The following is a 57,671-nucleotide window of genomic DNA, read 5'->3' on the forward strand; positions in this document are numbered from 1 at the left end:
CATCCTCGGCCGGCAGCGTGCGCGAGCGCAGCCTATCCCGCAGCTCCCTGCGCTCACTCGGCGTCAAGCAAAACTCTCCTGCAAGCATGCCTCATGATACAAGAATCCGATACCAATGTCACCGTTACAGGCCACTAGTCGCTCTATTCTTTTGCCACTTTCTCCCCTATGCGACCGCAATTCTCGTGACTCTGGCGCTTATCCTAACCGAGTCGCGAACCGAGCTTCTGGGCCCTGTTTGTATTTGCTTCGCGCCATCGATGGTATTGACAGTCTGGTATGCGGTCGAGCGCGTGTCTCTTAATCTTGCCGGTCCTACGTGGACGTTTTGGACGCCGCATCAAATGGCGGGTCGCTGGATCGCCGCCTTTTCTCCCTATCCGGAGTTTCTTCCATGGCTAGCAATTAGCTCTCCAGGGATGAAGGTGTTTGCACTACTCAATCTGTTCGTGGCGATCACTTTGACATCAATAGTACCGCTTGCCGTAGTATTGTGGGTCAGGGGCTGCACCAGGAATCGCGGAGTGCTCGCTTGCGCGGTCTTCTGCGCGTTGGCTGTTATTGCTTCCGGGTACGAGTTTGAGGGAATGATTAGTCCAGGCGAGAGGTTTCTCTACCCCGCCGTGTGGCTCGGACTTAGTTGGCTTATCGGCGTTGGGGTACCCAGCGAGAGATCTATGCTCGGTCGGGGTCTGGCAGTTGTCGCGACGAGCCTATTGGCTTGCCAAATCCTGTACCTGCAGATCAATGTCGGAGCAGTGTCGAATGAACTAGCGGCGCTCTACACCAGGCTGCGATCGGCAAGGACCCAAACAGAATTTTGCGCGACCTATGACACCTATGTCCGACAGAGTTGGGATCAGCCGCATCGAAGGTGCCTGGATGTCCTTCTCACAAATCATGCCAGCGCTCTGCGTCTGCCATACTACCTCTACTTGGAGCGGAACGTAGAAGCGCCAATTTTTCAGACTGGAATTCTTAACTACACCGGTTCGGGCGACAATGAGGATCTTTGCAGTCCCCGGTGACCGGCGACGAGATGCCAGCTATGACGGATTGCTTTCGAGCGTCGGATCGCGAACCAGAATCCCCTCCGTATAGAGCTTGCGAATCTGCTCCGCCGGCATCTTAAGTAGTTCGCGCAGCACTCGCTCGTTGTCCTCGCCCAGTCTCGCGGAACGCACGTCTGTCTTGTCCGGCCACGCTGAGAACTTCACTGGAACTGCGGGTATCGCTACCGTGCCCAGCAGCGGATCCTTGACCCAGCGAACCGTCTTGCGCTCATTGAGATGCGGATGCTTTACGGCTTCGTTGACCGTTAGCACGGGAGCACACGGCACGCGTTCAGCATCCAGCGCGGCTATCGCTGCGTCGCGGCTCGGAAGTTTCGAGAGCCACTCCTCGATCACATCTCTAAGCTGTTCTTTGTTGTCGCGCCGCGCCCGCGCGTCTTTGAACCGTGGGTCGGTCGCCAACTCAGGCATCCCAAGCGCGCGCACGAACTGCGGCCACTGATGCGGCGTCGAAGTAATCTGAATGTATTGGTCACCACGGAAATGAAAAATGCCGGTGGTGCCGCCGTCGGGATGCAACGAACCGCTTCGCGTCGGATGGAACTTGTCGCCGCGGAGCGACACTATGGGCACGGTCTTCTCGTGCATATGGAAGTAGGTGTCCAGCAGCGACGCGTCGAGATACTGGCCTTCTCCCGTTCGCTCGCGATGCAACAGCGCGAAGCCGACAGCCATAGCGGCGGCGACGCCGGTCGAGACGTCACCGATTGCCATAGTAGTCAACGCCGGCGGACCGTCGACCTGCCCGATGCCGTCTGTAATGCCAGCATAGGCCTGTCCGATGAAATCATATCCGGCCTTGACCGAGAGCGGTCCGGTCTGCCCGGCCATCGAAATCGAACACATAATGATTTTCGGATTGACTGCCTTGACGTCCTTGTAAGCAAATCCCTGCCGGTCGATCACGCGCGGCGCGAAGTTCTCGACCACGACGTCGACCTGCGGAAGCATCGCCATCACGATCTTCCGCGCGCCGGGTTTTTTGAGATCGATCGCAAAGCTCAGTTTTGAGTGGTTATGCTGCATGTAGTAGGTGCTGTGACTCGACCCCTGGAATTCGGGCTTGAGCGACTTGAGACCGTCGGCGCGGACTCGATCGCCGAAGGGCGCGAGTTCGAGCTTGATAACTTCGGCGCCCATCTCGGCGAGTAGTCGAGTGCAGGTAGGTCCGGCGACGAACTGCGTGAAATCAAGGACCCGGTAGCCTTCCAGCATTTGCGGCTTGTTTGCCATTAGTCAGTCACCTCCGAGTCTCAATGCTACCGAGTCCTTTCACCGTCAATCGTCAAAGTCTTAGCAGTTGGCGCGCGTTGGTTCCAAATATTTTTTGTTCATCACCGGTCGCCAGGCCGAGCGCTTTGACTTCTTCCACCGGATGCGCAAGGCCAGCGGGCAAGGGGTAGTCAGTTCCAACCACGAATCTGTCCGCTCCGTAGGTCTTCACGAGATGGCCCAGCATTCCGCGACTGTGCGCGATTATATCGAAGTAGAATTGATTTGCGTAGCTTGACGGCGGCCGCGGAATTGCGCTGCGGCATTCCGGCACGAGCCTGTATCCCATGTCGAGTCGTCCCACCAGCGCCGGCAACGCGCCGCCAGCGTGATAGAGAACGACTCGCAGGTTCGGATGGTGCTCGAGCACCCCGCCGTAGATCAGCAGCGCCGCAGCCAGCCCGGTGTCGTAAAGATTGCCGACCAGGTTGCCGAGAAAATAGCGGGACAGCGCTCCAGCCGGCGCGGCTTCAAACGGATGAACGCAAACGACCATCCGCAGCGCCTCGGCTGCCTCCCAGAAGATCTCGAAATCGGGCTCGTCGAGCTGGCGTTCAACGACCTTCGGCGGAATCTCGACTCCACGAAGTCCCAGTTTCGCAGCGCGTTCAAGTTCCCTTGCCGCCGCGGCGGGATCCTGCATTGGGACGCTCGCCAACGGCACGAAGTGAGCGGGATCGCTCGCTCCCAGAGCCACCATCGCGTCATTATTGACTTGCGCTATCGCCAGTCCGGGCGCGGCATCCAAGTCCGGATACATCAGGAATGGTACGCACGATACCGCCTGTGCCGTGATGCTCTCGCGATCCATGTCCGCGATGCGCGCCTGAGCATCCGAGATCGGACCGTCGATCGGCCGCATCGCCTTTTCCTGGATCAGGAAAAACCGGCGGCCGTCACGCTCGACGATCTTAGTCGCGAAATGCTCTCCTTCGCGCGCCAGAAAATCGATTATCTCGGGCGCGATGAAGTGGTTGTGCATGTCGATGACGTCCATCGCGTTCTCCGACGTATTCGCGATCCGGGGTCGTTACAGGATGAAGCTGATCTTCCCGTGGGGGCGCAGTGCCTCGTTATCGAGGATAGCTCTTCTTTCCCGGATTCTGAGATCGTTGCCCACTCGCACCAGCTTGTAATCGTAGTGTCCTATATAGGTGTCCACGGACTCGTAGCGCATCCTATGCACGGCAAAGTTGGCGGTCGCGAGAATGTTATCGCCATCGGTTCCGATAACCCTCACATTGGCGATTATTCTCCGCGTGCGTGACCTGGGATTTTCCGACCACGCAGCCTTGCCGAGCAACTGCTTGACGCGTGATCGGATTCGCACCGCATCGTCGGCGATGATGAACAGCGTATTTCGCGAGTCACCTTCGGGAACGTCAGTTGGCGGGACTTCGTAGACCGCGTCTTCGGTGAGCAGCTCCATCCACTCGTCCAGCCGCCATTCGTCGAGCAGCGCCGCCTCCTTGTATAAGAGGTCCTCCACGTCCTGACGGCTAGGCAGTTCTATGCTACTCATGCCGCTTTCCTTGCGCGCTTTAGCTGGGGCTCCGTCATGAGTTGATTCCAGCGCCGCCAAAACGCGCGCATCTGCAGTTCGTCGGTGATCGAAGGATGCTCACGTTTCATCCCGCGCGATATGTCCGACCAGCCGACTTCACGATTGGCAAATCCGCGCTGACACGCCTCGAGCATCTCCACGTCGTCCGGCGTGGCGAATCCTCCCGGGCCGAGGAACGTCAGAAAGTTGTCGAGGCGCAGTGCGGAGTCCTCCGCGCTCTCGTCCGCCGGCGCCAGCGCCCACGCGTTTACCTCCATGTAGTCGGGCGAAACCGGATAGAAGGTGCGAACTGTGATCGCCATGATATCGTTGATCACAAGGTTCGGAAAAATGCCGAGGTTGCGGCTGGTCTCGCAAATGCGCCGCGACCGCTCCGGACCGAAGCGCTCGTCGAAGCGGCGCCGCACTTCCTCGAAGTGCGCCTTGCGATGCTCGCCGAACGGAGCGACCCAGTGCGCAATCGGCCTTCCCCACGCGCTCTGATATTCCACCACCGCGTGACCATTACCGAGATCGACCGCTTTCTGATACGACGGCGCCGCTACGTCGCGGCCTTTCATATCGACACCTATATCACTTAGAAAGCTGAAGTAGCGCTGATGCGTCGGCAGGCCGTGATAGCCGTCATAACTGTTCTCGACCAGCAGCTTCCAGTTAGCCCGCGCGCTATAGGATTGCTGCCCCGCGACAATCTTCATCCCTAGTTCGGACTGATCGGCGACTAGGTCTAAATATTCGCGCGCGCCTGCCAGGTAGTCATACAGGCTATCAGCGGCGGGATCGAAGCACGCGAAGACAAATCCGCGATAGTTATCCACCTGAGGCGGAGTAGCCAGGGCCATGTCGTCGCGCTTGAACGCGTCGCTATAGGAGTCCTCGCCCGGCACTCCCACCAGTTGACCGCGCGAGCTAAAGGTCCACGCGTGGTACGGACACTGGAAAGTCTTGGCATTTCCGGACTTCTGGCGGCATACCAGCGAGCCGCGATGAGTACACGTGTTGAGCAGCACGCGCACGACGCTGTCATCGCCGCGCACCAGGATCATCGGCCGGCCCGCGACATTTCGCGAACGATAATCGCCGGCGTGAGGAACTTCGGACTCGTGACCGATGTAGATCCAGCACTTGTCGAAGACCCGGCGCCGCTCCTCCGCCAGACATTCCGGATCGGTGAACGCCCGCCGATTCACGCGAAACAGTCCTTTGTCCTGATCATCTACGACGTAGCTCTCGGCTGACTTATCCATAGTGCTTCTCCTAAGTTCGATGGTCTCGCTCAGCGCTACTTGTCCGACGGATTCCACGCCCAGTAACGCGCGATCGCGCCCGCATCGACGCGAAGATCCGTCCCTGTGATCATCTCCGCGTCGTCCGACGCTAGAAATACCGCGGCCCTCCCGTAGTCGCTCGGACTCGGCAACTTGAGCATCGGCACGCCTTTTCGAAACGGCTCGAAGGCCTGCTTGAGTTGCTCGACGCTGCGTGCCGGACGACCCCACCGCGCGGCGCGTTCGATCGACTCCGACGGATCTGTCGCCGTCGGCGTCAGGCTGTTGACGCGGATGCTGTGCGCCACCAGTTCCATCGCCGCCGAGCGCGTGAAGTTCAGCAGACCGCTCTTGCCAGTGCAGTACGCAATGTTGTTCGGCTCGCCCTGATGACCCGCGGTCGAGATGATATTGATGATGCTGCCTTTGCGACGCTGTTCGATCATCGATTTGGCGACATGCTTGGTGAACAGGAACGCGCCGCCAAGAATTATCTCGAGCTGCCGCCGCCACTCCTCGAGCGGCATGTCGATCACGCCCTTCTTGTTGAAGATGGCGGCGTTGTTCACGAGTATGTCGATTCCGCCGAGGTGTTCGCGCGCCGCGACGACCGCCGCAATCACCTGTGACTCGTCGGTAACGTCGCAAGTTATGCCGACAGCACGGCCACCCGTGCTCTTGATGTAACGCGCGCAGTCCGCCGCGTTTTCCGCGCGCGCGTCGACGCACACCAGAGCGGTGCCCTCGGCCGCCAGACTTTCCGCGATTCCGCCGCCGATATTCGTGCTGGTCCCCGTAACCAGCGCCACTTTTCCACTTAGCTTCATCTAATCAGCGGGGCGGCGGCGCCATCAGGAAACACTTCGAGGAATTAAAAATCCACGTGTCGATGAATTCAGTCTCCGCCGGTTTGCGTTTCAATTCGGCGAGCACGCCTGCGATGCACATCCAGTTGAGGATTTCCTGCTGACCGCTCGCTTCGACTGACGACGCGGGATAGTTCCGCCACGCGTCGTAGTTGCCTGCGCGCAGCGCCTCGAACAGAGCGCGATCCGCGGGCGTGTCCGGATACAGAAAATTATTTTTCGCCGTGAGGAACGCGTGCGACCAGCCTGACGACGCCATCAGCGCCACCCGCCATGGACTGTCCGCAAAGATGCGCGCGGTCGCGGCGCCGAGATCGAACAGTCGTCGCGGCGTCGGCGCGGGCGGATCGAGCTGTGCTTCCGACGGCGGATTCTCGAACGCGGGTAGACCGCCGCGTTGCGCGATCACTCTGCGGCCGTAGCAATTTATCGCGAACGGAATGATCGGATACGGAAACCCTTTGCGATCGTAGTCGAGGTACAGCACTGCGTTGGCGAACGCGTGCCCCAGCGGATGATGCAGCGGCTTGTACGAGTACGCGGTGTCGAAACCAGCCTCGATCAAGCCACCCGCAAGATACTTCGCGGCCGCCACGTTGCCGAGCGAACGGAACTTCTTGTCGGGCGCATCATTCCACACGTTGTGCGCGGGCGGCGCGAACTCGAATGATTCGTGCGCGTAGATGCAATATGGCGGGATCACATCCTCGCGGAAATTTTCGTACTGGTCGTCGCCCCACACTACTATGAAATCTGGGCGAAACGCGTCGATTTGCGCGCGCGCCTTGCGCAGCGATTGCAGCAGCCGCTCGCGATGTACGTGCGCGGCGCTCGTGCCCTCGTCGTTGCCCCATTCCGCGCGCATCGCTTCCGGCCAGCCGTGGGTGCTTCTAAATTTTTCCGGCAGATGCGGGTTCTGGAGCATCCGCTTCAGAATCCACGACATCGTTTCGTCGCTGCCGGCAAGAGGCGGGTAGTGAGTTATTCCAACCGCAAGGATCTCACCCATTTTGCATGTTCTCCCGCCGGCTTGTCAGGCGCGGCTGCTATCGCCGTGAAGGATCCGTTTCTCGTATAGCGCGGCGATGCGATCCTCGGAATACCCCAGCACGCTCGAAAGTACCACCGCGTTGTCCGCGCCGAGCGCCGGCACATAGTTGCGAGCCTGCGCGTTGGCATTGCCAAACTTGAAGGCGGGATTCGGCACCTTGAGCGGCCCCGCGCCGTCGTTGATCACTTCGAAGCTGCCGCGCTGCGCGAGATGCGGATGCTCAAGGGCCTCGCGCACCGTGTAATACCGCGAGCATGGAACGCTGCCTTCGGTCAGTATCGCTTCACACTCTTCCATCGTTCGCGTCGACGCCCACTCATCGAGCATCGACATGAACCACGCCCAATTCGCAGCGCGGCCTTTTGCGGTCGCAAAACGAGGATCGTCCATCCATTCGGGATGCCCGACCGCGCGAGCCAGAGCCTCGTAGTTATTGGGCTTCACCGCCGCGATCATTATGAATCCGTCCTTCGCGCGAGTCGGCTGAAACGTATTCGTCCGCTTCATCGGCGGAAGCTGCGCTTCCTGGAACTCGTAGATAAGCATCCCGAGCAGACCGTCCATCATCGCCAGATCGATGCAATCGCCGCGTCCGCTGCGCTCACGCGCGAGCAGCGCGGACTGAATCGCGCCGAATGCGTACGTCCCGCCCAGCACATCGCCCACGTAGATGCCGGTGTTGAGTGGTCGCTCGAGGCCGTTCTGGTACGAGAGATTGACGAGGTCGAAGCCGCTTGCCGCGTGAAGCATTGGCGCGTAAGCGCTGCGCGTCGCCCACGGACCGCTTTGGCCAAAGCCCGAGATCGAGCAGTACACGATTCGTGGATTCATCGGCGCGAGCGGCGCGTAGTCGAGCCCCAGCCGCTGCATCACGCCCGGCCGCGAATTTTCGACGACCACGTCCGACTTCGCCGCGAGCTGCTGCACCAACTCGATGGCCCCGCGTTGGCGCAGATCGATCGCGAGGCTTTTCTTGCCGCAATTCAGATGAGCGAAGTACGCGCTCTTGCCGGCGCGAATCGGCGGCTGCGTCCGGATGAAGTCGCCCTCGGGCGGTTCGATCTTGATCACTTCGGCGCCGAGATCCGCGAGCAGCCGCGTGCAATACGGCCCCGATACGATCGTCGTGAAGTCGAGCACGCGCACGCCGCTCAGGATGTCGTCATTCACCGGCGGCCTCGGCGCGGTCCTTCTCTTTCATCAGCGACAGATAGTGCCTATTCAGGCGCTCGAGATGCTGCTCCATCTCATTTACGGCGCTGTCGGCATCACCTGCTTCAAAGTGCTTCATGAATCGCCGGCGCGACGGAATCACCCACGGATTTCGCTTTTGCCCGATCGCCCGGATGAAGTGCTGCATCACGTCGATCAACGCGTCCATCACGATCACCATCACCGGATTCTTGGTCGCGCGCGCAAGGATGCGGTGGAACTCGAGATGAATCGCAGCCTGATCGTAAAAGTAGATCTTGTCGCGAACTGCCCGCTCCGCCAAGGCGATGTTCGCGTTGAGCGCCTCAATGTCCTCGGGCGTCGCGCGCTGGCACGCGGTGCGCACCGCGCTAGATTCGATCATCACCCGCGCCTCGGTCAGATGCTCGGGCTGAATCGCGCCGAGGTGGAACATGTCGCGCAGCCCGGTGATTATCGCGTCGCCCGTGCTCTCCCGCACGAACGCGCCGCCGGTCGCGCCCTTCTGCAGCCGCAGCAGCCCCGCATTTTCGAGCGAGCGCAGCGCCTCGCGCAGCGTATTGCGCGACACCCCGAACTGCTCCGCCAGGGCGCGTTCCGGCGGCAGCCGATCGCCCACTCGCAGCCGGCGATCGGAAAGTTCTCTGCGGATTTGATCGGCGATCTCGTCGAACGCGCGCAGGTTGCGGATGCGGCTGAATTCCACGCGGCGCGGCGTCGCCACGCGCACCGGCTTTTTCCGCTTGACATTCGTATCGCCCATATGTTCCATTGGTTCAACCATTGGTATCCTGAACGCAAGACATCGAAATGTCAAGCACGGAATTGGAGGAAAAGCGCAGTGATCTCTTTTCAACTGACCGAGGAGCAAAAACTCGCACAGTCGATGGTGCAGGAGCTGGCAATCTCGCAGCTACGGCCGGCGGCGCGCGGCGCCGACGATCGCGAGGCGATCCCCTCATCGATTCTCGACGAGATCTGGGCAACCGGAATCATCCAGTCGCAAGGTGAGTCTGGCAGTTATTCACCCACCCTGAACGCGTTGCTGCTCGAGGAACTTGCCGTGGCGGACGCCGCATTCGCGATCGCCGCCGCGGCGCCGATCGGATTTCTCGGCGCAGTCGCAACGCAAGGTTCGCCCGCGCAAAAGAAAAATCTGCTGCCGCTGTTCGCGGGCGACAAGTATCGATGCGCGGGCGTCGCGATCATGGAGCCTGACTTCGCCTTTGATGTTTCGTCGATTCGCACCAGCGCAATCAAGACGCGCGACGGCTATCGCCTCTCAGGCCTGAAGGGACTGGTTCCGCTCGCGGGTAGTTGCAGTCACTTCATTGTCGTCGCGCAATGTGACGGCGCCGCGGACGCGTTCATCGTTGACAGGAACACGCGGGGCGTGACGGTTGGCGAGAAGAAACCGAATATTGGTCTGCGCGCGCTCGAGATGGCCACCGTCAGTTTCAAGGATGTTGAATTGAGCTCCAGCGCTCGCCTCGGCGAGAACGCGGGATGCGACGCTCAGCGCATCGTCGACTCGGCGCGTACCGCGCTGTCCGCGATCATGACCGGCACAAGCCGGGCCGTGATGGAATTCGTGATGCCCTACACGAAGGAGCGCGTGGTTCATGGCGATGCACTCGCGAAGAAGCAGACGATCGCATTCCGTCTCGCCGACATGCGGATCGAAACTGACGCGATGCGCTGGATGACGTGGAAGGCCGCGTCGATTATCGAGCAGGGCGGCAACGCTACCAGGCAGGCGCACCTCGCGTACACCTACTGCGGCGAGAATGCGATGTGGATTGCCGATGAAGGCGTCCAGATGCTCGGCGGCCACGGCTACCTGCGCGATAACCCGGTCGAGATGTGGTATCGCGACACGCGCACGGTGTCGGTGCTGGAAGGCGCGGTCGGCGTTTAGGGTTCGACCATCACAACGAGGAAAACGCAATGATAGATTTTCAACTCACTGCGGCGGACGAGAAAGTTCTTAGCAGCGCGCACGAGCAGGCGATCATTGGCCGGCGTTATGCGCGCTACTACGACAAGCACGAAGACGAACTCGAGCCGGCGGAATTTCCCGAAGCGAAAGATCTGCCCAACCCGATCACGCTGGCCGAGGAAGGCCTTAGCGGCAGCAGCGGAACGCGGATTCTGCATTCGCTGGTCATGCTGGAAATTTATTGGGGCGGGATCGCGCTGCATCGCAGCAAGTGGGGACTCGGCAACACCGTCCTCAAGACAGTCGCGACTCCCGAGCAATTCGAAAAGTGGAAGAATCACACCATAGCGATCGCGATTACCGAGCCGGGCGCCGGCTCGGACCCGGCGAACATTCGCACGACCGCGACTTTCGATCGCGAGACCGGCGAATGGATTCTCAACGGCGAGAAAATTTTCATCTCGCAGGCCCAATCGGGTGACGCGGCGATGGTGCTGTCGCGATTCATCGCGCCGGACGGGAGCCGCGGCATGACGACGTTCATCGTCGAGAAGGGCACGCCGGGATTCACCGTCGGTCCGCAGCTCAGGAAGCTCGGCATCCGCTCGCACGACACCTGCAACCTGCTGTTCGAGAATTGCCGGATCCCGGAATTCAACCACATCAAGGGCGATTTCAAGTCCACGATGTCGGTGTTTAACGACTCGCGGCCGATGGTTGGCGCGATGGCGTTGGGTGTGGCGCGCGCGGCGCTGGATTTCACGCGCGAAAAGCTGGCAGAGCGCGGAATCAAAGTCAGCTACCGCGGCGGGATGCGAAGCCGCTCGGCCGTCGTCGATCGTTTCATCAGGCTGGAAGCCATTTACGAAGCCGCGTTGTTGACGGTGCTGCGCTCCAAATGGCTCGAGCAGCAAGCGGTCCCGCCAAAAGTGGAAGCCTCGATCGCGAAAGCGGCGGGCGGTAAGGCGGCACGAAAGATCACCCAAGGATGCATCGACTTGCTCGGCCCGGAAGCGCTTTCGGAAGACCATCCGCTGGATCGATGCTTCAGAGACGGCCGCATCTTCGACATCTACGAAGGCGCCGGCGAAATCCAGCGCCTGATAATCGCGCGCTCGATCCTCGGCTACACCGGCCGCGATCTGAGGTAGCCGCGCCTAAATCAAAATCCGGGACGCGTAGTCGGCGTCCAGAACGGTCGAGGCGGTTCTTTGTGGACCAAAATCGGGGCGTTAGGTTTGCAGGTAGAGTTGAAATCGGAGAGGTAAAGCGAAAAAATCCTTGGTTGTTGTTCTTCGCAAACGGCGATTGTTGATCTTTTGCTACCTAGCCTTCAGGAGAGAAGAAATGAAACCAGGACTTCGTATCGCGCTTGTTGCTACCAGTATTCTCCTTTTGAGTTGTTGGTCATTACCGGCACGCGCCGCTGGTTACACTGTCAAGACGGGATATCTCACTTGCCACGAGGCTTCGGGATGGGGGTTCGTATTCGGATCTTCGCGCGAACTCAAATGCTCATACTCGAACAACGGCGGAAGAGTCGAATACTACAGTGGAAGCATCTCGAAGTTCGGCGCTGATATCGGCTACCTCCAGTCATCGGTGATCTTGTGGGCGGTCGCCGCGACGACCAAGGATCTCAAGCCCGGGGCGTTAGCCGGCCACTACGGGGGCGCGAGCGCGAGCCTCACGCTTGGTGTCGGTGCGGGCGCGAACGTGCTGGTCGGGGGCTTTGATCAGTCGATCGCGCTTCAGCCGGTATCCGTCGAGGGGCAGAACGGACTGAATGTCGCGGCCGGAGTCGGGGAGATCACTCTCAAGTACCGCGGCGAGAAACCGCCGAGAGAATAGTCCCGTCGACGCGCGACCTGCGGGTAGCCGCGGTCGCGCGTCACCATCCGGAGGCGTTGAGCCATGCGACGGTGCTGGCGAGATCGAATGAATTTGCCAGGTCCATCAGGTCCACGATCTTGCTGACATCGTCCATCGCGAATGACTTTCCGGCTGGAAAAATGGGTTCGACGCGGCAATAGCGATTGCCGAGTAGTTGCCGGCATTCGAAATCGGCCACCCCTACGCTGCCGTCCATCATCACGTTGAGTATGGGCTTGATCCATTGCGCGTCGCCCCAATCGTGGTCCAGTCCGTCGATGTATTGCAGCGACGCGCCCGTACCAACGGACAGCAGCTTGATTTCGTTCGGAGTCGCGCGTTCGCTCGCTTGATTGCGGCCGTCCATCGCCTGCGCAATCGCGGCCATGCTCGGGTTGTTGGCGATCACGCCGCCATCGATGAATACGCCGTACGAGGGGAAGTAGGTCGGCGCGGCGCTGGTGGACATCGCGACGTCGACTACCATGGACTCGCCGTCGCTGTCGGCACCGGTGAAGTTGTGGAAGAACTTTGGATTCCAGGTGCGGAGAGCCGCGGGCGTGTTGTCCAACTGGAACGATGGAATCAGAACGCGTGGCTTTAAGTCTTTGAGTTTCTGAGCGCCGAAAGTATCCAGCAGAATCTGCTTGAGCTTCTCGTTGTCGTACTTCGAACCGCTGATGCCACCGATCTCGACCACGTTGTGCAACCACGACGAATCAAAGATCAACTTGCCGTCCGTCACATAGAGGTCGCGAATCTGCGCGGGGGTCATACCGGCGGCGAGACCGAGAGCGAGGATTCCGCCCGTCGAGGTACCGGCAAACATCGTGACTGTGCCGGGGCGATCCTGCAGCAGGGCCGGATACGCGCCTGAAAGCCGATTCAGCAGAACCGCCGACAGCACTCCGCGGATTCCACCGCCATCGCAGGACAGGATTCGAAAGTTGGCCATGCGACGTCACCTCCCAAAGGGTCCCGCATCGCGTTCACGTGACTGGAAGTTTAACCGCAATTCATCACACCGGGTCAACCAGAATGTAACTTTACAATACCGTTCGTTAAGTGACGGCCGCGGATTCCAGTCCCCGTTGGCGGTTCCAGAAGGCGCCAGCAACAGTTTCATCGTTTTTGTGCCTGGCGGCACTGGTGCTGGCGCGAATCCTGGCGCGGCTGGTTTTCTCAGCGACGGGGATATTGTTACTAATGATGCCGGAACGGCTTGATATGGTGGCGAGAGAACGATGAAGAGCCTCGATGAGGCGGTGGTCGAGGCGGGGGACGCTGCGGGCGGCGCGGGTGGGCGCGCATCTGACGAAGTCCTTGCTGTTTTGCGGCGGTTCTGGGGCTTTGAGGGTTTGCGGCCGCTGCAGTTGGAGGCGATCCAGGCGGAACTCGAGCGGCGCGACTCTTTAGTCGTGATGCCGACCGGGGGCGGAAAGTCGCTGTGCTACCAGGTGCCGCCCGCAGTCGCTGGACGCACTGACGTCGTGGTGTCGCCGCTTATCGCGCTGATGAAGGACCAGGTCGATGCGCTGCGCGAATCGGGCTATCCCGCGGCGGCGATTCATAGCGGGATTGATCTGGCAGAAATTCGCCAAGTCGAGCGCGAGATCGCGAACGGTCGCCATCATCTTATATTCGTCGCGCCGGAGCGCTTGCTGACGCCGCGATTTCTCGAGCTTGCGGCGCGCCTGAACGTTTCCAGCTTCGCCATCGATGAGGCGCACTGCATCAGCCAATGGGGGCACGATTTCCGGCCCGAGTATCGCAAGCTCGCGGAGCTGAAGACTCGCTTTCCGAGCGCGAGCATCCACGCCTACACGGCGACCGCGACCGAGCGCGTGCGCGGCGACATCATCGAGCAGCTCGGGCTGCGAGACCCGGCGGTGCTCGTCGGATCGTTCGATCGCGCGAATCTTCTCTACCGCGTGCGGCCGAAGCTGGATGTGAACGCGCAAATCGGGGAGACGATCCGGCTGCACAAAGGTGAGGCGTCGATCGTGTACAGCATCAGCCGCAATGACACCGAGCGGATCGCCGCGTACCTGGCGTCCGAGGGCGTCCGCGCGGCTGCCTATCATGCAGGGATGGAAGCGGATGAGCGCCGCTCCACGCAAGATCGCTTCGCCGCCGAGGAAATCGACGTGGTGGTGGCGACGGTTGCGTTCGGCATGGGAATCGACCGCAGCGACGTTCGTTGTGTGATCCACGCGGCGATTCCGAAATCGATCGAGGCCTACCAGCAAGAGACGGGCCGCGCCGGTCGCGACGGCTTGCCTGCGGAATGCGTGCTCTTCTACTCGGCGGCCGACGTGATTCGCTGGCAGAATCTGATGGAACGGAGCGCGGAGGAAAAGGCGGCTCCGCCTGAAGTTGTGGAGAGCGGCAACCATCTGCTCGAGGAGATGCGCCGCTTCGCGACGGTCGTTCGATGCCGTCATGCGGCGCTGTCGGCCTACTTCGGCGAAATTTACCAGGGAGCGAACTGCGGCGCGTGCGACTTTTGCCTGGGCGAGGTCGAGGGCGTGGCCGATTCGACAGTGCTCGCGCAGAAGGTGCTGTCGTGCGTCGCGCGCGTCGAGCAGCGCTTCGGCGTGGAGCACGTCGTGGACGTGCTGAGCGGCGCGAGCAGCGAACGCGTGCGTCGATTGGGCCATGAAAAACTTTCCACCTATGGCATCCTGAAAGATGTGCCGCGCAAGACCTTGACCAACCTGGTCTATCAGTTGGTCGATGCCGGCCTGCTGGAGCGCACACCCGGCGATCGCCCAACCCTGAAGCTGAACACGATGTCGTGGGAAGTGATGCGCGGGGGACGCGCGGTCACCCTGCTGCAGGCCAAGGAGTCCAAGTCGAAAAGGACGCGGATGGAAGAAGCCTCGTGGCGCGATGTGGACGAGGCGCTGTTCGAGAGTCTGCGCAAATTGCGCCGCGAAATAGCTGCCGAGCGCGGGATGCCCGCCTATGTGATCCTCCACGACGCCACGCTGCGCGAACTTGCCAGCGTCCGGCCCACGACATTGGAGGCGCTGCGTTACATACGCGGTATCGGCGAAAAGAAGCGAATCGACTTTGGCGAGCGCGTAATCGAGTGCATTAGGTCTCACTAGTGAGGCACGCTTCTACTCTTGGCTCGAAGTCCTCACGGGACCATACTAAAAGTCAGATTCGGCTACAGTCCGCAGAGTGGGGGAAGGCAACGAATACTGTTCGGACAGCCTCGGGGGACCATACTCATGAGACACCGCATTGCCGCAGTTGCGCTCGTCGTCTCGCTAATTTCATGGAACGCTCCAGCGCTGGCCCAAAGCGGCACATGCAGCGGGATGGCCGCGGGACAACTCACGAGTCTGAACGGGTTTGTGCCCTTCGAGGCGAGCAGCCTTTGGAACACGGATATATCCAGCGCGCCATTGGACTCGAATTCCGCCAACATCATCGACTACATCGGGTCAGCGGTGAGCCTGCATCCCGATTTCGGCTCCGGCACCTACGCAGGCCAATCGATCGGCATACCGTACCAGATCGTAGCCGGCACGCAGGCCAAGGTGACCATCAACCTGGGCGCATACGCGGATGAGAGCGATCCCGGCCCTATGCCGATTCCGTCGAACGCGTTGATCGAGGGCTACCCGAGCCCCGGCAGCGGCGATCGCCATGTGTTGGTGCTCGATAAGGACGGCTGCTGGCTGTATGAGTTCTATCACGCGTACCACCAGAAGAACGGGAGCTGGAACGCCGACTCGACCGCCATCTGGGACATGACGATCGAACCGCAGCGTCCTTATACCTGGACCTCGGCCGATGCGGCGGGACTGCCGATCTTCACGGGACTGGTGCGGTACGATGAGGTCGCGGCGGGCGCTATCAACCACGCGATTCGCTTCACGGTGCCGGTGACACAGCAGGCTTTCACGCCGCCCGCGTCGCATTGGGCCTCGTCAGTTACGGATCCTGACGCCCCGCCGATGGGAGCGCGGCTCCGGCTGAAGGCCAGTTTGGACATCTCGGGGTTTTCGCCGCAGAACCAGGTGATCCTGACGGCGCTTCAGAAGTACGGGATGATACTCGCGGACAATGGGAGTGCTATCTATCTCAGCGGTGCGCCGGATAGCCGCTGGAACAACTCCGATCTGCATCTGCTCGGAGCTGTCGCTGCTGCGGACTTCGACGTTGTGTCGACGGGACCAGTCTATACGAACTCCGATGTGCCAACTGGCGCGAGTCCTATGGTCAGTGCCTTCACGGCGAATCCCACCCATGTCGCAAAGGGGAAGGCTGTCACGCTCAATTGGACAACCAGCGAGGCGATCTACAACGTAATCTCACCAGTGGTTGGACCGGTGCGCGGGAACTCAATAACAGTTCATCCCAAAGTGACCACAACCTACACGTTGTACTCGACAAACCAGTACGGACGAACGACGGCTTGCGTAAAAGTCTCGGTTCCTTGACCCAAGCCAGCTCAGGCGCTGAGGCGGTTGATACCGTCGAGCGCCGCGTTCTTGTAGCACTCTGCGAGGGTAGGATAGTTGAAAACCGTATTCACGAAGTAGTCGATAGTGCCCTTGAGCGATATCACGGCCTGGCCTATGTGAACCAGCTCGACCGCGCCGTCGCCGATGATGTGGACGCCGAGCAATTCGCGCGTCTCCCGATGAAACAGCAGTTTCAGGACTCCGGTGTTGTCGCCTAGGATGTGGCCGCGCGCGACTTCGCGGTAGGAAGCCTTGCCGATTTCGTATGGCACGCCTTTGTTGGTTAGGCTTTCTTCGGTGGCGCCGACGAACGAGATTTCGGGAATCGTGTAGATCCCATAGGGGAACAATTCCGGCGCGTGGTGCGCGGGAACCTTGAACGCGCGGCACACGGCGATTCTGCCCTGTTCTTTCGAAGTGGACGCGAGGCTCGGAAATCCGACGACGTCGCCGACTGCGTAGATGCGCTCGACCGCGGTCTGGTAGTCGGTGTTGGTTTTCAGACGGCCGCGCGCGTCGGTTGCGAGGCCCACGGCGCCCAGGTTCAGCTCGCCGGTCGCGCCGTTGCGGCCCGTGCTCGACAAAGCTTTGTCGGTGACGATCTGTTTTCCGCTTGCCAGGCAGGTACGCACATGGTTTTGGCCGCCTTCGCGGAAGACCTCGATGGACGAAACTTCTTCGCCGAGCCGCAACGTCACGCGCCGTTCGCGCAAGTGGTAAACCAGGCTTTCGACTATTTCCGCGTCGACGAAGTCCAGCAGCCGCGGGCGCATGTCGATAAGCGTCACGCGCACGCCCAACGCCGCAAACATGCTGGCGTACTCGCAGCCGATCACGCCCGCGCCGATCACCGCGAGCGTGCGCGGGAGCTCGTCGAGCTGCATGATATCGTCGCTGGAGAATATGCAAGTGCCATCGAGCGGAGTGCGCGCGTCGCGGGCAGCCTGAGTCCCAACAGCAAGCACGATTTTGGCGGCGAAAATCCGCCTTTGCAGGCCACTCAGTTTGTCTTCGAGATGGAGCACGTGCGGCTCGACAAAGCTCGCGCGCGCGGTGGTCAGCTCGACGCCGTTGCGCAGGAGCTGATGGCGCAATACGTCGATCTCGTGACGCACGACCGGATCTACGCGGGCCAGCAGATCCGGCGGGACCGGAGCCGACGACAGCGAGATCGAAATCAAACTCAGGCATCGCGATAATTTTTGCTCTTTGTACGACCTGACGAGAGGACCGTCACTCGCGCACGAGCCAGGTGTTGCAAGCGAACGTCGAAGCTATTGCGCTTAACGGACAGCCAGGACCGGACACGGAGCGTTGCGCAACACTTTCTCGGCGATGCTGCCTTCTATGAGCCGCGCCAGCCCGCGCCGGCCATGAGTTACCATCACGATCAGGTCGGCCGGCAGCTTCTTTGCAACCTCGTCGATAACGTGCGCAGGCTCGCCCAACCGGTCGAGAATCTTCCATTTTACATCCGCCAGATGCTGCTTCGCGATCGCGGTCAGCTTTTCACGATCGAGGCTTTCCTGGCGCTTGATGAGGTTCACGTAATCGGGCATTCCGCTCACATCCATGTCAACCGGGACGATGTGCAAGACGAAGACCGTGGCGCCACTCTGTTTGGCAATCTTCGCGGCGAGCTCAAGGCCCTTCAGCGAGCTCGAGTCGAAGTCCACCGGAGCGAGGATTCGCTTAAACGGGAAAGCCATTTCATCTGCCTGGAGCATACCCATAGCACTTGGAACGCCTGGCGGAACAGTCAGAACAACAACTCGACAGCATGATCGCAGCGGGCAACGTGAGAATCCATGCCATCACTGGCGCTTTCTAGCGAGTTTTTCGCTGACCCATCACGTTTTGTTGCAGGAACGGTGTCTGGCGATCACTTCCGGCGATTCATGTCCAGCCACTTTTCGAGTTCTTCTATGAATTGTTTTTTGAAGATGCAGTTGAGATGGCCGGCGTCCTGAATTTCGATCACCTGCAAGTCATTGCGCACCTCCCGCAATGGGTCTACATACAACCTTCTCATCGGGTCATGATCGCCGACCAGGACTTCCACCGGAACCCTGATTGATTTCAACTCGTCCTCCGTCAACGCGAGCTCGCCCGCACCCCTGGCACTGACACTACGCATGTGCGTCCATACCTTTTGAAGAATGCCGCCTTCCTTCAACCATCCCATGCCACCAAGGGTCCCGGACAGAACTCGATCAGGATGCTCGGAGATGAGTTTAAGCGCGACCATGCCGCCCATCGAATAGCCGACAATGTGAGCCTTCTGAATTTCCAGATGGTCGAGTAACAGGATCACATCGTCGACCCACCGTAAGCCATAAGCCTCCGGCTCGACCGGCTTGTCTGATTGGCCGTAGCCTGGCAGGTCAAGAGCTATGACCTGATGATCCTTGGCGAGAGCGTCGATCGTTCCTGGCACTTCCCAGTTGATCCTTGCACTGGAATCCAGTCCGTGAATCAAGATCACCGGCTCGCCCGCTCCTTCAACCAGGTAGTGAATCTTGACGCCCTTCGCGTCGAAGAATTGTGACTCAGGCGCGGCGATCGAACTCGATTGGCAAATGAGTACCGACGCGAAGACGAGGACCGTAACCGGGGAGCGTCTTTGCCACCGCAACATCTTTAAGTGTCCGGGAAAAACGATTGTAGAGAGGTGACAGCTTCGGAGATCGTGTGTCAACACGAAGCGGGACCTGTCGGTTGCAGCGCTTGTAGAGCGGCGACGACTGCGCGAAACTTGGCGACTGCGCGAAACTCAAGGAGAGAAGACCGCGATGATGACGGGACAGCAATACAAGAAGTCGTTGGACGACAACCGCGAAACCTATTTCGAAGGCGAGCGCGTGCGCGACATCGTCACGCATCCCCTGCTTGGCGAATGCGTCTCGCGAATAGCGGAGGGTTACGACAAATTCTACTCGCCCGAGCCCGGGGCCGTCAGCCCGTTGATGAAAATTCCGCGCTCGGCGGCCGAGTTGCGCGACCGGATTCCGCTGCTGCTCGAATCCGACATCGTTGCCAACGTGACCTACCAGTCGATCATGACGCTGACTACCGCGGCCACGCGAATCGCGGACACGCTGCCGGAATATGCGGAGCGCATCCGCCACTACGTGCAGGCCGCACAGCGGCGCGACGTTCGCATCGTCGAATGCATCACGGACGCGAAAGGCGATCGCTCCCGTCCGCCCGGCAAGCAGGACGACCCGGATGCATACACGCATGTCGTGGAGCGGCGCGGCGATGGCGTCGTAATTCGCGGCGCCAAGTTGCACATCACGGGCGCGTCGATGGCGCATGACCTGATGGTGATCCCGACCAAGGCGATGAAGCCCGGCGAGGAGGCGTACGCGATCGGATGCGCGGTGCCGGTCAACTCGCCCGGGGTCAAAATCATCGATACGACTTTCGCGCCGCGCCATTCCGACACGCGCACGTTTCCGGTTTCGGCAAAGATACATATGGCGGAGGGATTCGTGATCCTCGACAACGTGTTCGTGCCGAACGAGCGAATCTTCCTCGACGGCGCCGTGCAGCAAGCCGCCGTGTTCGCTCACTCGCTCGGGCTCTGGGAGCGGCTGGGCGGGCTTGCGGGAATGGCGGAGGAGGGCGACCTGCTGGTCGGCTTCGCGCAGCTCGTCGCGGAGGCGAACGGACTGGCGGGTGAGGGGCATATCAAGGAGAAAATTTCCGAGATGCTGATTCACGCAACGTTGATTCGCGCCGCGCTCGAGGCTGCAATCGCGAATTGCCAGATCACCGAGCAAGGCGCTTTCCCCGACGAGCTCTACACGAATGCCGGCAAGTATCATGGCGCGGCGAACTACAACCTGATGGTGCGGCATCTGCACGACATCTCGGGCGGCTCGATCCTTACCGCGCCCGGCGTCGCCGATCTCGAAAACGAAGTGACCGGCCCGCTCGTCCGCAAGTACATGGCCACGAGCAAAGCGATCGACGGCGAGTATCGCGCGCGGCTGTTTCACGCAATACGCGATCTGACCGCCGACGCATATGGCGGATGGAAGGCCGTTACCAACGTGCAGGCCGGCGGCGGCCTCTACGCGCAGCGAATCGTCACGCGCAGGTACTACGATTTGAAGGGTGCGAAGCGAAAGGCGCTGAAGGTGGCCGGACTGAGCGAGGAAAACGTTGGCTGATTCATCGGCAGGCGGGCTGTTTGCGCGCGATACGACCGGCGTTGTAATGAATCAAATACATTTGCCCCACGGATTCTGCTTATAAGGAGACTCACATGGCTGCTGGATACACCATGACTATCGACGGCAAGTCGGTGAAAGGATCGAAATCCACTGGCGTGATCAATCCCGCCACTGGAAAGATCTTCGCCGAGGTTCCCGATTGCTCGAAGGCTGAACTCGACCAGGCGATGAACGCCGCGCAAAAGGCGTTTCCCGCCTGGAGCAAGGACATCAACGCGCGCCGCAAGGTCCTCCAGGAATGCGCCGCCGCGCTGCAGCAGCCACCCGAGGGCCTGGCGCGGACGCTCACGCTCGAGCAGGGCAAGCCGCTCGACAAGGCGGGTCAGGAAATCATGGGCACCTCGATGTGGTGCGCATACACGGCGCTGCTCGATCTGCCGGCCGAAGTGCTGCAGGACACGCCGCAGGGCAAAATCGAAATCAAGCGCAAACCGCTCGGCGTCGTTGCCGCGATCACGCCGTGGAATTATCCGCTGATGCTCGGGATGTGGAAGATCGCGCCGGCCTTGCTTGCGGGCAACACGATCGTGCTGAAGCCCTCGCCGTACACGCCGATCACGACGTTGATGCTCGGCGAGATTTTGCGGGACATCGTTCCGCCCGGAGTCCTCAACGTGGTCTCGGGCGGTGACGAGCTCGGTTCATGGATGACGAGTCATCCGGTGCCGCGAAAGATTTCATTCACCGGCTCGGTCGAGACCGGCAAGAGAGTCGCCGCGGCAGCCGCGCCCGATTTGAAGCGGGTTACGCTCGAACTTGGCGGCAACGACGCCGCGATCATCCTGGCCGACGTGGATCCCGCGGCGGTCGCCCCGAAGATTTTCTGGGGAGCGTTCGAGAACTCGGGGCAGATTTGCAGCGCGATCAAGCGCGTGTATGTGCCGGAGCAGATGTACAACGCGCTGCTCGACAACCTCGGCGAGATTGCCAAAGGCGTCAAGGTGGGCGACGGGCTCGAGGCCGGTACCCAGCTCGGCCCGATCAACAACAAGATGCAGTTCGAGCGTGTGACCGAGCTGGTCGAGGACGCCAAGAAGCACGGCGCAAAGATTGTCACCGGCGGCTCGCGCGTGGGCAAAGAGGGTTACTTTTTCGCACCGACCATCGTCGGAAATATTTCCGACGGCGTGCGGCTCGTCGATGAAGAACAGTTCGGCCCGGCACTCCCGATCATTCCCTATAAGGATGTCGACGATGCCGTCCGCCGCGCGAACGCGACCCACTTCGGCCTCAGCGGTTCGGTATGGTCCAACGATTCGGCCCGCGGCACCGAAGTCGCGTCGCAACTCGAGTGCGGTTCGGCGTGGGTCAATCAGCATCTTGCGATCGCACCGAATCTGCCGTTCGGCGGAGCGAAGTGGTCGGGGATTGGCGTGGAGAACGGCCCGTGGGGTCTGATGGGCTTCACGGAAATCCAGGTGGTTAACTCCGTCAAGCTTTCGTAATCTGTTTGAGTAAAGTCGCCCCCGCGATATCGTAAATTCGAGCGATACCGCGGGGGCGCGTTTTTTTGAAATGGGAAGCTACGACGACTACAAGCGGCGAGTCCTGGAAATCAGCCGGCGGCTGTCAGCTGACGGCTACTTCGGATCCAAGTCGGGCAGCGCGGGCAACGTCTCGATGCTGGTCGAGGGGGAGAACGCCGTCCTCATAACACCGACGCGCCTTCAGTACGACGTAATGACGGTCGAGGACATTTGCGTCGTGGACTTCGACCTCGCGCGAATCGAGGGTGAGCGAAAGCCGTCGATCGAAACTCCGATGCACGTCGCGACGTACAAGGTGCGCGCCGACGTAAGCGCTGTTATTCACACGCATCAGACCTACGCGAGCGCGCTCAGCGTGTTGAACGAGCCGATACCGCCGCTGTTCGACGAAGTCACGCTGGCAATAGGCAATATGATTGACGTTGTGCCGTATGCCCTGTCGGGTACGCGCGAATTGCACGACCACGTCGCACGCAAGCTCGCCAATCGATGTCACTGCTACATACTTCAGAACCACGGCACGCTTTGCATCGGTACCGATCTCGACAAGACGTTCACGTTCGTCGAGCTGCTGGAGAAGTCCGCGCACATCTATATGCAAGCGCTCGCGACCGGCAAGCCAGTGACAGTGCTTCCTGAAAAGACCGTCGCGCAGCTTCATGCCGCGGTGATCGCGCGACAGGATCGCGAAATCGCGCGCAAGGAGGAACGCCGCATCGCGCGGATGAAAACTAGTCGCGCGCCGGAGCCGAGTCACTGATGAGCGCCCCGGTGGTGACGCTCGGCGCACACGTCCTCGACATCCTCGGCCGCTATGTCACGCACATCCCGGAAGGCCAGGGCAGTGTGCTGCTCGACGAGATCAGGCTCGCACCGGCCGGGTCCGCGGCGGGCACCGCAGTCGACCTCGCGAAACTGGGACTCTCAGTCGCGACGGTCGGTGCCGTCGGCGACGATGCTCTTGGCGACGTGCTCATCCGCGCGCTGAACGGATACGGCGTCGATACCAGCCACGTCGTTCGCAAGACCGGGGTGCAAACCTCGGCGAGCATCCTGCCGATCAGGCCAAACGGCGACCGGCCCGCACTGCATGCGATAGGAGCCAACGCCGTCTATTCGATCGACGATGTACCTTGGCGTTTGATCGAGAGCGCTTCGCATCTGCATCTCGGCGGCAACGATTCGATGCGCGGACTCGGGCGCGATGGAGCTGCGCAGATATTGCGGCGTGCGCGCGACGGCGGCGCGACCACCAGCATGGACATCCTGAGCGAAGGCTCGCCGAAACTGCTCGCGATACTGAAACCGTGTCTGCCGTTCGTCGATTGGTTCATGCCCAACGCCGATCAAGCTTGCAAGTTGACGGAATCGAGCACACCGGAGCAGGCGGCCATTCAACTGCTTCTCTTCGGTGTCGGCGGAGTCGTGCTGACGATGGGCTGCGACGGCAGCCCGCTGACGACCGCGCGCGGGCGGGTGCATCTGGCGGCTCACGATGTTGAGGTCGCCGACACGTCGGGATGTGGCGACGCGTATTGCGCCGGCTTCATCCGCGCGCTGAGGCTGGGCTGGCCGCCGGCCGAATGCATGAAACTCGGCAATGCCGCTGCCGCATTGGTGGCGCAAGGCCTGGGCTCGGACGCCGGAATCCGAGATTTGGACGACACGCTCAGCTTCATGCGCGAAACTCCCTTGCGTTCGAGCTAAACGTCTTGCAGAAATTGGGAATATGAAAGATCAACTCTCGCGCCGCGCATTCGTGGTGGGAAGTCTGGCGGCCGGCTTCGCGCTGGCCGTGATGCCCGTGTCGGCCGACACGATCACGACCGACAGCAACGGACTGGTCGCGGGCGAGGTCAAGATTCCGGTCGAAGGAGGTGAGATTCCTGCATATCGCGCGATGCCGGCGAGCGGCGGACCCTTTCCGACCGTGCTTGTGGTGCACGAGATTTTTGGCGTCCACGAACATATCAAGGACATCTGTCGGCGGCTGGCCAAGCTTGGCTACTTCGCGGCGGCGCCACTGCTCTATTCGCGTGAGGGCGATGTCGCGAGCATGAATGACGTTCAGCAGATCATCGGCAAGGTCGTCGCCAAAGTGCCCGACGAGCAGGTTGCCTCCGATCTCGACGCGACCGCGGCGTGGGCGAAAGGCACCGCTAAGGCTGACACCACGAAACTCGGTATCACCGGCTTTTGCTGGGGCGGCCGGCAGGTCTGGCTATACGCCGCGCACAACCCGTCGCTCAAAGCGGGAGTGGCGTGGTACGGGCCGCTGCAGTCTCCGCCGTCGGATCTCAGGCCGAAGAATCCGATCGATTTGGTGAATCAGATCAACGCGCCGATTCTAGGTCTCTACGGTGGCAAGGATATGGGAATCCCGGTTGCGCAGATCGAGCAGATGCGCACCGCGCTCAAGGCTGCGGGCAAGCCGTCTGAAATCGTGATCTACCCCGACGCCGGACACGGCTTCAACGCCGACTATCGTCCCAGCTACAATCCGCAAGCCGCCAAAGATGGATGGAACCGGATGCGGGCATGGTTCAGGGAACACGGCGTCGCCTGAAATATATAAGAGTGACTATTCGCGCAGCTAGTCAATTCGGATATGGAGGGCCTTTCGCGAGTACACTTTCCAGCGACTTATCATGACCGTAAATGTCATCGAAGAATCTCACTTCGCCGTCAGGTTCGACCACTGCAGTACTATAGAGAATTAGCACTGGAATAGGTTTGTCGAGATTCACCTGCACTGTAGTATCGCCATTCATCGCCGCCCGAATTTTGTCCATCGTCCACTCAGGTTTGTCGCGCAGCACCCACGCTGCCAGATCAGCAGGTTTCTCGACCCGAATGCATCCGTGACTGAAGTCGCGACGGGCCCGTGAGAACAGTTCCTGTTCCGGCGTGCCGTGCAGATACACGTTGTATTGATTGGGGAATAAGAACTTGACGAGGCCGAGCGAGTTCTTGGGGCCGGGTACCTGACGGACACTCAGCGCGCCCGAGCGAAGTTCGCCGATGACGTCATCCGATGCCGGAGATGAAGGCACGACATCGCCATCGCCGGTTACTACTTCGAATCCATGGTCTGCCAGGTAGTAAGGATCGCGACGCGCCTTCGGGATCAGTTCGTTGCGCAGGATCGATGTAGGAACGAGCCAGTAGGGGCGGAAGATTACATACTTCATCTGGTTCGCGAACACCGGCGTCTGCGTACGCATCGCGCGGCCGACGATTACTTTCATCGTCAAGAAGCTGGCCGGTTGACGACGCATCGTGCGCAATCGAAACTCCGGGATGTTGACGATGATTGGCGGCTCGGGGAAGTCCGGCGGTATCCAGCGATATCGTTCCAGCGTAAGGTCAAGCTGCTGCACGCGGGTTTTGAGCGGCACGTTCAGTTGGGTGACAGTGCCCTTGCCCAGAATGCCGTCGGTATCGAGGCCGTGTCGGCGCTGGAAATGTTTGACGGCGTCGACGACGTCGCCATTGTACAATGTCGAGTTGTCAGGAACCTCAGCGCTGGCCGGCAGATCGCCGAGCTGACGCAATCGCGCGACCAACTGAGACATCGTGGCAAAGGAATTTCCGGGGCGCACGCCCTTTTGCGGTACTGGTATCAGCGGAGCGTCGGGCGTGCTCGCCATCTTGGAGAAGGTGAGGAGCGCGTCTTCAGCTCGCCGGTAACCATCATAAGGCGGTTCGACTTTCGCGATGACTGCTGGAAGGTCCGACGCCGGAAGCACTTGCGTTCTCAGCTCTTCGGCCAGGTCGAGTCGTTTCGGACCCATCGTCAGGCCAAACTTGAAGTGCTGCGGGTTCACCCTGCCGACATGAAGGTCGGAAATGTAGCGCATCGCGGATACGGTCAGCGCGAGATCGATATGTGCAAGGTCGGTGTCGGACGCCTTGGGCGCCATCGGTTGGAGCTTGGCCAGCCGCGCGTCCCATCGCGAGGCGTCGTAGTCCTCGGGGTTAAGGCCTTTCGAAGCAGCCTGCTGAAAAAGCAGGATCATCGAGACGGCTTGAGGACTGGCTTTGCCGTTCTGGATCCACGCCAGCGAGTTGCCACCGGCGTCGTAGAATTGTTTTACGTCGTCCCGATACTCGGTGAAATTGGGCCAGCGCAAGTCGGCCAGCGTTCCGGTTGCTATTAGAGTGCCTAGGTCACCGGGGCCTTTGGGCGCAGCGCTCGCGGCGGGCGCCACGTTCGTAGAGGGAGTCGGCGCGGGAGAATCGGCGGCGATAGCCGCGGCGCCGCAGCACAGGGTTGCGATCACTGCCGCCAACGCGGATTTGTGAAACTTCATACTCGCCTACGCCTCGAGAACACACAGTACATAGGTTGCGCGCGGATTGGTCGCAAGAGCGGCGCCGCGGTGAATTTGCGACAGCGCCGAGCCATCCGGTCTCAAGAGAGAGCTTTTTCCGGGCAGGTAGAAATGCCGAGTATCACGACGTGGATTCGTCAATGCGACGAACATTGGTTTGCGCTTATGTTCAGCGGTTATCCGCAGCTGACGGTGCATAATGCTCGAAAGCATCCGGTCGATCTAGAGCAGATGGATGCGTTGCTGTTGACGGGAGGCGGCGACATTTCGCCGAGGTTTCTGCGCCAGCCGATCGCGCAGCCGTCGTTGATTGTCGATACCGACTGCGCACGCGATGAGTGGGAGTTCAAGGCGGCAGGCGAGTTGCTCTCTTCAGGAAAGCCTATCCTTGCTATCTGCCGGGGTTTGCAGGTGCTGAATGTCGCGCTGGTCGGGACTCTACATATTGATATTCCTGGTCATGACAGTGCGGAGAGGGAAAACATACAACCGCTGAGGCATTGCTCGAGCGCGATTCACCGGTTCGCGGCGGTGAACAGCTCGCATCACCGGGCACTCGAGAAGTTAGCCGACGGAATCGAGGTCGAGGCTTGGTCCGCGAGCGACGGAATAGTGGAACAGGCGCGGCTGCGTTCGCATCCTTATGCCATCGGGGCAATATCATCCCGAGCGGGATCCGCTTTATCTTCCGTTGTTCGCCGATTTCTTCGATCGAGTTCGCAACGACGGATAAGATGCTTACGGTTCGCGTTGGTTGCAGTATCCATTTTGAATGCGAATCGTCGGCCACAGTCATACTGTTGGTAAATCCGCAATTCGATCCCGAGCGTCTGATACGGCAGGAAAAAACTCGACTTCGGACGCGCTGCGAAGTCGGAATCGTTCACGGACGCGGACGGCAACGTCGCGTACCGGGTGATCCTGGAAGCTGGGTTGAACGAGATTCAGCACGACGCGCTGGCGGAGGTGTCGACCGCGTCGGACAAGTCCGAGCAATTCGGAAACGCGCCGTCGGTGGCCACGCTTGAGCCGGCATTTCTGCGCTATCTCTTACCCAGCAGATATTGCGATTCGGACAAGCTGTTTGCGTTCGCGAGGGAGAAATTCGGACATATATGTGATGCGGGCGCCCAGGTGCAGGATATCTCGGACTGGGTTCATAACAACATCGAGTATCGCTTTGCTTCGGGAAGATCGGACATCTCAGCCGCGCAGATTATCGAGCGAGGTTACGGTGTGTGCCGCGATTTTGCTCATTGTACGATTGCGCTGTGCACATACCGGCGCGCTACGTCACCGGTCATCTGCCCGATATAGGACACGTGGATCCCGGGTCGGCGATGGACTTTCACGCTTATAGCGAGGTGTACCTGGGTGGCCAATGGCATGTCTTTGATGCGCGCTACAACGAACCCAGGATAGGCCGAATAAAGATTGCGCATGGTCTCGACGCGGTCGAGTGTGCCGTTGCTAGTCTGTACGGACCCGCGCGACTTACCAAGTTCGAGGTATGGGCCTATCAGGTCGATCCTAATCAGGTATCAGTGGGCGATCCGATCGACCTATCGAAGCGCCTGGACGGTTCTGAAGAGATTAAGTCCTAAAGGGAAGTCCTATCCATTGAGGCCGTCAGAGCTATCCTGGCTGGCGAGACTTACTTCCAACTCATAGGCCATGCGGCGGCTGCCACCGGAGCTGCTGTAGACGCCGGATACGGGGGGGTAAGTCGTTGTAGTCTCTGCCGACTGCGAGCCTTATATGGCGAATCATGGTGCGGGTGCGATGAGTTGGATCGAATCCGGTCCATCCGGTGCCGGGCAGGAGTGCCTCGATCCATGCGTGACTCGCCAGTTGAGTAGGCACGGAGCTGGCGGCATGGCGAGGGTCGGGGGCGAGATAGCCGGAAACGTAGCGGGCAGGAATTCCGGCCAGGCGGAGCAGACCTATGCTCAGGTTCGCGAAATCCTGGCATACTCCGCCACCCGTGGTGAGTATATCGTCAACGGTGGAATGTACGTGGGTGGTGCCGCCATCGTAGCCGAACTGATTGCGCAGATACGGAATCATGCGTTCGGTGTACGCGGTGATGTCTTCGGATAGCTGGGGCCGCACCGACCAGAAGAACCTTCGCAACCGATCGCTGAAAGGTACGTAACGGCTCGGATTCAGAAAATCAGCGTATTCCTTCATCCTGGCCGAATCGTCAGCCAGATAATCGTGAAACGTGATCCGAGCCGACGGTTGAGCCGGCAGCGCGAACCGATCTACTACCGAAGACGAACTGATTACCAGCTCGGTGTGGGGCGACTGAATATCGATCGAATGCGTGAGGTTGCCGAAAGAGTCTCGATACTCGGAGATCTCGGCCGCCGGCGTCACGTCGAGCCTGAATGCCACGCGCTTCTGATCCGGCGCGTCGATTGGCGTGAGCCGCACGTCGTTGTGCGAATGAGAAGCCGGCTGTTCGTAAACGTATCGAGTGACGTGTTTGACGCGGAATCGCATGCGATCGGTCAGCTAAAATATAGCTGGGCTTCGGCATCCGCTTCAACGAGGTTTCTGCGCGGGCGCGCGCGCCGCTTTCACGCAGTCGGCTCATCATGCTTTAGATAGAAGTTCAGGCACAGAATTCAGCGTGCTGAAAAAGAGACGAGAGAAATATGACTCCGAACAGTCTTCTGATCGCCAACCGCGGCGAGATCGCCATTCGAATCATGCGTGCGGCCGCCGAGATGGGCATCCGCACCGTGGCCGTTTTTCCGGACGACGATTCCAACTCGCTACATACGCGCAAGGCCGACGACGCGCGCCGTCTAATTGGCGTGGGCGCGGCCGCGTATCTCGACGGCGAACAGATTATCGCGATCGCCAAAGATGCGGGCTGCGACGCGATCCACCCTGGTTACGGCTTTCTCAGCGAGAATGCCGGCTTTGCGCGGCGATGCGCCGCCGAGGGCATCACGTTCGTCGGACCGCGGGCCGAGATGCTCGAACTTTTCGGCGACAAGGTGCAGGCGCGAGCGCTGGCCGAGCGATGCGGCGTGCCGATCCTGCGCGGCACGTCGGGTTCGACGAGCCTCGATGAAGCGCGGCGATTTTTTTCGTCGTTGGGTGAGGGCGCTTCGATGATGATTAAGGCGGTTGCCGGCGGCGGTGGCCGTGGGATGCGCGCGGTCTCGCGCATCGAGGAAATCGAGGAAGCATACAAGCGCTGCCAGTCCGAGGCACGCGCGTCGTTCGGTAACGGCGATGTTTACATCGAGCAGTTGATGCCGCGCGCGCGTCATATAGAAGTGCAGATCATCGGCGACGGGTTGGGCAACGTCAGTCACCTGTGGGAGCGTGAATGCAGCATCCAGCGCCGCAATCAGAAGATCGTGGAAATCGCGCCAAGCCCGTGGCTCGAGCCGGCGATTCGCGATCGGCTCACAGCGGCCGCGGTGCGGATGGCGAAGGAAGTGCGCTACGACAATCTCGGCACGTTTGAATTTCTGGTCAACGGCGATGCGTCCGCGAGCGACGAGGCGGGTTTCGCGTTCATCGAGGCCAACCCGCGGCTCCAGGTCGAGCACACGGTCACGGAAGAAGTGACGGGCATCGATCTCGTCAAGCTGCAGATTCAACTCGCGTCGGGCAGCTCGCTCGCGGAGCTCGGAATGCAACAAGCGGACATTCCCGAACCGCGCGGTTTCGCGATGCAGGTGCGAATCAATATGGAATCGATGCGCGCCGATGGCAGCGCGAAGCCGGCGGGCGGGACGATCACCGCGTTTGAAGCGCCGTCGGGACCGCGCGTGCGGACCGATTCGTTTGCCTACGCGGGATATACGACGAGCCCGAACTTCGACTCGCTGCTCGCCAAGTTGATCGCGCATTCGCACTCGGCAGATTTCGCCGACGTGGTGACCAAGACGTATCACGCGCTGTGCGAATTCAGAATCGAGGGCGTGCCGACCAATATTGGATTCCTGCAGAGCCTGTTGCGGCATCCCGAGTTCATCGCGAATCGCGTCTACACGCGCTTCGTCGAGGACAATATCGCGGCGCTGGTTGGCGGCGCGGAGTCCACGCACCGTCGGTTGTTCTTCGATCCTCAAGCGGCGGCTCCCAGAGCGGGCGTCGTGCAAGCAGGAGGGCGTCGCGCAGGCGCAAGGATCGACGCGAGCGATCCGCTCGCCGTGCTCCACCACGGAAAATCGGGGAGCGGCGCGCCTTCGTCAAATGCGTCGTCCGGCACGGTCGTGACGCCACAAGTGCACGAAATCACTGCACCGGAAAACACGGTGGCGATCGAGGCCCCGATGCAGGGCACGATCGTTTCCGTCGACGTGGGCGAAGGCGACCGAGTGCATCGCGGGCAGCAACTGTTCGTTATGGAAGCGATGAAAATGGAGCACGTCATCGCGACGGACAAGAGCGGAATCGTGCGGCGGATCACGGTTGCCAAAGGCGACGCAATCTTCGAAGGGCATCCGCTGGCTTTTATCGAGGAGGCCGACGTCGAAACGACGCATAGCGCGGAGGCCGCGGACGTGGATCTGGATCGCGTGCGTCCCGATCTGGCGGAAGTGGTCGAGCGTCATGCGCTTGGCCTCGACGCTGCGCGGCCCGACGCGGTCGCGCGCCGGCGCAAAACGAGGCAGCGCACGACTCGCGAGAATATCGACGACCTCTGCGACGCGGGCACGTTCGTCGAGTACGGTCCGCTGGTGATTGCGGCGCAGCGGAGGCGGCGCACGATCGAGGACCTGATCAAAAACACGCCGGCAGACGGAATGGTCGCAGGGATCGGCCGCGTCAACGGCGACCTGTTTGAGGAATCCAAAGCGCAGTGCATCCTGATGTCGTACGACTACACCGTGCTCGCCGGCACGCAGGGGCAGCAGAACCATCGCAAGAAAGACAGGATGTTCGAAATCGCGGAAAAGTCGCGCCTGCCAGTGGTGTTCTTCACCGAGGGCGGCGGCGGACGCCCGGGGGATACCGATGGGTTGGGCGTCGCGGGACTCGACTGCATGGCGTTCAACTACTGGGGGAAATTGAGCGGTCTCGTGCCGTTGGTAGGCATCAACTCGGGCAGGTGCTTCGCCGGCAATGCAGCACTACTAGGATGCTGTGATGTAGTAATCGCGACTAAGGGATCGAACATCGGAATGGGTGGTCCCGCGATGATTGAAGGCGGCGGACTAGGTATATTCCGTCCCGAAGAAGTAGGACCGATGGACGTGCAAATAGCTAATGGAGTAGTAGACATTCCGGTCGCCGACGAAGGGGAAGCAGTACTAGTAGCCAAGAAGTACCTATCATACTTCCAAGGCGACGTTCGCGACTGGGTATGCGCCGATCAGCGCTTGTTGCGCACGATCATTCCCGAGAATCGACTTCGCATCTATGACGTGCGTGCGGTAATCGAGACGCTGGCCGATAGCGGGTCGGTGCTCGAAGTGCGCCGGCATTTCGGGCTGGGGATGGTCACCGCGCTGATCAGAATCGAGGGACATCCGGTAGGACTGATCGCCAGCAACCCGGTGCATCTGGCGGGCGCGATCGACAGTAACGGCGCCGACAAGGCCGCGCGCTTCATGCAGCTCTGCGACGCGTTCGACATTCCGATTCTGTTCCTGTGCGACACTCCCGGCATCATGGTCGGCCCGGAGGTCGAGAAGACGGCGCTGGTGCGGCACGCGTCGCGGATGTTCGTGACGGGTGCGAACATCAGTGTGCCGTTTTTCACGATCATATTGCGCAAGGGTTACGGATTGGGCGCGCAGGCGATGGCGGGCGGCAGCTTTAAGGCGCCGATTTTCACGGTCGCGTGGCCAACGGGAGAATTCGGCGGGATGGGACTGGAAGGGGCGGTGAAGCTCGGCTATCGCAGTGAGCTTGCCGCGGTCGAGGAGCCAGAGAAGCGCAAGGCGTTGTTCGACGAGATGGTGGAGCGGATGTATCGGCACGGGAAAGCGGTGAACACCGCGTCGCACTTCGAGATCGACGACGTGATCGATCCGCTCGACTCGCGCAAATGGATCGTCGGGGGCCTGCGATCAACGCCGCCGAAGGCGCCGCGCACCGGCAAGAAGCGGCCCAACGTCGATACCTGGTGACAAGCGATGCTGACTAAGATCCGTCGCAACGTCGTGGCGGGAATTCTGACGTTCATTCCGATCTGGATCACAATATGGGTTATCAGCTTCCTGGTTGAGGTTCTGGTCGCGCTAGGCAGTCCGTTTGTCAAGGCATACGTATCATGGCTGCGGATTCATTCGCCGACGCTGGCCGAAGGATTTTCCGCGCAGTGGTTTCAAGGCACGATCTCGGTCGCGATCGTGCTCGCCGCTCTGTATCTTCTTGGCGAGATCGCGACCGCCGTCGCGGGACGACGATTGCTCGCCGCGTTTGACTACCTGATGGCGCGAATTCCGGTCGTACAATCCATCTACGGCGCCGCGCGGCAACTGGTCACCAGCTTTCAGACCAAGCCCGGCAGTTCCCAGCGCGTCGTTTTAATCGAATTCCCTTCGCCGGAAATGAAAACCGTCGGCCTAGTGACCAGGATTTTCAACGACGCCGACACCGGCGAGGAAATCGCCGCCGTTTACGTCCCCACCACGCCCAATCCGACATCCGGCTACATGGAGCTGGTTCCGACCAGCCGCCTCATCATGCTCGATTGGACAATCAACGAAGCGATGACTTTTATCATGTCGGGCGGCGCCGCCGCACCGCCGAAACTGAACTACTCCAGGAGTGCTCGAGTCCCAGCGCCGTAAAGCCGCCACCGGGCGGCTGATTTCCGCTTGAGCAATTCGCGCCGTTAGGTTCCCGACGGCACACGCGCAATTTTTGATTTTCGAACGAGGCGCACTACACTGATAAGTGCAGACGCGGGCGAAGATCGGGCAAAACCAAATAGTATGTAAGTAATGCCTTCTCACTTCGAAATAGTTGATGAGGTATCGCAAATATATAGTGGGAAATACTCCGGTATGAGATTTGCTCCCACTGAAAGAGTATTGGTTTGCCGAAACTTAATAGCCAGCGAGAGGTAAAAAACATGAACCGTATATCGACTCTGTTGATCGCCGTTGCGCTTCCCGTTGCTTTCGCTGCGCCATCGATTGCGCAGGAAGGACAGACCCTGGGCACCGTCGTAAACGGAAATACGACGACCGTGTTCAAGGCCGCCGATAGTCGCGATATCGACACGCAAAAACTCAGGACCTGGAACGACTTCGCGAGCACTCATCCGAAGGTCGCGCGCCAACTCGCCTACAAGCCCGCGCTGATCAATGACGACGCCTACGCGAAGAAGCACCCCGAACTCGGTGCGTTCTTCTCGGCGCATCCGGATATTCGCGAGGCGATGGCGGCGAATCCCGGCAACTACGTGGCGATTCCGCCACGTCCCGGCGAATAGCCGCGCCCGCTGTGCAAAACTGATTGGACGAACGCGGGCCTGAGGCCTCGAGCCTCAGGCTCGCCGTCACTCGTCGTTTCTTTCTCGGACGGCGCGGCGGGCGAAGCCTTTGGAGCGGCGCTTCTTGACCTTGGTCGCTTCCGTCTGCCGAGTCTCCGCGAAATCGATCATTGCCTGCTGGCATGCCGAGGCGGCGTCAGCGGCTGCGGTCCTGACGTAAGTGCCGTCGGACATCATTTCCCACTGGCATCGATTCGGCCGCAACTGGATGTCGAGCACGGTGCGCAATTCCTTGCGCAGTTGAGGGTCCTCGACCGGCGCGACCACTTCGACGCGGCTTTCAAGATTGCGTTTCATGCAATCGGCGGAGCCGATGAGAAACTCGTCGGCGCCGCCGTTGCGGAAATAGTAGATGCGGCCGTGCTCGAGGAATCGGCCGATAATGCTCACCACGCGCACGGTTTCGGACAGCCCCTGGATTCCCGGGCGCAGCCTGCACGTGTCGCGGACAATCAGGTCGACCTTCACGCCCGCTTGCGAGGCGCGATAAAGAGCGCGCGTGATGTCCACGTCCTCGAGCGCGTTCATCTTGAACTGAATCAGTCCCGGCGATGCGGGCGAACTAACTTTGATTTCGCGCTCGATTCGCATTAGCAATGCGCGCTTCAATACGGTCGGCGCGGGCAGTATCTTGCGATAAGGACGATTTGGCATATAGCCGGTCGTCAGGTAATTGAACAACTCAGTCAGGTCTTCGCCGATAGTACCGTCGCAAGTCAGTAGCCCGTAGTCAGAATAAAATCGCGCCGTCACGGGATGATAGTTGCCGGTGCCGATGTGGGCGTAACGGCGCAGGCCGTTGTAGTCCTGCCGAATCACCAGAATCACCTTGCTGTGAGTTTTCAAACCTACGACACCGTAGGTCACATGAATTCCGAATTCTTCGAGCCGGGTCGCAAACTGGATGTTCGCGGCTTCGTCGAAGCGCGCCTTCAGTTCGACGACCACCGCCACCTGCTTGCCGTTGCGCGCCGCGTCACACAGGTAGCCGATGATTTTCGAATCCGGCGAGGTGCGATACAGAGTCATCTTGATCGCGCGGACCTTCGGGTCCTCCGCGGCTTCGCGCAAAAACCGCTCCACCGAGCTCGAGAACGAATCGTACGGATGCAGCAGCAGGAACGATCCCGCGTCGCGGATGACGTGGAAGATGCTGCGCCCGACGGTGAGGCGCGGATGATCCACCGGATGATGCGGCGGATCGTGCAGTGCGGGCGCGTCGATCGCCGCAAGCTCGGCCAGGTCGCACATCGAGAGCATCCCATCCACCTCGAACACGTCGGAGCGTTCGTCGAGTCCAAGCTCGGCCGCCAGCATTCCGCGATGCACCGGATTCATCCCGGTCAGCACTTCCAAACGGACGATCGGCGCGAAACGGCGATCGCGCAGCTCGGATTCGATCAGCGCCAGCAAGTCGTCGGCCTCGTCCTCGTCGCGCTCGGTGTTAGCGTTGCGCGTGACGCGGAAAAGCTCGTACGAGTCGATCAGCATCGAGGGAAAAAGCAAATCGAGATTGTTCGCGATTACGTCCTCGAGCCGCACAAAATCATTTTGTTTGCCGACTCGCAGAAAGCGCGGGATACCGAAACCGACGGGCACTTTCACCCGCGCCATCAGCGGGTCCGAGTCGTTCTGGTAACGCGCCGTGACCAGCAGGTTGAGCGACAGATTCGACACGAACGGGAACGGATGCGCCGGGTCCATCGCCTGCGGTGTCACCAGCGGGAAGATGTTCTTGTAATAATATTCGCGGACCGACTTGCACTCGTCATCCGAGAGGCTGGCGTAGAGCCGCACGCGAATGCCGTGGTTCTCGAGCTGGCGGAGAATCTGCGGACCAACCTCGCGCTGCCGCTGCTCGAGCTCGCGCACGACCAGATAACAATCCGCGATCTGTTGCTGTGGCGTGCGCCCGTCAACGGTCAGCTCGTGCATCCCGGCCACGACCTGCTGCTTCAAGCCGCCGATCCGTTTCATGAAAAACTCGTCGAGATTGGACGCGGTGATTGCCAGGAACTTGAGCTGCTCGAGCAGCGGATTTCGCTCGTCTTCAGCTTCATGCAGCACGCGCCGATTGAACGCGAGCCAGGTGAGTTCGCGATTGAGGAACAGGTCGGGTGAGGTAAGGTCCTTGTCGATTCGCGGCTGCGGCGTCTTCTCGACCGACAAGACCGGTCGCTCGACAATCGCGGCTATCGCCGGCGGATCGGCCACGGCTCCATTCTGAGGCGCTGGCGGATCCGCGACGGTCGTCGCGACAACTATCCCGTGATTATCCAGCTGGTTCGCCATAAGCTCATCGATTCCCATCCCGCCTCCCATCCTGCCCCCCAGCATTCTAGCCACCGACGCGGTCAATTGCCTATCCTGATCCTACGTCGGCAGATACGTGAGTATTTCCGGCATGTTATAAGATGTCGATTTGTTATCGATGTGTCGATTATGCGATTCTTCTGACTGTTTTTTGCCCCGGTGCCACCATGAATGATTATTTGTATGATGTCGCGAGGCGGCTCGTCGCGTTCGACACCGTCAGCGCAAAGAGCGATCGCGACGCGATGGAATACATCGCAGGGGAACTCGCGCCGCAGGGATTCAAAACCGCGCTTCAACCGGTCGAGCTGTTCGGCGTCTCGCAGGCCAACCTGGTCGCGTGGGTTGGACCGCCGCGCGCCGACGGCCTGATAATTTCCGGACACGTGGACGTCGTCCCCTTCGACGGGCAGCCGGGATGGGAGCGCGATCCGCTCAAGCTCGAGGTCGTCGATGGGCGAATCTACGGCCGCGGCACCACCGACATGAAGGGCTTTATAGCGGAATGCCTGGACGCGGCGCGCACTCTCGATTCGGCGCGTCTGAAGCGACCGCTGGTGTTCGTGTTCACTGCGAGTGAGGAGGTGGGCTGCCAGGGCGCTCATCTGGTCGCACCGGCTCTCAAGCAGATCCTTGGCGAGACACCAGTCCCGGGGCTGGCGTGGATCGGCGAGCCGACCTCGTGGGGCGTATCGCATGCGCACAAGAGCATCGTGTCGTTCGGCGTAACCGTCCGCGGCATCGGCGGTCATAGCGGCGCACCGGCGCGAGGAGTCAACGCGATCGCTGTGATGGCCCGTGTCATCGAAACGATCGGACGCTATCAGCGGGAGCTCGCGGCGCGCCGCCCCGCCGAATATGCGGAGATTTTTCCCGACGCGCCGCACGACGTGCTTAATTTCGGAACTGTGCACGGCGGAATCGCGCTCAACATGATCGCCGAGGAATGCAAGCTGCGCATCAGCTATCGAACGCTGCCCGACGCCGACCCGCTCGACGTTTACCGTGAGATCGGGCACCGGCTCGAAGCGCTCGACGGCCACGACTATGCCGGCCGCGAGCATCGCGCGAAAATTGAAACCGCACTGATGAACGTCGTCCCGCCCCTCGACTCGCCGCGTGGGACGGCTCTGGAAGCCGCGCTCTTCGATGTGACCGGGGCGAAAACTTCCGGCGGCGCGCTCTATGCCACCGACGGCGGATGGTTCACCGGTTCGGGAATTACGTCGCTCATCTGCGGCCCTGGCGATCTCGAGCAGGCGCATCAGCCAAACGAGTTCGTGCGCCGCGACGCCTTCGAACGCGGCACGGCGATGATCACCAAAGTGGTCGAACGCCTTTGTTGCGCCGGTTGATTTTGCTCGGGTCGAACTACGCACCGCCGCTGCGGGCGAATACTCCTCGAAACGAGCAAGTTCGGTCGACTTTCCGGGAAAATTGCGACGAATTTCGCTCAAATTGTGATTAAGTGATTTTGCAGAAAATGCCATCTTCTACTACCGGTAGTAGTCTCGCGGTTGTGCATACGCTATCCGTAGTTTCGTTCCGTCAAAATTATTTTTTCGCGGAAGGCCGGCGTTCGACAGAGTCGTCTGCGGCGCGCTGAGACTATCGTCGGGTGATTTCGGGAGCCGGACCGGACGCGCTCGATGAGCGTTGTCCATGGTGGATGATTCTAGCGGGTCGGCGTCGCGAGCATAAGGTTGAAAAGTTCAGGCCCGGATTTACTGAACGGAAATCGGGATTCGGACTTCGAACGACGATGGGATCGCGACGCCGTTCTTCACCGCCGGAAAAAACTTCCACTGCTTCAGGGTGTCGAGCAGCACCTGGTTGAGGCGTGGATTAGACGTGGGCTTTTCCAGCGTCACCTCGCTGACGCCGTCGAACGACACGTTGAAACGCGCGACCGCCTCGGTCTCCATCACGTCCTCGCGCAAGTCGTCGGGTATCACCGGCGTCGGCGCGTAAATCGCGCGCGCGCCTACTGTATCGGTGCCGATTCCGCCCCCGCCTTCGCCCGTTTCCGAACTGCCGCTCTCGCTCTCCGAGGTGCTTCCTGCGCTTGCTCCGGGCTTCTCCTCGACGCCTGGTGCTGCGGTATTTTTCTCGATGCCGTAGGGAGAGCGAACCACAGGCGGTGGCGCGACTTTCTTCTCGTGAACGGCAGGATGAGGTTTGACGACCGGCTTGGCTTTAGGAATCGCCGGCACCGCCGGATGAGTCGCTCCGCCATTGCCCTGCAGCCCACCGATTTCCTTTGGTACCTCGACCAGCCGCGCCTCGATCGGCGGTATCTCCTCATGCGGCACCGTCGTGCGAGTCAGGATGAGCGAAAACACGCTCAGCAGAATCGCCCAGACCGCGATCGATAGCGGAATGATCCACAGCAGGCGCCGCGCCGGCTCGTCCAACTCCGGCGGCCGCATCGAGATTTGAGCTGCTCCAGCCACCGTCAGTGCTTCACGGCAATCAGAAATTTCTCGACGCCCGCGCGCCGCGCCTCGATCATCGCTTCAACCACCGTTCCCTCGGGTGCGTCGGTGTCAGCGTTCACCACGACCCCGAGGTCGTTCGTCTTGAGCATCGGCTTGAGGATGAACGCCAGCTGATCGAGCGTGGTCGGTGTCTTGCCGATGAAAATTTTGCTGTCGTGCGTGACGGTTAGCGTGATCGGCTCCTGATGCTCCATCGATTCGGCGTTGCCCTTGGGCAGATTGACCGCGATCGAGTTGAGGGTCTGCATCGAGAGCGACGCGAGCATGAAGGTCACCAGCAGAAAGAACATCACGTCGATCATCGGGATGATCTCGATTCGGCCATGACGAAAGTTGCGCGCTCGCTGGATTTTCATCGCGCAATCGCCGCCGACCGCGGGCCGGGCACGGCTTCACCGCCCTCCTGGTCGAGCCGGATATGATCGACCAGCCGCGAGCCCAGCCGCTCCATCGTGTCGAGCGCCTGGGATTGCATCCGCGAGAACAGGTTGAAGGCGAACAGCGCGAGCACCGCGATCAGCAGGCCGAGCGCCGTGGCGATCAGCGCCTGCGCGACGCCCGCCGTCACCTGCGTCGGCGCGACCAGCGTTGACGCTCCGATGACGTTGAACGACTGCATCATGCCCGTGATAGTGCCGAGCAGTCCGAGCAGTGGTGCCGCGGTCACGACCGTCTCGAGCACCCACAGTCCACGCGCGAGCGTCTTTTCGATCCGCCCCGCCTCGTCGCCGGCTCGCGATTCCACCCACCACGCGGGCTGGTGGCGATTATCAGCGATCACTTGCAGGAAGCGCCCGTAGGCGTTGCGCGGTCCGAGCTCCTTCAACTGCTTCTCGAGCTCCGTCCACGAAAAGCCGAACGTCTCGACCAGGTCCGCGAGCGCCCCGGGCATCCGCAGGCATCGTGTATAGAGCACGGACCGGTCGATGATGATTGCGATTGCAAGCACGCCGAGCACCAGCAGCGGATAGACCATCGCGCCGCCGAACTTTATTGCGTTCCACGCTACTGATAGTTCCTGCATTACTCGGTTCTCCTAACGATCTGACGCCTGATGCGCGAGTTGCGTTTCATGGCGTCTGCGCGCTCGCGGACTTTGTGAACGGTAGTTCCCATTTTATCCCGCCGTATAACGCCCGGCGCGGGCCGTATTGGTCGGCAAACACTCCGATACCGGTGCCATTTCGGACCAGGTACGTGTGATCGGCGAGATTCACGATCGCGGTGCGAAATTCGAGCGCGCCGCCATTGTTGGGCAGCGGTAGGCGCCTGGTGATGCCCGCGTCCACCTGGATATAGAATGGCAAGTTTCCGGTATTCGCGAAGCCGCTTCTCAAACCGCTGCCGTATATTGCATCGACGCTGAACATCCATCCGCGCCAGTTGTAAACGGCGCCGGAGGAATTAGTGAACGTCTGGTCGTGATCCAGAAACACGTAATGACTGCTGATGTAGCTGAGCTCCGCCGGCGTGAAGTTGAACTGCCCCGACACCACCTGCGTCCCCTGCGCAACGCTGTAGGCGAAGTTGTCGTAGGCGTAAAAACTCTCGTGAGTGTATGAACTCGTGAACTCGACTCCCCAAACGCGTCCCTTGTTGTAGTTGAAGGTCTCGAAGATAAGCGCCGGTCCGAACTGCCCTTCGTCGATCAGATCGGACGCCTTCTTATAATAGGAGTCGATGCCGACGTTCAGGCCGGGAAGTATGTCCTGGGTCACTCCCGCATCAAACAGATGGTCGCGCTCGACCGTCGGCGTGCTGTTGCCTTTGGATGCGGGCGCGCCGGTGGTGTGCTCGAAGGCGGCGATCGAGGTGGTCGACACCAGCTCGGTCGGCGGCGGCGTGAATTGGCGCGCGTAACCCGCGTGGAGAGTCGTGCCCTTGAACAGCTTGTACTCCGCCGCGATACGCGGGCTGGCCTGGTCCGCCCGCACGAGGCCGTCGTAGAGGTCGAAGCGGACGCCGTAGTTGATAGTCAGTTTCTCGGTCATCTTCCGTTCGTCTTGCAGGTAGCCGCTGTAGATCCAGGACTGCAGCGCGAGGTTGTCAGTTATCGAGGTGGGGACAGGTGACGATTGGACGCCACCGACCGCGGGAAACGCCGACTCATGATTGTCGATCTCGGCGCGCTCTGCGTCGAAATATCCGCCCAGCCGAAACGTATGATTAGTCAGTCCGTGATACGCGGTATCGAGCTGAAAGCCGTTGCCCCAGTCGCTACGGAAAACTCTCGACGCGGCGCCGTTATAGATCAGATCGCCGGTGTGGTCGGGATCGAAGGTGACGGTCGAGTAACGGCTGAACGGCGCGATCTGATAATCGAAATTCGATCCAACTGTTCCCTGCAACGCCAGCACGTTGAAGTAATTCTGCTCGAACTGGTTATCGCGCACTTTCGCCGACGGATAGACCGGCACTCCTTGCAGCGCGAAGACCTGCGGCTGATTCGGATTCGCGGGAATCTGAAAATGATTGATCGCGCTTCCCGTGATCAGACTCAGCCGCGTCGTGGGACTTATCAGGTACTCAAAGTAGCCGAAGCCCGAGCCCTGATTGCTCGTATCGTGAATCGCCGTCGGCCCCGAAGTCGGGGGCTCGAGTCCCCGATCGGTGCCCAGGTATTGCCCCGTCATGAAGTAGCTGAAGTTGCCCTTCGAGCCGCCGTACTCGAAGCTCGGCTGGGTGGTCCCGCGCTGCCCGCCGTAGAAATCGACGTCGGCCAGGTTGTCGAGCAAACCGTCCTTGGTCTTGATATCGACGATGCCGGCGGTGCGGAGCCCGTACTGCGCCGGCAACGCGCCCGTCAGCAGGCTGATCGATTGGGCGAACCGCGGACTGAGCGCCTGCCCGAAGCCCGTGATGCCCTCCGGCAACTGGATACCGTTGATCCGGTACTGCAGATCGGCGTGGTCTCCGCGCACGTGGATCTGTCCGTACGAATCCTGCGCGACGCCCGGCGCCTGCAGAATCACCTGGTTCAATGACGTGTTCGAGCCTTGGGGCAATTGCTGGATCGCCTGCGCGGTGAAGGTGTATTTGCTGCCGCCGGTGTCCGGCGACAAGGAGTTGCGCGATTTGTTCAGCCGCTTCGCCGCCACGGCCAGGCTGACCGACTTTTCCGCTTCCATCGCAACCACCACCGGCGCGGCGCCCCTGGCCGAGACCGTCACGATCGCGGTCACCGTCTTGAATCCATCTTTGGTCGCCACGACGGCGTAGACGCCGCGTCGCAGCAGGTTGAAGGAAAACTCACCGGCATCGTTGCTCGAAGCATGAGCGACGACGCGCCCGTTCGAGCCCTGGATCGCCAGCGCCGCCTGCTTGATCGGTCTGCCGAGCGCGTCCTTCACCACGCCGGTGACTCGATATTTCGTGGTCGTCGAGGGCTTCAAATTAGCCGCAGCCGCCGGCGCGCAAATAGCCAGTTGAATAGCCACTTGAAACAGGATCCCGCCAAGCGAGATCCGCGAAAATAAACTACTTCGCATCGCAAACTCCGGTAACGCTCAAGCTCTCCCCTCCCGCGCCTTCCAGACGCGAGCGGCGCCGCGCGAATCAATCGCGCGCACCAAAGAAATCGGATGTCTCGAAAGGGGATTTAGAGCGCGACAGGCGGAGCGCGCACGCGCGCGGCCGAAAACACCGGCGACTCGGAGCGGATCGGCGCGACGAGCGATATCGTCCCGGCTATGGCCGGCCCCCGCGCAACCGTCGTTGCCGCGGTGACCGAGCCGGGCGAATGCAATGCGAGCTGACAAACGGGACAGAATCCAGGGTCGGCGCTGAGCTGCGCGGCCGAGACACCGTCGCGAGAAGCCGCGCCCTCATGAAAATGAGCGGCGCCAACAATCTGCGAGATGAGCAGCAGCGCCGCGCCGAACATCGCTACAGCGCGTGCCGCTGTCCTGCCGCTCCTATGAAATCTGGATATCATCAAATCTTCCGGCTCGGCAAATGGCGCCGGATTCCATCTCCGATCGAGCCTGCCGCTTGGCAACCAGATGTGTCAAGCGCACTGCAGCCTGCCGCAGTTATCCTGATCGCAGCGAATGGACGCGAAACCCGCGGCGGGTTTTTCGCATTCAATCAAGTGGTTTACGCTTCCCCCTCTCACCCCCGCCGCCAATCGACGTTCTGCTCGTACGCATACGCAATCTTCAGCGGCGTCGAATCGTCAAAATGCCGCCCGACGATCATCAACCCGACCGGAAGCCCGTTGGATTTCGCACACGGCACGCTTACCGCCGGATGCCCCGTGATATCGAACGGCGCCGTATTGGTGATCATCGAGTAGGGCGCCTGCGCGTCAAGGCGACGCGCCTTCATCGGTGTCGACGGCATCACGAGCGCGTCGTACTCCTCGAGCGCCGCGTCGTATTTTGCCGTCAGCACCGGACGATAGCTCTGCACCTTTGCATAGTACTTTCCGTGATAGCGCTCGCGCATGAGGTCGCCGTACACCAGCATGAACTTGACCGTCAGCGCGAGATTGTTCGCCCGTTCCGGAAAGTGCTGTCCGAAATGCGTGGCGAGTTCCGGCATGTACGCGCCCGTATGATGCGTTCCTTGCAAATTGGTCCGCGCGAGCATCGCCATCCCCTCCGGTACTATCGCGTAGATCAGGTCGGACGCGTCGCGATGCGCCGGAATTGAAATCTCAGTTGCCCGCGCGCCGATTTTACCGAGCGCCGCGACCGCGCGATTCACCGCGGCGTTCACGTCGGCCTCGGCTCCCGCTTGCGCAAAGCCCTCGCGCACGACTCCCAGCTTGGTTCCATCGAGCGACTTGCCGAGCGCCTCGCGATACGGCGCTGTGGTGACTTCGCGCTGGCGCGGATCAAGCGGATCCTTGCCGGCGATCACTTCGAGCAGCAGAGCAACGTCGCTCACGCTGTTAGCCATCGGCCCGACGTGATCGAGTGTCGGGTCGATACTCATCACTCCCGTGTATGGGACGAGGCCGTAGGTCGGCTTGATGCCAACTACGCCCGACCACGACGCGGGAATTCTGATCGAACCACCCTGGTCGGTGCCAATAGTCAGGTCGATATCGTCATAATAGAGCGCCGCCGCCGAGCCGCACGACGAACCGCCCGCGCAGTACTCAGGATCGTGCGGATTGCGCGCCGGTCCGTAAAAGCTGGTGCGGCCGTCGCCCGACAGCGCGAAGTCATCCATGTTCAGCGTCGCTACGATTTCCGCGCCCGCGTCGAGCATCCGCGCAACGATCGTCGCGTCGCTCGCGGCCACGTGGCCCTTTAGCACCGACGACCCGCCGCTCGCCGGAATTCCAGCCACGCACACGCTGTCCTTCACTCCCACGCGCTTGCCCTTGAGCGGACCGCGGGCAGCGCCCTTGACGCTGCATCGCGTGACGATCGCGTTCAGCGGATCGTCCTTGGGCGACGGGCGCACGCCGGCCTTGCGCTCGCGATAACGCGTGAGCGATTCCTGCGGCGCCACAGTGATCGCATCGATCTGCTCGAGGATCGCCATCTGCGCGGGCATCATGCTTTCCAACGCCGCGAGTTCTTCGGCCGTCAGCTCGATATGATTGGCGCGCGCGATTCTCCTCAGTTCTTCTGCGCTTGGAACTTCGAATGACATCGTCGAGTCCTCGTCGTTCGATCACTCACGTGAAATAAGGAATCAGGTGCTTATGCGCATCGTCCATCGTCTGCTGCGGCGGTACGCCCGGCACCTCGAAGAAGACCGGCGCCGTCATCCCTGCTTCGAGCAGGCGTGCCAGATTCTCACGGCAACGCGCGGGGCTGCCCGCGATCGTAAAGGTATCCAGCATCTCGTCAGTCACCATGTCCACCGGCACTTTCCCTCGCGCGAAACTCGCGCCGAACGCGCGAATCGTGTCGGCCGGCAATCCCGCCGCCGCGAAGATCGGCGTATTCGGCTGCGGCGCCATCAGCGAGATAAAAAACGCGACGAGCGGACGCAGGCGGTCGCGCGCGGCGCGCTCGTCCTCCGAGATCGACGACAGGATATACGCGCCGACCGGGAAATCGCGCGCGTCACGCCCCGACTTGGCGAGCCCGCGCCGCACATGCTCCATCGCAAACTTCACGTACGCCGGCGACGACATCACGCTTAGCAGCAATCCGTCGGCCACCTCGCCCGTTAGCTCGCAATTCTTCGGGCCGATCACGCCGAGATGAATCGGAATCTCGGCGCGCACCGGTTTGAAGCTCAGCTTGATTCGCTCGGTCTGAAACACCTTTCCAGAGTATGTGACCTCTTCACCACGAAAGACTCGCCGGATGATCTCGATACTCTCGCGCATCGCCATGGTCGGCTTTGTGTACGGAATTTTCAGCCGGCCCTCGATCCAGTCTTTGAGTCCCGCGCCGATTCCAAGGATTGCGCGTCCGTCCGAGACTTCGTCGAGCGCGGCGAATTCCATCGCGGTCAACGCGGGATGCCGTAAGTATGGATTCACGACGCCGAGTCCAATCTTGATCTTCGAGGTGCCGCACGCGACCGCCGAGCCGAGCGTGAACGCGCCGCGGTAGAACGGATCCTCGGGCACCCACAACGTCCCGAAGCCTAGTTCTTCGGCGCGCTTGGCGTGCGCGACAAACTCGCGCGGGTGCGGGCTTTCGAAACCGACGCCGAATTCACGAACTTTGACCATCGCTCTATCCCTCGTTCTCGAAAGCCATTCGCGGACCTTGCGAGCACCACGAAAAGTGGCAATGCCACATCTTCCAGACCGGCTTGCCCTTGTCGTCCTCGCGCACGTACACCTCGGTGCTGCGGAACTTGCCGCTGCCCGGCAGCGGCTTGCCATCTGCGAGCGTGATTGTGAAATCGGCCTTACTCGAGAGCCAGCCCACGTCGCCGCGGACCCGCACGCGCAGGTCTTCATCCTCGCCCAGCGTCGCGCTCGCTTTCGACTTGGCCAGCCACTCCCACAGCGTCGCCCACTCTTCGATCCCGTCGTAGGCAAAGCCGTTGAGGTTCCATCCGAAGAACTTGTCGCCACCGACGAACGCGTCGCGCATCATCGGGATGCTCCCCGTGCGATTTGCCTTCACCCATAGATTGTGCAGCCGCACGATCTCGTCGATATCCTTCTGCGGGCCTTCGCCGCGAATTTTTGCCATCTCGATTTCCTCCGTTGGGTGCGTTCGTACGCGAGTAGCTATACCTCACTTCGTACCGAACATTCACGCTTGGCGAATCTTCGAAGTTCGGGCTAAGTTGGCGTGACGCAGGAGGATCGTGATGAACCAGTTCAAAGTCGGCGACGTCAAGATAACCCGGATTATCGAGAGCGAGGCGCCATGGCCCGGCACCTGGCTCCTGCCGGACGCCACCGGCGACAACGTCAAGAAGGAAGCCGACTGGCTCTATCCAACTTTCTCGGACGAGAAGGGCAAGCTCCGCATGAGCATCCACGCGCTGGTGATCGAGTCGCAGGGCAAGCGCATCATCGTCGACACCTGCATCGGCAATGAGAAGGTTCGTTCCAACCCGGCATGGAGCAATCTGAAGCTGCCGTTCCTGAGCGACCTCGAAAAGGCCGGTCACACGCGCGACAACATCGATCGCGTCATCTGCACGCATCTGCACGTCGACCACGTGGGCTGGAACACGATGCTCAAGGACGGCAAGTGGGTGCCGACATTCCCCAACGCGCGGTACCTGATCGGCGGCACCGAATGGGATTACTGGTCGCACTTTGACGGCAAGGACGCGCGCGATCCGGTCGAAGATTCGGTGCGTCCGGTCGTCGAAATCGGGATGGCCGACTTGATCGACTCGAATTTCCGCGTCACCGACGAGGTATGGCTCGAGCCGACGCCCGGCCACACCCCGGGTCATCACAGTGTGAGGATTTCGTCGAAGGGTCAGGAAGCCGTCATAACCGGCGACCTGATGCATCACCCGATTCAATGCAAATATCCTGATTGGGACGATAGTTTCGACTCCGACCTCGCGATGGCGAAGAAGACGCGGCGCGCGTTCTGCGAGAAATACGCGGACACCAACGTCGTCGTCTTCGGGACACATTTCGCGACCCCTTCGGCCGGGAAGATCTCGAAGAGCGGCGATTCGTTCAGGTTCACGGCGGCCAAAGAATAGAAACCTCATGGGTCAGGTTGCGCTTTCGTTCGATAACGGCCCCGATCCTGCGGTGACGCCGATTGTGCTAGACGTGCTCGCGCGCCGCGGAGTGAAGGCGTCGTTCTTCGTGCTCGGAACGAATCTCGCGTCGGCGGATAGGATGAGGCTGGCGCAGCGAGCGGCGGCCGAGGGACATCGAATCGGCAATCATTCGTTCACGCATCGCATTCCGCTGGGCGACGACCCGGCGGCTGACGCCGTCGATTCGGAGATCGCGAAGACCGAGAATTTGATCGGCGCGCTGGCCGAGAGTCCCAAACTGTTTCGCCCTTTTGGCGGCGGCGGCAAGATCGGGCCGCATCTGCTGAGCCGAGCCGCCGTCGATCACCTGGTCGCCAACCGCTACACCTGCGTGCTGTGGAATTGCGTGCCCGAGGATTGGATCGATCAGGACGCGTGGGTCGATCGCGCGCTTCTCGACGCCTCGACGCGCGAGCATACGCTGGTGGTGATGCACGACATCCTGCCGCGCGCGATGAGCCATCTCGATCGCTTCATCGGCGCGCTCGTTGACGCGGGCCATCGCATCACGCACGAGTTCCCCACCGAATGTGTGCCGATCGAACGCGGAGAGATCCTCCGCGACATCTCGGGATTCGTGTCTTCCGCGCCAGTGTCTGGTAGCCTGAATACATGACTACGCACTTCCGCACGCGCCGCACGGTTGTACCTGTGATTGTCGGTGCGATCCTTTTGTCCGCTGCGTCCGCATTCGCGTCTGACCTAGGCTCGCTGCTCAACAACAAACCAAAAGAGCCGGACAAGTTCGCCGTCATCCGCGTCGATAAACTCGCTTCGCTGATGGCCGACCCGAACTCGCGCGTCAACATCTATGACGCGAACGGATGGGGCCTGCGTTCGACCGCCGGCGTAATTCCGGGCGCGCATCTCCTCACCAGCGACGACAAGTATGATGTCGCGAAAGAGCTGCCTCCCAACAAAAGCGCGAAGCTCGTCTTCTACTGCGCTGACCTGCATTGAACGGCGTCGCATGAAGCCGCCCGGCGGGCGGTAGCAGCGGGTTACACCGACGTGAGTGTGATGAGCGACGGCATCCAGGGTTGGAAGCAGGCTGGCAAGCCGGTGGACTACCCGAAGCTCGACGAGTCGAAAAACAGCTAAGGCTTCTCTCGCGCTCACCGCCACTCGATGACATATAGTGTCGGCGTGCAGCGCGACATTCCGACTCCAATTCCTGCGCCGATTCGCGAGCTGACTCCCCGAAGTATTGCGCTTGGCATCGCGCTGGCGCTGATCCTCGGTGCGGCCAATGCGTATCTCGGTTTGTATGCGGGCCTGACCGTGTCCGCGAGCATCCCGGCCGCCGTCATCTCGATGGCGATTCTGCGGATTCTTGGCGGCTCGACTATTCTCGAGAACAACGTGGTGCAAACGATCGCGTCAGCGGGCGAGGCGGTCGCCGCCGGCGCTATCTTCACGTTCCCGGCACTGGTGATTCTTGGCGGTGTCAGAACGCTGCCGTACGTCGAGGTGACGGCGCTATGCGTCGTGGGCGCGACGATGGGCGCACTGCTGGTCGTGTTCCTGCGCCGCGCGTACATCGTCGAAGAACGCCTGCCCTTTCCCGAGGGAGTCGCGTGCGCGCAGGTGCTTCGCGCCGGTGACGCGCAGGCAAACGTTCGGCCGCTCGTAGTCGGCGGGTTGATCTCGGCGGCTCTCAAAGCGCTCCAGGACGTCGCGGGAATTATTCCCGGTGCGGTCTCGGGCGCGCGATGGGTCGGCAGCGCGGCGATAGCAGGGTCGCTCGATATATCCGCGGCGCTGCTCGGCGTCGGCTACATCATAGGAATCAGGATCGCGGCGCTGGTGTTCGCGGGCGGCGCGTTCGCGTGGCTGGTTGCGATTCCCTTCCTCACTGCGTTTCACGCTGGCGGAACCCGCGACGCCGCGACGGCCGCGCAGCAACTTTGGAGCGGACAGGTGCGCTATCTCGGCGTTGGCGCGATGCTCACCGGCGGAATCGTGACGCTCTGGAAGTTGCGCACACGCATCGCATCCGCAATCGCCGACAGCATCCGCGTCGTGCGCTCGACGCAATCGGTCGCAACGGCGCGCGAGGACACCGATCTTTCCGCGCGCGCAGTGCTGACCGCGGTGGCGCTCTGCGTTCCCGTAATCTTCGCCATCTGCCTCGGGCTGAGCGGAAGTGTCGCGCTCAGTGCGGCACTCGCAGTTCTGCTGACGCTGATCTGTTTTTTCGCGACGGCTATCGCCGGCTACCTGACCGGGATCGTCGGCGCGTCGAACAATCCGGTCTCGGGTGTCACGGTCATCGTATTGCTTGCCGTCGCGCTGTTTCTGAAATTAGTCGGCGTGTCGCAGAGCGTGGGACCGCAACTGGCGATTCTTTCCGGTGCGATCGTATGCACGGCGGCCGCGATGGCGGGGGACTCGACGCACGACCTCGCGACCGGCTTTCATGTCGGCGCGACGCCGCGCTCGCTGGAGATAGGAGTGCTGGTCGGCGCGATCGCTTCGTCATTTCTGATGGCGCCGATTCTGAACCTGCTAATCGCCGGCTACGGGATCGCGGGCACTGCGACCGCGCGCGCGGGTGCGCTGGCCGCTCCGCAGGCGTTTCTGATGGCGAAGGTGACGCAGGGAGTTTTCCACGGCGGGTTGCCGCTCGGTACGATTGCAATCGGCGCGGCGCTCGCGGCGATTCTTGGATTCACCGATCGCTACCTGGAAAGGAGCGGATCGAAATGGCGCACGCCGATCATGCCGGCCGCTATCGGTCTGTATCTTCCGTTCGGACTCAGCGTCGCGATTTTTATCGGCGCGCTCGCGCATTCGTCTTTTGGCTCCAAAGATGAGGCCGAGACCGGACCCGGTATTCTGCTCGCGGCCGGTCTGGTGGCGGGCGAGGCGCTGATGGGCGTTGCGAGCGGCGCGATGGTTACGGCGGGAATCAAGCTGCCCATTTTCTGACAGGAGAATTAAAATGCGACTGATCGTCATAACATCGCTGGCCTTCATGATGACTTTCTTCCCTGCGGAGGTTGGGGCGCAGGTGCCGGTTAGTCCTTTGATCGTGGCGCAGACCAGCGTGATTCGGTTCATGCCGGCGGTTCCCAGCGGCGATGTGCGCGAGGGTTCGTGCTGGACTGAATCGATCGCTGTTACTCGATCTGGGGCATGGCGATGCACCGTGGGCAACGCGATCAGCGATCCATGTTTCACCGTGCCGGCGAATCATGATGAGCTTGTTTGCGATGCTGACCCGGCGCTTAAGACCGACGGCTTTGTTTTGAAGCTGACGAAGCCTTTGCCCAGGTCCTCCCGACCCGATCGGAAAGCGGAACCCTGGGTATTTCGGTTGGCGGACAATTCGATCTGCGAGGCGATGACCGGGACGTTGTCGCCGGTTAACGGCGAGCCCGCGCAATGGGCATGCGCGATTCATATCCGCGATCAGGTCCGGCCGTCGGGACTCGTGACGGCGCTGACGCCGGGGAAAATCTGGATCGCCGACAAGTTCCCGCAGAGCGCGATCGGCAAGCAGGGAGTCGAACCGGAAAAGGTACCAGTGAAGGTGGTGTGGGAATGAGCGCGCCGCTATTTGCGCATCGTGCGGAGTTGGCGGTGGGTTAGCATCCAGCGCAGCTCTCCGCCGCCGCGTTCGAAACGGGCCGGCAGGTCGATCGCGATACAGCTGCCGGTTTTCAGCTTGAAATGAGCTACGTCGCCGGCGCCGGTTAGCAGGATCGATGCGACCGCGCTTAGTTGCGGCTCGTGGCCTACGATCATCACGTCTTCATGCTTTGAAAATGCGCGCAACGCGGTCACCGCGTCGGCGGCGGGCACGCCGGTCGCGAGTGCGGGGAGGACCTGTGGCGGCGGCGTATTCTCGTAGGCGGCCGAGACGATCTCAGCAGTTTCGGCGGCACGTGCGAGTGGACTGGTCAGGATCACATTGAATTTCAGACCCATGGCGCGCAGGCCCGCGGCGGCTCCGCGCATTTTTTCCTTCGAGCGTTCCGTGAGCTTGCGGGCGCCGTCGTCGCCGCTCGAGGCAGCCTCTTCGGCGGTGGCGTGACGCAGAATATATAGCCTCATGCGATTGTTTCCGTGGCGGAGTGCGAGTTCATCGAATTGTTATTGGAGGGCGGGTGTTCGGTCTCAATGCGCGATTGATCCAGCGGCACGGATTCTCTCGCATCTGCTGCGGCCGAGCTAGTGACGGCCATCAGGTTCAGCCTGCCGGCTTGACGCATTTCCTCCAGCGTATCGCGCATCGCGTCGGAACGCTCGAATCGCCGCCACGCTTTCATGCATCGGCGCCGCAATTTATTCTCGCGGCTGCCGAGCGACTGAATCAAGGCGCCGGCGGCGACTATCGTTCTGGGCGGCGCGCCGGATGTCTCCGCATACGACAAGAGCCAGGCAGCCGCCACCGTGACGTCGTGATAGAGTCCCAGCGTTTCCTGCAGCTCCTCAAGCCGCGCCAGGGTTTTCTTATGCCGCTTGGCGCCGAGCGGCGCCATCATCTCGAGCTCATAGCGCAGCCGCTTGAGACGAACGCGGAGCTTGTGGAAGACGAGCGCCGGAGCATCGTCAGCAAGTCTTTTTCCAAAACGCGATGCGCCGCGCGTCGCGGGCCTGATCAATTGCGCGGCGACAAGCCCGAGCCTGCGGTCGGCGCCGACTTTCTTGATGGCCGGATGCAATAGTTTCGAAAGCAGGCTGCGATAGCGTTTCGACTCGAGCAGCTCGCACAGCTTCGCGAATTCGGATTTGCGCCGTTCGCCGAGCGCCACGATTATCGGAGCGATCGCATCCTTCAGATCGAGATCGATTTTCGCGGCGCGCGCCGTAATCAATTCCGACGTCACGTCGCATTCGCGCACTTCTCCGGCCTGGGCGCCGAGCCATGGAATGTCGCGCCGGTAGATCTTGAGCTGCGCGGCGTAGATGACGGTTGAGAACAAATCGATCGTAGCGCGCAGACGCCGGGTGGCGACGCGGAGTTGATGCAGCGGCTCTGCCTCGCCTGACTCCGCCGCATTTTGATGCCGCAACAGCGATTCCGCGCCGAACGTGATCGCCTTGCGCGCAGCGTCTGCGACTGTCTCTCCGGGGAAAAACGCAACCCTGCGCGGCGGCGCATCGGAGCGCGACTCATCTACCACCGTGCTATTCCTTGCGCGATACGCCGTTGTCGCCGGACTCGGGACGCGGCTTGCCGTTGGCGCCGGACAAATATTCCGCGATGTGCTTGCGAAGCTCGCCCTGGAGCTCCTCGATCGGAAGGCGCGCATCGACGGAGACGAAGCCGAACTCGCTGGACAGGCGCCGGTACTCGTCTATAAGGCGGCTCTGGTAGCGCTCGAACGAATCAAACAGGTCGGTGCCGAGCGCGAGATGCATCCCGGATTCCCAGTAGTCCATCCCCTTGCCCATGATGACGCGCGGTATGAGTGACTCGACGTCGATGTCGAGGTAGAGGACGAGGTCGGGCACGAGCGCCATGCCGAACACCTCGCGCGTCCAATCCGGGTCGGCCCCCATCACGGAGTTGCGCGCGAACGCGGTGTACATGTAGCGATCGGCGATCACGATGAAGCCTGCCTGCAGCGCCGGCAGGATTTCGTGCTCGAGGCGATCGGCAAAATCCGCGGCGTAGAGCAGCGAGAAGGTCGTGACCGTGAGCTGATGTCCGGCCTTGGCCTCGTTGATGGTCTCGGATAGCAGCGGCGAGCGTGTCCATCCGGTGTTGCTGACGGCGTAGCCTTCGAGTTCGAGCCACGGGCGCAGCAGCTCGATTTGCGCGGAGCGGCCGACACCGTCGGTACCCTCGATCGCGATCAAATGGCCGGGCAGTCGCTTTTTCGCGATGTACGGCAGTCCGTGCCCGTACCATGCCTTAGCGTGGCTGCGATGCGGCGCCATTTTTTCCGTTCGCTCGATTGAGGTCGTAGTCGCGAAGAATTTCCTGGACCATCGTGCGCACGACCCGCTGCTGATTTGGGATCTCGGCGGTTGCGTCGATAGGACGCATCCCGAACTCGGTCGTCAGTTGGTCGTAAATTTCGAGCACGCGGCTCTGGAACATGCGGAAGCTCTCGACCGGATCGGCCGACAGACCGACATCCATGCCGGCCTCGTGGTACTTGAGCTTGGCGCGTCCCGACAGCAGGCGTTCGAGCGAGATGTCGATCGGCACGCGGAAGTAGAGCGTCAAATCGGGGCGCAGCGCGGGGCTGTAAACCGAGCGGACCCAATCCGGATGCACGCCGCGGGCGACGTCACGCGCGAAGGCGGTGTACACGTAACGATCGGCGAGCACGATCATGCCGGCCTTCAGCGGCGGCAGGATCTGATAGGTCAGCCGATCGGCGAAGTCCACTGCGTGCAGCAGCGAGAATGTCGTCGGCGTGAGCAGATTCTTTTTCTTGCCACGTTGCATCGAGCGCCGCACCAGCCGCGACGAATTCCACTCGGTGAAATGCACGGGGTAGCCGCGCGCGCGGAGCCATCGCTCGAGTAGCAGCAGTTGCGTCGATTTGCCCGAGCCGTCGATTCCCTCGACACAGATCAAACGTCCCTTATAGGGATGCGGAGTTTCGAGCAGGGTCTTGGGTGCGGCGCGTGTCGCGGACTTGGCGCCGATCGAGGATGGAGTAACGTGACCGTTGGGCGAGGGTGAAGGTGCGGCGGCCGGCAGCTCTAGCGCTGCAGTACCACCTGCCGATCCAGCAGTCTCGATAACAGGTCTGTTCTTCTCTCGCATGTCCACAGTTCGAGGTCGGCCTTTTCGCGCTTCGAATCGACTCCGACGATCACACGGCCCGGAGAGTACCTGACCTCGATATTCTTAACCACACCGAAGTGGCTTCGATCCAGCGCGTCAGCGACACGCAAAATCGCGGCGAGGCCCCTTACGACACGGCGCTTGGCGGGGCTGAGCGATTTCAAATCCGGCGAATCGAGCTTGGGGGCCTGCTTGCGATGCCCGCGAGCCGCCTGCGCGATGACCTCGATTTCGTCAGTGTCGAAGCCGAACAACTCCGCATTCTTAATCAGGTAGTAAGAATGGCGATTGTGCCGGTCATGATCAATCGCGTGGCCCACATCATGCAATAAAGCCGCGAATTCAAGGAGTTCTCGCGAGGACTTCGGCAGGCCCAAAACGGGCGCGGTCGCGTCGAACAGCTTCAGCGCAAGCTTCGCGACCTGCTTGCCGTGCTCGTTACTACCGGCGAATCGAGTGGCCAGGGCGCCGACCGAGCGGCGTCGGGCGTCGGCGGCGGAGCGCGAATCGATCTTGTGCGCGAGGCCCAGTAGCACGCCCTCGCGCAGCGCCCAGGTGCATGCGACAAGTTCGGGCGAGCCGGATTTTTTCAAAATGAAGTTCACGAGCGTGGCAGCGGCGGGCATCAGGTCAACGCGCTTGGCATCCATGCCGGGGAGATCGACGCGGAGCGCGGCGTTGGCCTCGACGAGGTCGCGCGACAAATCGGAAATCTCGCCGGCCGAGGCCGTCGCGCCATGCAGGCGGCCCAGCTCTTCGCCGCGCGAGGATCGCGCCATCGCGACGAGCGTGTTGATCGTGCCTGACGTTCCGATCGCGCGGACCACGCCTGCGCGCTTGGCCTTGCGCATCAGCGGGCCGATCGCGCGTTCGAGATGCGCTTCGAGCTTGGCCAATTGCGCCCGCGTCGGCGGGTCGTCGAGGAGAAAGCGCTCGGCCAGGCGCACCGCACCAAGCTTCACGCTGCGCATCCACAGCGGCTTACCGTCGCGCACCAGCACCAGTTCCACGCTGCCACCGCCAACGTCGACGAGCAGATGAGGTCCGCCGTCGAGACCCAGCGCATGACGGGCGGCCTGGAAGATCAGGCGCGCCTCGTCGAGTCCGGAGATAACTTCAACCGTCAGCCCTGTCTCGCGCTTGATGCGGCGGATGAATTCGGTACGATTGCGCGCTTCGCGCACCGCACTGGTCGCGACGGCGCGCAAACGATCGACCCGGCGAACCCGCAGCAGTTTTTTGAAATTCACCAGCGCGCGCACCGCCAGGTCCATCGATTCCGTGGTGAGGCGTCCCGTCGTGAATGAGCGCCGGCCCAGACGCACCATCTCTTTGACGCGGTCGACGACTTCGAGGTGACCGTCGCGGCTCACGTCGGCCACGATCATGTGGACGGAGTTGGATCCGACATCAATGGCTCCCAGTCGCATGGATAGAAGGTAACGTCCCAGGCGCTCGATGTCATCCATGTCGCCTCACCTCCGCACCGGCGCGCAGAAAAATTCGCGCAGTCATCCCACAATGATTAGAAGCGAAACGCGTTACGATACGATGAACGGTGGGTGTCGAATTTGTTTACGCGGTATCCTCGCAAACCTCATCGGGTTTAATCTGCAACGAGCACGCCTCACGGACGCATCTCTTGGCAGCCGCAGCCTCAACGCCGATTGGAACCGACCTTCCCGAGTACGGGTCGTCGAGCCACAAGTGGCTGATTGCGCTGGCCGTGATGCTGGGCACGACGCTCGAGGTGCTCGACACGTCGATCGTCAACGTCGCGCTGCCGCATATGCAGGGCAGCTTTTCGGCGAGCGTCGACGAGATCGCGTGGGTGCTCACCAGCTACCTGGTCGCGAACGGGATCATGATTCCGATGACCGGATGGATCTCGTCGCGCTTCGGGCGCAAACGCTACTTTCTGACGTCGGTCGCGGTGTTCGTCGGCGCATCGGGCCTGTGCGGCGCCGCTCGTTCCCTGGATCAGATGGTCGTCTTTCGATTGATACAGGGCGCGGCGGGCGCGGCGATGGTCCCGTCGTCGCAGGCGATCCTGATGGAGACGTTCCCGCCCTACGAACAGCAGCTCGCGATGGCGACGTGGGGGATGGGCTTGATGGTCGCGCCGATCATGGGGCCGACGCTGGGCGGATGGATCACCGACAATTGGAACTGGCGCTGGAACTTTTACATCAACCTGCCGATTGGCGCCGCCGCGTTCCTGATGGTCTGGACGTTCGTGCACGACCCCGCATACTTGCGGGTTCGCCGCGCCAAGGGCGGCAAGACCGACTACACCGGCATCATTTTGCTCGTCGTCGGGCTCGGCCTGGCGCAGCTCGTGCTCGATCGCGGCCAGCGCGCCGACTGGTTCAACTCGCCGTGGGTCGCTTACAGTACGATTTTTGCCGCGCTCTGCATCATCGGACTCACGATCAACGAATTGCGCACACCGGAGCCGATTCTCGATCTCTCAATCCTCGGCATTCCCGTCTTCACGATGTCCGTGATGCTGATGGTCGCGATGAGTTTCGCACTGTTCGGCACCGGACTATTGAATCCTATCTTTCTGCAAGAGCTGATGGGTTACAGTGCGTGGAAGGCGGGCCTGGTGTTGGCGCCGCGAGGACTCGGCACGATGGCTGCGATGCTGATCGTCGGCCAGCTCGCGCGCTACCGCTACGACACGCGTCCATTGATTGGCGTCGGCTTCATCATCATGGCAATCGCGCTGTGGCAGATGGCGGGATGGAATACTCAGGTCAGCACCTGGACGGTGACGTGGCCGAGCCTCGTCATGGGTGTCGGGATGGGCATGATTTTCCCCACGCTGTCCGCCACTACACTTTCGTGCGTCAGCCGCGAGCGCGTCGGCTACGCCGCGAGCCTCTACAACATGATGCGCAATACGGGCGCCGCGATCGGCATCTCATATATGACGACCGTGCTCGTCAATCATGAGCAGACGCATCAGTCGTATCTGGTCGAGCATTTCACCGTTTTCGACGCCTGGAAGATGAGCGAAGCGTCGCGGCTGTCTCCTGGCGCGCGTGGTTTTGACTATATTCCGCAAATACTCACTGGCCAGAAACAGGGACTTGGTATGGTGTACGGGATGATTCAGCGCCAGGCGATGATGCTGTCGTTCAACGACATCTACCGCACACTGGCTATTGTAATGATGATTCTGATTCCGACCTTCTTACTATTGCGCCGGGCCCAACCTGCTAGCGGCATGGCCGCCCACTAGTATTTCATCTGCGCGAGTACTCGCTCGAAGATATCCAGCGACGGGCGATCGAAGAGCACAAAATCGATGCGCTCGAGAGTCGTCGGACCGCAGAAATGCGCGCGAACTTGGTCGAGCATCACCTGCGCGCATCGCTCGATCGGAAAGCCCGCGATGCCGGTGCCGATTGCAGGAAATGCGATCGTTTTCAGCGAGTTCTCGTTCGCGCGCCGCAGCGAGTTGCGCGTCGCCGCGCGTAGATTCGCCTCAGACGTCGGTTCTCCCAGCCGCATGCTCGCTGCGTGAATCACGTGGCGTGCGCGCAGCCGTCCCGCACCACTAATCACCGCCCCGCCGAGCGCAATCGGCCCGATCCGGTCGCATTCCTGCTGAATCGACGGGCCGCCCTTGACGCGAATCGCGCCCGCGACGCCGCCGCCCAGCATCAGGTCGTTGTTCGCGGCATTCACAATCGCATCGACATCCGCGTCCGTAAGGTCGCCCTGGCGGAGCCTAATCTTCGCGCGCCAATTTTTGTTCATCGTCATGTTATTATCGCGCCAACTGTGTGGACGAGGAAGAGAACCGCCGGGTTGCTACT

The 57,671-nt window shown here is 61.0% G+C and carries 51 protein-coding genes and 1 pseudogene (1 of these 52 running past the window's edge); 23 read left to right on the top strand and 29 right to left on the bottom strand.

All coding sequences use genetic code 11. The annotated features are described in order from the left end of the window. Positions 1-1,046 precede the first annotated feature (1,046 nt). The 8 genes from VJX68_RS02530 to VJX68_RS02565 are packed head-to-tail and all read right to left on the bottom strand — an operon-like array spanning position 1,047 to position 9,057. Positions 1,047-2,306 carry a CaiB/BaiF CoA transferase family protein gene (locus VJX68_RS02530; protein ID WP_324094070.1) on the bottom strand — a complete coding sequence of 420 codons (1,260 nt, stop codon included), beginning with the start codon at positions 2,304-2,306 and terminating at the stop codon, positions 1,047-1,049. A gap of 52 nt (positions 2,307-2,358) precedes the next feature. Then, a complete protein-coding gene (locus VJX68_RS02535) occupies positions 2,359-3,342 on the bottom strand; it encodes an amidohydrolase family protein (RefSeq protein WP_324094071.1) in 984 nt (327 codons plus the stop codon). 33 nt (positions 3,343-3,375) lie between these two features. Beyond that, positions 3,376-3,867, bottom strand: a complete 492-nt coding sequence (locus tag VJX68_RS02540) for an aromatic-ring-hydroxylating dioxygenase subunit beta (RefSeq protein WP_324094072.1) — start codon at positions 3,865-3,867, stop codon at positions 3,376-3,378. Then, entirely contained in the window at positions 3,864-5,156 is a 1,293-nt protein-coding gene (locus tag VJX68_RS02545) for an aromatic ring-hydroxylating oxygenase subunit alpha (protein ID WP_324094073.1), read from the bottom strand. Before VJX68_RS02545 ends, VJX68_RS02540 begins: the two co-directional genes overlap by 4 nt. A 35-nt stretch (positions 5,157-5,191) precedes the next feature. Further along, positions 5,192-6,004, bottom strand: coding sequence for an SDR family NAD(P)-dependent oxidoreductase (locus tag VJX68_RS02550; RefSeq protein ID WP_324094074.1), 813 nt, complete (start codon positions 6,002-6,004; stop codon positions 5,192-5,194). 4 nt (positions 6,005-6,008) lie between these two features. Further along, entirely contained in the window at positions 6,009-7,052 is a 1,044-nt protein-coding gene (locus tag VJX68_RS02555; RefSeq protein WP_324094075.1) for a class III extradiol ring-cleavage dioxygenase family protein, read from the bottom strand. A gap of 24 nt (positions 7,053-7,076) precedes the next feature. Continuing rightward, positions 7,077-8,264, bottom strand: coding sequence for a CaiB/BaiF CoA transferase family protein (locus VJX68_RS02560; protein WP_324094076.1), 1,188 nt, complete (start codon positions 8,262-8,264; stop codon positions 7,077-7,079). Continuing rightward, positions 8,257-9,057 carry a FadR/GntR family transcriptional regulator gene (locus VJX68_RS02565; RefSeq protein WP_324094077.1) on the bottom strand — a complete coding sequence of 267 codons (801 nt, stop codon included), beginning with the start codon at positions 9,055-9,057 and terminating at the stop codon, positions 8,257-8,259. Before VJX68_RS02565 ends, VJX68_RS02560 begins: the two co-directional genes overlap by 8 nt. Before the next feature lie 69 nt (positions 9,058-9,126). Here VJX68_RS02565 and VJX68_RS02570 point away from each other — a divergent pair, with 69 nt between their 5' ends. The 3 genes from VJX68_RS02570 to VJX68_RS02580 all read left to right on the top strand — a co-directional run bounded on the left by VJX68_RS02570 (position 9,127) and on the right by VJX68_RS02580 (position 12,075). Then, complete coding sequence (locus VJX68_RS02570; RefSeq protein ID WP_324094078.1) at positions 9,127-10,203, top strand: acyl-CoA dehydrogenase family protein; 1,077 nt, start codon at positions 9,127-9,129, stop codon at positions 10,201-10,203. A gap of 29 nt (positions 10,204-10,232) precedes the next feature. Then, positions 10,233-11,375, top strand: a complete 1,143-nt coding sequence (locus VJX68_RS02575; protein WP_324094079.1) for an acyl-CoA dehydrogenase family protein — start codon at positions 10,233-10,235, stop codon at positions 11,373-11,375. A gap of 196 nt (positions 11,376-11,571) precedes the next feature. Then, complete coding sequence (locus tag VJX68_RS02580; protein ID WP_324094080.1) at positions 11,572-12,075, top strand: DUF992 domain-containing protein; 504 nt, start codon at positions 11,572-11,574, stop codon at positions 12,073-12,075. Positions 12,076-12,115: 40 nt separating this feature from the next. Here the strand turns inward: VJX68_RS02580 and VJX68_RS02585 are convergent, their stop codons facing one another. Beyond that, complete coding sequence (locus VJX68_RS02585) at positions 12,116-13,051, bottom strand: patatin-like phospholipase family protein (protein ID WP_324094082.1); 936 nt, start codon at positions 13,049-13,051, stop codon at positions 12,116-12,118. 289 nt (positions 13,052-13,340) lie between these two features. On the opposite strand from VJX68_RS02585, the gene recQ reads away from it, so the two are divergent. Then, a complete protein-coding gene (gene recQ / locus VJX68_RS02590; RefSeq protein WP_324094083.1) occupies positions 13,341-15,209 on the top strand; it encodes a DNA helicase RecQ in 1,869 nt (622 codons plus the stop codon). 126 nt (positions 15,210-15,335) lie between these two features. Next, positions 15,336-16,553 (top strand): hypothetical protein, encoded by a 1,218-nt coding sequence (locus tag VJX68_RS02595; RefSeq protein WP_324094084.1) that lies wholly within the window; start codon positions 15,336-15,338, stop codon positions 16,551-16,553. An 11-nt stretch (positions 16,554-16,564) separates the two neighbouring features. Here the strand turns inward: VJX68_RS02595 and sthA are convergent, their stop codons facing one another. The 3 genes from sthA to VJX68_RS02610 form a co-directional block, all read right to left on the bottom strand. Beyond that, complete coding sequence (gene sthA, locus VJX68_RS02600; RefSeq protein ID WP_324094085.1) at positions 16,565-17,758, bottom strand: Si-specific NAD(P)(+) transhydrogenase; 1,194 nt, start codon at positions 17,756-17,758, stop codon at positions 16,565-16,567. Positions 17,759-17,860: 102 nt separating this feature from the next. Beyond that, entirely contained in the window at positions 17,861-18,286 is a 426-nt protein-coding gene (locus VJX68_RS02605) for a universal stress protein (protein WP_324094086.1), read from the bottom strand. A gap of 173 nt (positions 18,287-18,459) precedes the next feature. After that, on the bottom strand, positions 18,460-19,215 hold the full coding sequence (locus tag VJX68_RS02610; RefSeq protein WP_324094087.1) for an alpha/beta fold hydrolase: 756 nt from the start codon (positions 19,213-19,215) through the stop codon (positions 18,460-18,462). A gap of 154 nt (positions 19,216-19,369) precedes the next feature. Between VJX68_RS02610 and VJX68_RS02615 the strand changes: the two genes are divergently transcribed. From VJX68_RS02615 to VJX68_RS02635, 5 genes are all read left to right on the top strand, one after another. After that, positions 19,370-20,755, top strand: a complete 1,386-nt coding sequence (locus VJX68_RS02615; protein ID WP_324094088.1) for a 4-hydroxyphenylacetate 3-hydroxylase N-terminal domain-containing protein — start codon at positions 19,370-19,372, stop codon at positions 20,753-20,755. Positions 20,756-20,850: 95 nt separating this feature from the next. Beyond that, the gene (locus tag VJX68_RS02620; protein WP_324094089.1) at positions 20,851-22,263 is read left to right on the top strand and encodes an aldehyde dehydrogenase family protein; all 1,413 of its coding nucleotides are present in this window, start codon (positions 20,851-20,853) and stop codon (positions 22,261-22,263) included. 70 nt (positions 22,264-22,333) lie between these two features. Then, on the top strand, positions 22,334-23,065 hold the full coding sequence (locus VJX68_RS02625) for a class II aldolase/adducin family protein (RefSeq protein ID WP_324094090.1): 732 nt from the start codon (positions 22,334-22,336) through the stop codon (positions 23,063-23,065). Continuing rightward, positions 23,065-24,012, top strand: a complete 948-nt coding sequence (locus tag VJX68_RS02630) for a carbohydrate kinase family protein (protein WP_324094091.1) — start codon at positions 23,065-23,067, stop codon at positions 24,010-24,012. Before VJX68_RS02625 ends, VJX68_RS02630 begins: the two co-directional genes overlap by 1 nt. A gap of 22 nt (positions 24,013-24,034) precedes the next feature. After that, entirely contained in the window at positions 24,035-24,871 is an 837-nt protein-coding gene (locus VJX68_RS02635) for a dienelactone hydrolase family protein (protein WP_324094092.1), read from the top strand. Between the two features lie 31 nt (positions 24,872-24,902). Here the strand turns inward: VJX68_RS02635 and VJX68_RS02640 are convergent, their stop codons facing one another. Beyond that, the gene (locus VJX68_RS02640; protein WP_324094093.1) at positions 24,903-26,618 is read right to left on the bottom strand and encodes a L,D-transpeptidase family protein; all 1,716 of its coding nucleotides are present in this window, start codon (positions 26,616-26,618) and stop codon (positions 24,903-24,905) included. Positions 26,619-26,750: 132 nt separating this feature from the next. Between VJX68_RS02640 and VJX68_RS02645 the strand changes: the two genes are divergently transcribed. Both VJX68_RS02645 and VJX68_RS19060 read left to right on the top strand, forming a co-directional pair. Next, positions 26,751-27,446 carry a gamma-glutamyl-gamma-aminobutyrate hydrolase family protein gene (locus tag VJX68_RS02645; RefSeq protein ID WP_324094094.1) on the top strand — a complete coding sequence of 232 codons (696 nt, stop codon included), beginning with the start codon at positions 26,751-26,753 and terminating at the stop codon, positions 27,444-27,446. 327 nt (positions 27,447-27,773) lie between these two features. Next, positions 27,774-28,243: pseudogene (locus tag VJX68_RS19060) on the top strand (transglutaminase-like domain-containing protein). 61 nt (positions 28,244-28,304) lie between these two features. Here VJX68_RS19060 and VJX68_RS02655 read toward each other — a convergent pair. Next, positions 28,305-29,144: a transglutaminase family protein gene (locus tag VJX68_RS02655; RefSeq protein WP_324094096.1), complete on the bottom strand. Its 840-nt coding sequence runs from the start codon at positions 29,142-29,144 to the stop codon at positions 28,305-28,307. A 155-nt stretch (positions 29,145-29,299) separates the two neighbouring features. Here VJX68_RS02655 and VJX68_RS02660 point away from each other — a divergent pair, with 155 nt between their 5' ends. From VJX68_RS02660 to VJX68_RS02670, 3 genes are all read left to right on the top strand, one after another. Next, entirely contained in the window at positions 29,300-32,743 is a 3,444-nt protein-coding gene (locus VJX68_RS02660) for a carboxyl transferase domain-containing protein (RefSeq protein WP_324094097.1), read from the top strand. A 6-nt stretch (positions 32,744-32,749) separates the two neighbouring features. Continuing rightward, positions 32,750-33,409 carry a DUF502 domain-containing protein gene (locus VJX68_RS02665; RefSeq protein ID WP_324094098.1) on the top strand — a complete coding sequence of 220 codons (660 nt, stop codon included), beginning with the start codon at positions 32,750-32,752 and terminating at the stop codon, positions 33,407-33,409. Positions 33,410-33,693: 284 nt separating this feature from the next. Then, complete coding sequence (locus tag VJX68_RS02670; protein WP_324094099.1) at positions 33,694-34,056, top strand: hypothetical protein; 363 nt, start codon at positions 33,694-33,696, stop codon at positions 34,054-34,056. 66 nt (positions 34,057-34,122) lie between these two features. Here VJX68_RS02670 and ppk1 read toward each other — a convergent pair whose 3' ends face one another. Next, positions 34,123-36,453: a polyphosphate kinase 1 gene (gene ppk1, locus VJX68_RS02675; RefSeq protein ID WP_324094160.1), complete on the bottom strand. Its 2,331-nt coding sequence runs from the start codon at positions 36,451-36,453 to the stop codon at positions 34,123-34,125. A 143-nt stretch (positions 36,454-36,596) separates the two neighbouring features. Here ppk1 and argE point away from each other — a divergent pair, with 143 nt between their 5' ends. Further along, complete coding sequence (argE, locus tag VJX68_RS02680) at positions 36,597-37,784, top strand: acetylornithine deacetylase (protein WP_324094100.1); 1,188 nt, start codon at positions 36,597-36,599, stop codon at positions 37,782-37,784. A 369-nt stretch (positions 37,785-38,153) separates the two neighbouring features. On the opposite strand, the gene VJX68_RS02685 is transcribed toward argE, so the two are convergent. The 8 genes from VJX68_RS02685 to VJX68_RS02720 form a co-directional block, all read right to left on the bottom strand. Beyond that, positions 38,154-38,882 carry an energy transducer TonB gene (locus tag VJX68_RS02685; protein WP_324094101.1) on the bottom strand — a complete coding sequence of 243 codons (729 nt, stop codon included), beginning with the start codon at positions 38,880-38,882 and terminating at the stop codon, positions 38,154-38,156. A gap of 2 nt (positions 38,883-38,884) precedes the next feature. After that, positions 38,885-39,283: an ExbD/TolR family protein gene (locus VJX68_RS02690; RefSeq protein ID WP_324094102.1), complete on the bottom strand. Its 399-nt coding sequence runs from the start codon at positions 39,281-39,283 to the stop codon at positions 38,885-38,887. Beyond that, on the bottom strand, positions 39,280-39,951 hold the full coding sequence (locus tag VJX68_RS02695) for a MotA/TolQ/ExbB proton channel family protein (RefSeq protein ID WP_324094103.1): 672 nt from the start codon (positions 39,949-39,951) through the stop codon (positions 39,280-39,282). Before VJX68_RS02695 ends, VJX68_RS02690 begins: the two co-directional genes overlap by 4 nt. A 46-nt stretch (positions 39,952-39,997) precedes the next feature. After that, positions 39,998-42,364, bottom strand: a complete 2,367-nt coding sequence (locus VJX68_RS02700; protein ID WP_324094104.1) for a TonB-dependent receptor — start codon at positions 42,362-42,364, stop codon at positions 39,998-40,000. A gap of 161 nt (positions 42,365-42,525) precedes the next feature. After that, positions 42,526-42,861, bottom strand: a complete 336-nt coding sequence (locus tag VJX68_RS02705) for a hypothetical protein (RefSeq protein WP_324094105.1) — start codon at positions 42,859-42,861, stop codon at positions 42,526-42,528. A gap of 176 nt (positions 42,862-43,037) precedes the next feature. Beyond that, positions 43,038-44,534 carry an amidase gene (locus tag VJX68_RS02710; protein ID WP_324094106.1) on the bottom strand — a complete coding sequence of 499 codons (1,497 nt, stop codon included), beginning with the start codon at positions 44,532-44,534 and terminating at the stop codon, positions 43,038-43,040. 25 nt (positions 44,535-44,559) lie between these two features. Beyond that, positions 44,560-45,573, bottom strand: a complete 1,014-nt coding sequence (locus VJX68_RS02715) for an LLM class flavin-dependent oxidoreductase (protein ID WP_324094107.1) — start codon at positions 45,571-45,573, stop codon at positions 44,560-44,562. Positions 45,574-45,577: 4 nt separating this feature from the next. After that, positions 45,578-46,045, bottom strand: coding sequence for a YybH family protein (locus VJX68_RS02720; protein WP_324094108.1), 468 nt, complete (start codon positions 46,043-46,045; stop codon positions 45,578-45,580). Between the two features lie 121 nt (positions 46,046-46,166). Between VJX68_RS02720 and VJX68_RS02725 the strand changes: the two genes are divergently transcribed. The 5 genes from VJX68_RS02725 (at position 46,167) to VJX68_RS02745 (ending at position 50,640) form a co-directional block, all read left to right on the top strand. After that, positions 46,167-47,027, top strand: a complete 861-nt coding sequence (locus VJX68_RS02725) for an MBL fold metallo-hydrolase (protein WP_324094109.1) — start codon at positions 46,167-46,169, stop codon at positions 47,025-47,027. 7 nt (positions 47,028-47,034) lie between these two features. Further along, entirely contained in the window at positions 47,035-47,706 is a 672-nt protein-coding gene (locus tag VJX68_RS02730; RefSeq protein WP_324094110.1) for a polysaccharide deacetylase family protein, read from the top strand. Next, positions 47,703-48,050, top strand: a complete 348-nt coding sequence (locus tag VJX68_RS02735; RefSeq protein ID WP_324094111.1) for a hypothetical protein — start codon at positions 47,703-47,705, stop codon at positions 48,048-48,050. The genes VJX68_RS02730 and VJX68_RS02735 overlap by 4 nt, the downstream gene beginning before the upstream one ends. Before the next feature lie 168 nt (positions 48,051-48,218). Continuing rightward, positions 48,219-50,021, top strand: a complete 1,803-nt coding sequence (locus VJX68_RS02740; protein WP_324094112.1) for an OPT family oligopeptide transporter — start codon at positions 48,219-48,221, stop codon at positions 50,019-50,021. 13 nt (positions 50,022-50,034) lie between these two features. Further along, a complete protein-coding gene (locus VJX68_RS02745; protein ID WP_324094113.1) occupies positions 50,035-50,640 on the top strand; it encodes a hypothetical protein in 606 nt (201 codons plus the stop codon). An 8-nt stretch (positions 50,641-50,648) separates the two neighbouring features. Here VJX68_RS02745 and sixA read toward each other — a convergent pair whose 3' ends face one another. From sixA to VJX68_RS02770, 5 genes are read right to left on the bottom strand one after another with little or no spacing between them, the layout of a single operon-like run. Continuing rightward, a complete protein-coding gene (sixA, locus tag VJX68_RS02750) occupies positions 50,649-51,149 on the bottom strand; it encodes a phosphohistidine phosphatase SixA (protein WP_324094114.1) in 501 nt (166 codons plus the stop codon). Further along, positions 51,146-52,222, bottom strand: coding sequence for a CHAD domain-containing protein (locus VJX68_RS02755; protein WP_324094115.1), 1,077 nt, complete (start codon positions 52,220-52,222; stop codon positions 51,146-51,148). Before VJX68_RS02755 ends, sixA begins: the two co-directional genes overlap by 4 nt. Positions 52,223-52,226: 4 nt before the next feature. Then, complete coding sequence (locus VJX68_RS02760; RefSeq protein WP_324094116.1) at positions 52,227-52,982, bottom strand: dTMP kinase; 756 nt, start codon at positions 52,980-52,982, stop codon at positions 52,227-52,229. After that, positions 52,957-53,823 (bottom strand): dTMP kinase, encoded by an 867-nt coding sequence (locus VJX68_RS02765; protein WP_324094117.1) that lies wholly within the window; start codon positions 53,821-53,823, stop codon positions 52,957-52,959. Before VJX68_RS02765 ends, VJX68_RS02760 begins: the two co-directional genes overlap by 26 nt. Further along, entirely contained in the window at positions 53,760-55,274 is a 1,515-nt protein-coding gene (locus tag VJX68_RS02770; protein ID WP_324094118.1) for a Ppx/GppA phosphatase family protein, read from the bottom strand. The genes VJX68_RS02765 and VJX68_RS02770 overlap by 64 nt, the downstream gene beginning before the upstream one ends. Positions 55,275-55,486: 212 nt before the next feature. Here VJX68_RS02770 and VJX68_RS02775 point away from each other — a divergent pair, with 212 nt between their 5' ends. After that, the gene (locus tag VJX68_RS02775) at positions 55,487-57,091 is read left to right on the top strand and encodes a DHA2 family efflux MFS transporter permease subunit (RefSeq protein WP_324094119.1); all 1,605 of its coding nucleotides are present in this window, start codon (positions 55,487-55,489) and stop codon (positions 57,089-57,091) included. Here VJX68_RS02775 and VJX68_RS02780 read toward each other — a convergent pair. Beyond that, entirely contained in the window at positions 57,088-57,612 is a 525-nt protein-coding gene (locus VJX68_RS02780) for a macro domain-containing protein (protein ID WP_324094120.1), read from the bottom strand. The two genes, VJX68_RS02775 and VJX68_RS02780, sit on opposite strands and share 4 nt — an antisense overlap. Positions 57,613-57,663: 51 nt before the next feature. On the opposite strand from VJX68_RS02780, the gene VJX68_RS02785 reads away from it, so the two are divergent. Then, positions 57,664-57,671 carry the 5' end (the start) of an ABC transporter substrate-binding protein gene (locus VJX68_RS02785; RefSeq protein WP_324094121.1) on the top strand. Its footprint extends 1,537 nt past the window's final position, so 8 of the gene's 1,545 nt are visible here — the first part of the coding sequence; its start codon is at positions 57,664-57,666; the stop codon falls past the right edge of the window.

This window comes from Binatus sp. (SeqCode), from assembly GCF_035272065.1.
In the GTDB taxonomy this organism is placed as follows: domain Bacteria; phylum Desulfobacterota; class Binatia; order Binatales; family Binataceae; genus Binatus.

What these genes read in the sequence shown, in the direction of transcription:
- VJX68_RS02620 (WP_324094089.1), top strand. Translation starts at nt 20,851, where the DNA reads ATGGCTGCTGGATACACCATGACTATCGACGGCAAGTCGGTGAAAGGA.
- VJX68_RS02530 (WP_324094070.1), bottom strand. Translation starts at nt 2,306, where the DNA reads ATGGCAAACAAGCCGCAAATGCTGGAAGGCTACCGGGTCCTTGATTTC.
- VJX68_RS02710 (WP_324094106.1), bottom strand. Translation starts at nt 44,534, where the DNA reads ATGTCATTCGAAGTTCCAAGCGCAGAAGAACTGAGGAGAATCGCGCGC.
- VJX68_RS02705 (WP_324094105.1), bottom strand. Translation starts at nt 42,861, where the DNA reads ATGATATCCAGATTTCATAGGAGCGGCAGGACAGCGGCACGCGCTGTA.
- VJX68_RS02630 (WP_324094091.1), top strand. Translation starts at nt 23,065, where the DNA reads ATGAGCGCCCCGGTGGTGACGCTCGGCGCACACGTCCTCGACATCCTC.
- VJX68_RS02610 (WP_324094087.1), bottom strand. Translation starts at nt 19,215, where the DNA reads ATGTTGCGGTGGCAAAGACGCTCCCCGGTTACGGTCCTCGTCTTCGCG.
- VJX68_RS02575 (WP_324094079.1), top strand. Translation starts at nt 10,233, where the DNA reads ATGATAGATTTTCAACTCACTGCGGCGGACGAGAAAGTTCTTAGCAGC.
- VJX68_RS02645 (WP_324094094.1), top strand. Translation starts at nt 26,751, where the DNA reads ATGCCGAGTATCACGACGTGGATTCGTCAATGCGACGAACATTGGTTT.
- VJX68_RS02725 (WP_324094109.1), top strand. Translation starts at nt 46,167, where the DNA reads ATGAACCAGTTCAAAGTCGGCGACGTCAAGATAACCCGGATTATCGAG.
- VJX68_RS02655 (WP_324094096.1), bottom strand. Translation starts at nt 29,144, where the DNA reads ATGCGATTCCGCGTCAAACACGTCACTCGATACGTTTACGAACAGCCG.
- VJX68_RS02670 (WP_324094099.1), top strand. Translation starts at nt 33,694, where the DNA reads ATGAACCGTATATCGACTCTGTTGATCGCCGTTGCGCTTCCCGTTGCT.
- VJX68_RS02760 (WP_324094116.1), bottom strand. Translation starts at nt 52,982, where the DNA reads ATGGCGCCGCATCGCAGCCACGCTAAGGCATGGTACGGGCACGGACTG.
- sixA (WP_324094114.1), bottom strand. Translation starts at nt 51,149, where the DNA reads ATGAGGCTATATATTCTGCGTCACGCCACCGCCGAAGAGGCTGCCTCG.
- VJX68_RS02715 (WP_324094107.1), bottom strand. Translation starts at nt 45,573, where the DNA reads ATGGTCAAAGTTCGTGAATTCGGCGTCGGTTTCGAAAGCCCGCACCCG.
- VJX68_RS02665 (WP_324094098.1), top strand. Translation starts at nt 32,750, where the DNA reads ATGCTGACTAAGATCCGTCGCAACGTCGTGGCGGGAATTCTGACGTTC.
- VJX68_RS02545 (WP_324094073.1), bottom strand. Translation starts at nt 5,156, where the DNA reads ATGGATAAGTCAGCCGAGAGCTACGTCGTAGATGATCAGGACAAAGGA.
- VJX68_RS02565 (WP_324094077.1), bottom strand. Translation starts at nt 9,057, where the DNA reads ATGGAACATATGGGCGATACGAATGTCAAGCGGAAAAAGCCGGTGCGC.
- VJX68_RS02550 (WP_324094074.1), bottom strand. Translation starts at nt 6,004, where the DNA reads ATGAAGCTAAGTGGAAAAGTGGCGCTGGTTACGGGGACCAGCACGAAT.
- VJX68_RS02745 (WP_324094113.1), top strand. Translation starts at nt 50,035, where the DNA reads ATGCGACTGATCGTCATAACATCGCTGGCCTTCATGATGACTTTCTTC.
- VJX68_RS02605 (WP_324094086.1), bottom strand. Translation starts at nt 18,286, where the DNA reads ATGGCTTTCCCGTTTAAGCGAATCCTCGCTCCGGTGGACTTCGACTCG.
- VJX68_RS02730 (WP_324094110.1), top strand. Translation starts at nt 47,035, where the DNA reads ATGGGTCAGGTTGCGCTTTCGTTCGATAACGGCCCCGATCCTGCGGTG.
- VJX68_RS02535 (WP_324094071.1), bottom strand. Translation starts at nt 3,342, where the DNA reads ATGGACGTCATCGACATGCACAACCACTTCATCGCGCCCGAGATAATC.
- VJX68_RS02615 (WP_324094088.1), top strand. Translation starts at nt 19,370, where the DNA reads ATGATGACGGGACAGCAATACAAGAAGTCGTTGGACGACAACCGCGAA.
- VJX68_RS02635 (WP_324094092.1), top strand. Translation starts at nt 24,035, where the DNA reads ATGAAAGATCAACTCTCGCGCCGCGCATTCGTGGTGGGAAGTCTGGCG.
- VJX68_RS02595 (WP_324094084.1), top strand. Translation starts at nt 15,336, where the DNA reads ATGAGACACCGCATTGCCGCAGTTGCGCTCGTCGTCTCGCTAATTTCA.
- VJX68_RS02625 (WP_324094090.1), top strand. Translation starts at nt 22,334, where the DNA reads ATGGGAAGCTACGACGACTACAAGCGGCGAGTCCTGGAAATCAGCCGG.
- VJX68_RS02690 (WP_324094102.1), bottom strand. Translation starts at nt 39,283, where the DNA reads ATGAAAATCCAGCGAGCGCGCAACTTTCGTCATGGCCGAATCGAGATC.
- VJX68_RS02540 (WP_324094072.1), bottom strand. Translation starts at nt 3,867, where the DNA reads ATGAGTAGCATAGAACTGCCTAGCCGTCAGGACGTGGAGGACCTCTTA.
- recQ (WP_324094083.1), top strand. Translation starts at nt 13,341, where the DNA reads ATGAAGAGCCTCGATGAGGCGGTGGTCGAGGCGGGGGACGCTGCGGGC.
- VJX68_RS02735 (WP_324094111.1), top strand. Translation starts at nt 47,703, where the DNA reads ATGACTACGCACTTCCGCACGCGCCGCACGGTTGTACCTGTGATTGTC.
- argE (WP_324094100.1), top strand. Translation starts at nt 36,597, where the DNA reads ATGAATGATTATTTGTATGATGTCGCGAGGCGGCTCGTCGCGTTCGAC.
- VJX68_RS02580 (WP_324094080.1), top strand. Translation starts at nt 11,572, where the DNA reads ATGAAACCAGGACTTCGTATCGCGCTTGTTGCTACCAGTATTCTCCTT.
- ppk1 (WP_324094160.1), bottom strand. Translation starts at nt 36,453, where the DNA reads ATGCTGGGGGGCAGGATGGGAGGCGGGATGGGAATCGATGAGCTTATG.
- VJX68_RS02720 (WP_324094108.1), bottom strand. Translation starts at nt 46,045, where the DNA reads ATGGCAAAAATTCGCGGCGAAGGCCCGCAGAAGGATATCGACGAGATC.
- VJX68_RS02765 (WP_324094117.1), bottom strand. Translation starts at nt 53,823, where the DNA reads ATGCGAGAGAAGAACAGACCTGTTATCGAGACTGCTGGATCGGCAGGT.
- VJX68_RS02585 (WP_324094082.1), bottom strand. Translation starts at nt 13,051, where the DNA reads ATGGCCAACTTTCGAATCCTGTCCTGCGATGGCGGTGGAATCCGCGGA.
- VJX68_RS02770 (WP_324094118.1), bottom strand. Translation starts at nt 55,274, where the DNA reads ATGCGACTGGGAGCCATTGATGTCGGATCCAACTCCGTCCACATGATC.
- VJX68_RS02740 (WP_324094112.1), top strand. Translation starts at nt 48,219, where the DNA reads ATGACATATAGTGTCGGCGTGCAGCGCGACATTCCGACTCCAATTCCT.
- VJX68_RS02695 (WP_324094103.1), bottom strand. Translation starts at nt 39,951, where the DNA reads ATGCAGGAACTATCAGTAGCGTGGAACGCAATAAAGTTCGGCGGCGCG.
- VJX68_RS02780 (WP_324094120.1), bottom strand. Translation starts at nt 57,612, where the DNA reads ATGAACAAAAATTGGCGCGCGAAGATTAGGCTCCGCCAGGGCGACCTT.
- VJX68_RS02660 (WP_324094097.1), top strand. Translation starts at nt 29,300, where the DNA reads ATGACTCCGAACAGTCTTCTGATCGCCAACCGCGGCGAGATCGCCATT.
- VJX68_RS02640 (WP_324094093.1), bottom strand. Translation starts at nt 26,618, where the DNA reads ATGAAGTTTCACAAATCCGCGTTGGCGGCAGTGATCGCAACCCTGTGC.
- VJX68_RS02555 (WP_324094075.1), bottom strand. Translation starts at nt 7,052, where the DNA reads ATGGGTGAGATCCTTGCGGTTGGAATAACTCACTACCCGCCTCTTGCC.